This is a genomic window from Prevotella sp. lc2012 (genome assembly GCF_900107065.1).
In the GTDB taxonomy this organism is placed as follows: Bacteria; Bacteroidota; Bacteroidia; order Bacteroidales; family Bacteroidaceae; genus Prevotella.
Map to the genome: position 1 here is coordinate 461,372 of NZ_FNUF01000003.1, position 46,926 is coordinate 508,297.

The 46,926-nt window shown below is 49.1% G+C and carries 36 protein-coding genes, 1 tRNA gene and 1 rRNA gene (1 of these 38 running past the window's edge); 16 read left to right on the forward strand and 22 right to left on the reverse strand.

The window, feature by feature from the left end:
- The 6 genes from recQ to BLU99_RS08535 form a co-directional block, all read right to left on the reverse strand.
- On the reverse strand, positions 1 to 663 hold the 5' end (the start) of the coding sequence (gene recQ, locus BLU99_RS08510) for a DNA helicase RecQ (protein WP_091901035.1). Its footprint begins 1,518 nt before the window's first position; 663 of the gene's 2,181 nt are visible here — the first part of the coding sequence; it begins with the start codon at positions 661 to 663; the stop codon falls past the left edge of the window.
- A gap of 16 nt (positions 664 to 679) precedes the next feature.
- Positions 680 to 1,903, reverse strand: a complete 1,224-nt coding sequence (clpX, locus tag BLU99_RS08515) for an ATP-dependent Clp protease ATP-binding subunit ClpX (RefSeq protein ID WP_091901037.1) — start codon at positions 1,901 to 1,903, stop codon at positions 680 to 682.
- Between the two features lie 5 nt (positions 1,904 to 1,908).
- Complete coding sequence (gene clpP / locus BLU99_RS08520; protein WP_091901040.1) at positions 1,909 to 2,580, reverse strand: ATP-dependent Clp endopeptidase proteolytic subunit ClpP; 672 nt, start codon at positions 2,578 to 2,580, stop codon at positions 1,909 to 1,911.
- A gap of 131 nt (positions 2,581 to 2,711) precedes the next feature.
- The gene (gene tig, locus BLU99_RS08525) at positions 2,712 to 4,073 is read right to left on the reverse strand and encodes a trigger factor (protein WP_091901042.1); all 1,362 of its coding nucleotides are present in this window, start codon (positions 4,071 to 4,073) and stop codon (positions 2,712 to 2,714) included.
- A 96-nt stretch (positions 4,074 to 4,169) separates the two neighbouring features.
- A complete protein-coding gene (gene lptB, locus BLU99_RS08530; protein ID WP_091901044.1) occupies positions 4,170 to 4,970 on the reverse strand; it encodes an LPS export ABC transporter ATP-binding protein in 801 nt (266 codons plus the stop codon).
- A gap of 294 nt (positions 4,971 to 5,264) precedes the next feature.
- The gene (locus BLU99_RS08535) at positions 5,265 to 7,886 is read right to left on the reverse strand and encodes a hypothetical protein (protein ID WP_144006116.1); all 2,622 of its coding nucleotides are present in this window, start codon (positions 7,884 to 7,886) and stop codon (positions 5,265 to 5,267) included.
- A 1,092-nt stretch (positions 7,887 to 8,978) separates the two neighbouring features.
- Between BLU99_RS08535 and BLU99_RS08540 the strand changes: the two genes are divergently transcribed.
- A complete protein-coding gene (locus BLU99_RS08540; protein WP_091901048.1) occupies positions 8,979 to 9,725 on the forward strand; it encodes an MlaE family ABC transporter permease in 747 nt (248 codons plus the stop codon).
- The gene (locus BLU99_RS08545) at positions 9,722 to 10,495 is read left to right on the forward strand and encodes an ABC transporter ATP-binding protein (RefSeq protein WP_091901050.1); all 774 of its coding nucleotides are present in this window, start codon (positions 9,722 to 9,724) and stop codon (positions 10,493 to 10,495) included. The genes BLU99_RS08540 and BLU99_RS08545 overlap by 4 nt, the downstream gene beginning before the upstream one ends.
- Positions 10,496 to 10,607: 112 nt before the next feature.
- Here the strand turns inward: BLU99_RS08545 and BLU99_RS08550 are convergent, their stop codons facing one another.
- The 5 genes from BLU99_RS08550 to surE are packed head-to-tail and all read right to left on the reverse strand — an operon-like array spanning position 10,608 to position 15,752.
- On the reverse strand, positions 10,608 to 11,807 hold the full coding sequence (locus BLU99_RS08550) for a uracil-xanthine permease family protein (protein WP_091901052.1): 1,200 nt from the start codon (positions 11,805 to 11,807) through the stop codon (positions 10,608 to 10,610).
- Positions 11,808 to 11,833: 26 nt separating this feature from the next.
- Positions 11,834 to 12,532: a nucleoside-specific channel-forming Tsx family protein gene (locus BLU99_RS08555; RefSeq protein ID WP_091901149.1), complete on the reverse strand. Its 699-nt coding sequence runs from the start codon at positions 12,530 to 12,532 to the stop codon at positions 11,834 to 11,836.
- A 20-nt stretch (positions 12,533 to 12,552) separates the two neighbouring features.
- Positions 12,553 to 13,863, reverse strand: coding sequence for an NCS2 family permease (locus tag BLU99_RS08560; protein ID WP_091901054.1), 1,311 nt, complete (start codon positions 13,861 to 13,863; stop codon positions 12,553 to 12,555).
- A 9-nt stretch (positions 13,864 to 13,872) separates the two neighbouring features.
- Positions 13,873 to 14,988: a lipid-A-disaccharide synthase gene (gene lpxB, locus BLU99_RS08565; RefSeq protein WP_091901056.1), complete on the reverse strand. Its 1,116-nt coding sequence runs from the start codon at positions 14,986 to 14,988 to the stop codon at positions 13,873 to 13,875.
- Positions 14,985 to 15,752: a 5'/3'-nucleotidase SurE gene (gene surE, locus BLU99_RS08570; RefSeq protein WP_091901058.1), complete on the reverse strand. Its 768-nt coding sequence runs from the start codon at positions 15,750 to 15,752 to the stop codon at positions 14,985 to 14,987. Before surE ends, lpxB begins: the two co-directional genes overlap by 4 nt.
- A 121-nt stretch (positions 15,753 to 15,873) precedes the next feature.
- Here surE and BLU99_RS08575 point away from each other — a divergent pair, with 121 nt between their 5' ends.
- The 5 genes from BLU99_RS08575 to BLU99_RS08595 are packed head-to-tail and all read left to right on the forward strand — an operon-like array spanning position 15,874 to position 22,122.
- Complete coding sequence (locus BLU99_RS08575) at positions 15,874 to 16,638, forward strand: ParA family protein (protein ID WP_091901060.1); 765 nt, start codon at positions 15,874 to 15,876, stop codon at positions 16,636 to 16,638.
- 6 nt (positions 16,639 to 16,644) lie between these two features.
- Positions 16,645 to 17,574 carry a ParB/RepB/Spo0J family partition protein gene (locus BLU99_RS08580; RefSeq protein WP_091901062.1) on the forward strand — a complete coding sequence of 310 codons (930 nt, stop codon included), beginning with the start codon at positions 16,645 to 16,647 and terminating at the stop codon, positions 17,572 to 17,574.
- 17 nt (positions 17,575 to 17,591) lie between these two features.
- Complete coding sequence (locus BLU99_RS08585; RefSeq protein WP_091901065.1) at positions 17,592 to 18,350, forward strand: DUF5683 domain-containing protein; 759 nt, start codon at positions 17,592 to 17,594, stop codon at positions 18,348 to 18,350.
- A 46-nt stretch (positions 18,351 to 18,396) separates the two neighbouring features.
- Positions 18,397 to 19,827, forward strand: a complete 1,431-nt coding sequence (locus tag BLU99_RS08590; RefSeq protein WP_255397509.1) for a lytic transglycosylase domain-containing protein — start codon at positions 18,397 to 18,399, stop codon at positions 19,825 to 19,827.
- 30 nt (positions 19,828 to 19,857) lie between these two features.
- Complete coding sequence (locus tag BLU99_RS08595; RefSeq protein WP_091901067.1) at positions 19,858 to 22,122, forward strand: RelA/SpoT family protein; 2,265 nt, start codon at positions 19,858 to 19,860, stop codon at positions 22,120 to 22,122.
- 16 nt (positions 22,123 to 22,138) lie between these two features.
- On the opposite strand, the gene BLU99_RS08600 is transcribed toward BLU99_RS08595, so the two are convergent.
- The gene (locus BLU99_RS08600) at positions 22,139 to 22,489 is read right to left on the reverse strand and encodes a MerR family transcriptional regulator (protein ID WP_091901069.1); all 351 of its coding nucleotides are present in this window, start codon (positions 22,487 to 22,489) and stop codon (positions 22,139 to 22,141) included.
- Positions 22,490 to 22,769: 280 nt separating this feature from the next.
- Between BLU99_RS08600 and BLU99_RS08605 the strand changes: the two genes are divergently transcribed.
- Both BLU99_RS08605 and BLU99_RS08610 read left to right on the forward strand, forming a co-directional pair.
- Positions 22,770 to 24,629, forward strand: a complete 1,860-nt coding sequence (locus tag BLU99_RS08605) for a heavy metal translocating P-type ATPase (RefSeq protein WP_369807716.1) — start codon at positions 22,770 to 22,772, stop codon at positions 24,627 to 24,629.
- 76 nt (positions 24,630 to 24,705) lie between these two features.
- Complete coding sequence (locus BLU99_RS08610) at positions 24,706 to 27,111, forward strand: outer membrane beta-barrel protein (RefSeq protein WP_091901071.1); 2,406 nt, start codon at positions 24,706 to 24,708, stop codon at positions 27,109 to 27,111.
- A 71-nt stretch (positions 27,112 to 27,182) separates the two neighbouring features.
- Here BLU99_RS08610 and alaS read toward each other — a convergent pair whose 3' ends face one another.
- The gene (alaS, locus tag BLU99_RS08615) at positions 27,183 to 29,843 is read right to left on the reverse strand and encodes an alanine--tRNA ligase (RefSeq protein ID WP_091901074.1); all 2,661 of its coding nucleotides are present in this window, start codon (positions 29,841 to 29,843) and stop codon (positions 27,183 to 27,185) included.
- Between the two features lie 316 nt (positions 29,844 to 30,159).
- Here alaS and BLU99_RS08620 point away from each other — a divergent pair, with 316 nt between their 5' ends.
- The 7 genes from BLU99_RS08620 to BLU99_RS08650 all read left to right on the forward strand — a co-directional run bounded on the left by BLU99_RS08620 (position 30,160) and on the right by BLU99_RS08650 (position 39,358).
- Positions 30,160 to 32,925, forward strand: coding sequence for a DNA gyrase/topoisomerase IV subunit A (locus tag BLU99_RS08620; protein WP_255397510.1), 2,766 nt, complete (start codon positions 30,160 to 30,162; stop codon positions 32,923 to 32,925).
- 61 nt (positions 32,926 to 32,986) lie between these two features.
- Positions 32,987 to 33,760, forward strand: a complete 774-nt coding sequence (locus tag BLU99_RS08625; RefSeq protein WP_255397518.1) for a DUF3316 domain-containing protein — start codon at positions 32,987 to 32,989, stop codon at positions 33,758 to 33,760.
- Positions 33,761 to 33,782: 22 nt separating this feature from the next.
- Positions 33,783 to 34,826 carry a S41 family peptidase gene (locus BLU99_RS08630; protein ID WP_369807713.1) on the forward strand — a complete coding sequence of 348 codons (1,044 nt, stop codon included), beginning with the start codon at positions 33,783 to 33,785 and terminating at the stop codon, positions 34,824 to 34,826.
- Between the two features lie 55 nt (positions 34,827 to 34,881).
- Positions 34,882 to 34,963: transfer RNA gene (locus BLU99_RS08635), tRNA-Leu, on the forward strand.
- 199 nt (positions 34,964 to 35,162) lie between these two features.
- Positions 35,163 to 36,983 (forward strand): coiled-coil domain-containing protein, encoded by a 1,821-nt coding sequence (locus BLU99_RS08640; protein ID WP_091901080.1) that lies wholly within the window; start codon positions 35,163 to 35,165, stop codon positions 36,981 to 36,983.
- Positions 36,984 to 37,023: 40 nt separating this feature from the next.
- Positions 37,024 to 38,133, forward strand: a complete 1,110-nt coding sequence (locus BLU99_RS08645) for an OmpA family protein (RefSeq protein WP_369807714.1) — start codon at positions 37,024 to 37,026, stop codon at positions 38,131 to 38,133.
- 112 nt (positions 38,134 to 38,245) lie between these two features.
- Positions 38,246 to 39,358 (forward strand): hypothetical protein, encoded by a 1,113-nt coding sequence (locus BLU99_RS08650; protein WP_144006117.1) that lies wholly within the window; start codon positions 38,246 to 38,248, stop codon positions 39,356 to 39,358.
- A 58-nt stretch (positions 39,359 to 39,416) separates the two neighbouring features.
- Here the strand turns inward: BLU99_RS08650 and BLU99_RS08655 are convergent, their stop codons facing one another.
- From BLU99_RS08655 to rrf, 9 genes are all read right to left on the reverse strand, one after another.
- Complete coding sequence (locus BLU99_RS08655; protein WP_091901086.1) at positions 39,417 to 40,616, reverse strand: hypothetical protein; 1,200 nt, start codon at positions 40,614 to 40,616, stop codon at positions 39,417 to 39,419.
- Positions 40,617 to 40,682: 66 nt separating this feature from the next.
- Positions 40,683 to 41,063 carry a hypothetical protein gene (locus BLU99_RS08660; RefSeq protein WP_091901088.1) on the reverse strand — a complete coding sequence of 127 codons (381 nt, stop codon included), beginning with the start codon at positions 41,061 to 41,063 and terminating at the stop codon, positions 40,683 to 40,685.
- Positions 41,060 to 42,406 carry a ribosome biogenesis GTPase Der gene (gene der, locus BLU99_RS08665; protein WP_091901090.1) on the reverse strand — a complete coding sequence of 449 codons (1,347 nt, stop codon included), beginning with the start codon at positions 42,404 to 42,406 and terminating at the stop codon, positions 41,060 to 41,062. Before der ends, BLU99_RS08660 begins: the two co-directional genes overlap by 4 nt.
- Positions 42,407 to 42,467: 61 nt before the next feature.
- Positions 42,468 to 43,391 (reverse strand): GTPase Era, encoded by a 924-nt coding sequence (gene era, locus BLU99_RS08670; protein WP_091901092.1) that lies wholly within the window; start codon positions 43,389 to 43,391, stop codon positions 42,468 to 42,470.
- Positions 43,375 to 44,379, reverse strand: a complete 1,005-nt coding sequence (locus BLU99_RS08675; protein ID WP_091901094.1) for a beta-ketoacyl-ACP synthase III — start codon at positions 44,377 to 44,379, stop codon at positions 43,375 to 43,377. Before BLU99_RS08675 ends, era begins: the two co-directional genes overlap by 17 nt.
- A complete protein-coding gene (rpmF, locus tag BLU99_RS08680; protein ID WP_091901096.1) occupies positions 44,379 to 44,570 on the reverse strand; it encodes a 50S ribosomal protein L32 in 192 nt (63 codons plus the stop codon). The genes BLU99_RS08675 and rpmF overlap by 1 nt, the downstream gene beginning before the upstream one ends.
- Positions 44,571 to 44,593: 23 nt before the next feature.
- Positions 44,594 to 45,115: a YceD family protein gene (locus BLU99_RS08685; protein WP_091901098.1), complete on the reverse strand. Its 522-nt coding sequence runs from the start codon at positions 45,113 to 45,115 to the stop codon at positions 44,594 to 44,596.
- Positions 45,116 to 45,282: 167 nt separating this feature from the next.
- Positions 45,283 to 46,449, reverse strand: a complete 1,167-nt coding sequence (locus BLU99_RS08690; RefSeq protein ID WP_091901100.1) for a sensor histidine kinase — start codon at positions 46,447 to 46,449, stop codon at positions 45,283 to 45,285.
- 363 nt (positions 46,450 to 46,812) lie between these two features.
- Positions 46,813 to 46,925 (reverse strand): 5S ribosomal RNA (gene rrf / locus BLU99_RS08695).
- Position 46,926 lies beyond the last annotated feature (1 nt).

Consider the following 46,926-nt stretch of genomic DNA (forward strand, 5'->3'; position numbering starts at 1 on the left):
TACATCCTTTGTTTTCGGACGTACCTCATAATACAGATTCGGTCGATTGAATGAGCTTTTAAACTCAGCAGCATCGACGATGCCAAGATTTTTCTTAATATCTGTACGTACCTTATCCGTAGCAGTTGCTGTCAGCGCAATAATCGGAGCCTTTCCAATTTCATTTACAATCGGACGGATCCTCCTATATTCAGGTCTGAAGTCATGTCCCCACTCAGATATACAATGAGCCTCATCAATAGCATAGAAAGAAATCTTAACCGATTTCAGAAAATCGACATTATCTTCCTTTGTCAATGACTCTGGTGCGACGTACAGTAATTTTGTACGACCAGACAAGATATCCGCCTTCACCTGATCTATCGCGGCCTTATTCAACGACGAGTTCAGATAATGGGCTGTCCCCTCATGTTCACTCAAGTTGGAAATAACATCGACCTGATTCTTCATCAAAGCAATCAATGGCGAAATCACGATGGCCGTTCCCTCCATCAGAAGGGAGGGCAGCTGATAACAGAGAGACTTACCACCACCAGTGGGCATGAGAACAAAAGTATCATGACCATCCAACAGGTTCTGGATGATTTGCTCCTGATCGCCTTTGAATGTATCAAATCCAAAGTATTTCTTCAGAGCATCGGTAAGGTTTCTCTTCTCTGTCATATATGATTTCAGCAAATTAGGCTCCTATCTTCTGTAAACGAGACTGATCCAACTGTTTCCGCGCATAGTCGGGAGTGATCACCAGTTTCTTGACCTTCTTGGAAGGCATATCAAACATGGCATCCATCATCACGCTCTCCACGATAGACCGCAGACCACGTGCGCCCAGATTATACTCCACGGCCTTATCGACAATCACCTGCAAAGCCTCATCTTCGAATGTCAGTTCTATTCCATCCATCTCAAACAGCTTCTGGTACTGTCTCACGATGGAGTTCTTCGGTTCCACCAGGATACGCTCTAATGCCGCACGATCCAAAGGATTCAGATAGGTGAGCACTGGCAATCGGCCGATAATCTCCGGGATCAGGCCAAACGATTTCAGGTCCTGCGGCAAGACATATTTCATCAGATCCTTCTTGTCGATCTTTCTCACGTTCTGAACAGAATTGTATCCCACGACATGCGTATTCAGACGCTGGGCGATCTTACGTTCAATACCGTCAAAGGCACCGCCACAGACAAACAGGATGTTATGCGTATCGACATGAATATAGTCCTGATCCGGATGCTTGCGCCCTCCCTTTGGCGGCACATTGACGACCGTACCCTCCAGGAGCTTGAGCAGACCCTGCTGCACACCCTCGCCACTCACATCACGGGTAATAGACGGATTATCGCCCTTACGGGCTATCTTGTCGATCTCGTCGATGAAGACGATGCCCCTTTGGGCAGCCTCCACATTATAGTCGGCCACCTGCAGCAGTCGGGTCAGGATACTCTCCACATCCTCGCCCACATAGCCGGCCTCGGTGAACACCGTCGCATCAACGATGGTGAAGGGCACATCAAGCAGTTTGGCTATCGTACGGGCCAACAGCGTCTTACCTGTACCCGTGGAGCCCACCATGATGATATTGCTCTTCTCTATCTCGACACCATCCTCATCCTTCTTCTGCTGTAACCGTTTGTAGTGGTTGTATACAGCCACAGAGAGGTAGCGTTTCGCCTCGTCCTGTCCGATCACATACTGGTCCAGGTAATCCTTTATCTCCTTGGGCTTGGGAACTTTCTTCTGACGGAACTGGCCCTCGTCGGCCTGTGGCGTCTTGGAAAGATTCTCCTGCACAATACGATAGGCCTGCTCGGCACAACTCTCACAGATATAGCCATTGATACCTGTTATCAACAGCTTCACCTCATGTTCGTTTCTTCCACAGAAGCAGCACTCTTTCTTCATCCGCCCTACTTCTTCCTTATCAGAACCTCATCAATCATACCATAAGCCTTTGCCTCGTCTGCCGTCATCCAGTAGTTACGATCGGAATCGGCATACACCTTATCATAGGGCGTATGCGAGTGCTCAGAGATAATGGTATACAACTCTTTCTTGAACTTCAGGATCTCCTTCGCCTCGATCTCAATGTCAGAAGCCTGTCCTTGCACACCGCCGAGTGGCTGATGAATCATCACACGACTATGCGGCAGTGCCGAACGCTTGCCTTCCGTTCCGGCCACAAGGAGTACTGCGCCCATAGAGGCCGCCATACCCGTACATATCGTTGCCACGTCGCTGGAGATGAACTGCATGGTATCATATATACCCAGTCCGGCCGTCACACTTCCGCCAGGACTGTTGATATAAATAGAAATATCCTTACCGGCATCGACAGAATCCAGGTAAAGCAACTGCGCCTGCAACGTGTTCGCTGTATAGTCGTCTATCTGTGTACCCAGAAAGATGATACGGTCCATCATCAAACGGGAGAAGACATCCATCTGTGTCACGTTCAGCTGGCGTTCCTCCAAGATATACGGATTCAGGTACTGAGCCTGAGCGCTCATCACCTCGTCCAATGTCAGGCCATCCATCCCCAGATGCTTGGTGGCATATTTCCTAAAATCATTCTTTAACATATCTTGCTTCCTTTTGTTTTTATGCATAAAAAAAGGTTATCGACCCTTCTTTACCTTGTGATTGGGACACAAAGATAATCAAAAAAGTCGATAACCTCTCTATATAGGGGGTTATTTTTTGCTAAAATACCTTATTTTTCTTGCATCAGCTTGTTGAATTCATCCAACGAGACTTCCTTCTCATTCAGTTTCACAACCTTCTTGAGAGCCTCCGTCAGTTTCACGTCAACGGCACGATCGACGAAGTTATCAAGATTCTCGCGCTTCTTCAGCTGCTCAGCGGCATAGTTCTCGAGCACATCCTCGGGCACATTGCTCATACCATACTGAGCGAACTGCTGACGGATGGCATCCTTGGCGACAGCCTTCAGGTCCTCATCCTCAACCTTAATATTCTGAGCCGCAACGATCTGCTCCTTGATCAAGTGCCACTTCAGCTCCTTGATACTTCCCTCGAAGTTCTTCTCCACATAGTCGGCACCCTTATCCTGATTGTTCTGGATCATCACGCGCTTGAGGAGAGCCTCGGGGAACTCGAGCTTACCCACCTTCTTCTCCATGTGGGCACGCACGTCAAGCATGAACTTATAGTCGCTGTTGCTGACCAACTGAGCCTTCAGCATCTCTGCGATCTTCTCACGGAACGCCTTCTCGTCCTTGACCGTTCCTTCGCCGAACACTCTGTCGAAGAGTGCCTGGTTCACCTCTGCCGGCTGGAAGTGGCGGATCTCGGTGATCTGATAGCTGAAGTCAGCCTTCAGATCCTTCACCTGCTCCTTGTCGACCTTCAGCAGGGCAGCCACCTCGGCGTCGTTGTCGGGATAGGCCTTCTTCGGGTTGAAGGTGATGATATCACCCACCTTGGCACCCTCGAACAACTTCTTCTGGTCCTCGGCCTTGATATAGGCGGGCATCACCATACCACCCTCGGTCGTGATACCACCCTCTTTGGTGTTTCCCTTCTTGTCAAGCTCACGGAGATCACCAGTGATGGTGTCGTTGCCGCTGAAGACCTCGGCCTTCACGAACTCACCACCCTGAGATGCGTACATCTCCACCTGCTGGTCGATCAGCTTGTCATCGACCGTGATGGTGTAATAGTCCACCTTATCGCGGCCTGTCAGCTCAGCCTTGAACTCGGGAGCCACGGCGATGTCGAACACGAAGGTCAGCTCGCCATCCTTCTCGAAGTCCTGAGGCACCTGCTTCTCCTCGTTGGGAAGGGGCTCACCCAGCATCTGAATCTTATTCTCACGGATGTATTCATAAAGTTTCTCACCCATCAGCTTGTTGACCTCATCAACCTTCACGGCTGTGCCATACTGCTTTTTGATCAGTCCCATGGGAACCATGCCAGGACGGAATCCCGGAACCTGGGCTTTCTTGCGATAGCTCTTCAACGTCTTCTCTACCTGCTCCTGATAGTCTGCCGGCTCTACGGTCATTGTCAAAAGACCGTTGATCTTATCGGCGCAATCGAATGTAATTTTCATCTTCTTTATACCTTATTTAATATGTAAATCAAATTTTGAGGTGCAAAAGTACACATAATTGACGTAATACCCGAACAATTTTGTTTTTTTAACACATCAATCTTCCTCTCTTGCCTTTCGTTCCTCTTCCAGCAGCTGGAAGTCTTTCTTCCTCAAGACGAAGGAGTTCGACAAGTACTTCTCTCGCACGATCTTGTTCTCAGCCAACTCCTCCGGACTGCCCTGGAACAAGATACGACCTTCGAACAGAAGATAGGCACGGTCAGTGATCGAAAGCGTCTCCTGAACATTATGGTCCGTTATCAGGATACCGATATTACGATACTTCAGTTTCCATACGATCTGCTGGATATCCTCCACGGCGATCGGGTCGACGCCCGCAAACGGCTCATCCAGCATGATGAACTTCGGTTCGATAGCCAGGCATCGGGCGATCTCCGTTCTCCGTCGCTCACCACCCGACAGCTGGTCACCTTTGTTCTTGCGCACCTTCTGCAGACGGAACTCCTTGATCAGCTCTTCCAGCTTCTTCATCTGATAATCACGAGGCTTGCCCGTCATCTCCAATACAGAAAGAATGTTATCCTCAACACTCATCTTACGGAACACGCTCGCCTCCTGCGCCAGATAGCCGATGCCCGCACGGGCACGCTTATACACGGGGAATGTCGTCACATCCTCTTCCCCCAGGTAGATATGCCCCCCATTGGGAACGATCAGACCAGTCGTCATATAGAAAGACGTCGTCTTTCCTGCACCGTTTGGTCCAAGCAGTCCGACGATCTCACCCTGTTTCACGTCAAAGCTCACGTCATTGACCACCGTACGTTTCCCATACCGTTTGACGAGTCCTTCCGTCCGAAGCACCAAACGCTCCTTTATCTGTTTTTCTTCCATATTGATGTCTGATTTGGATGCAAAGTTACGAAAAACGAGTGAAATGTAAAAGGAAAACTCGTTTTTCTTTTTCATGTGTTTTTACGTTGACTTATAGTTTTGACAAAGTTTCCTCTGGGGAATGTCGGATTTTCCTCCGACGAAACGCCCAATTCGCTTTACTGAAGCCTTACACATTTTGTCCAATTGTCCAAACACCGCGTTAATTGTATCACCCTTCGAAACGTGCTTTTTCAAGAAAATATCTCTATTTCTTGTTCGTTCAAATAATTATACTTGTGGAATAAAGAACAGTCACTTCTTGCTTAACATAAATAAGGCTTGTAACATAACATAGCTTGGGGCAGTGTTATGTATTGTCTCCGTATAGCCCTGGGCATCAACCACAAATTTATAATTCGACAGGTTCCTCAAGATGTCAAAGCCAACAAGTTTGACATTCAGTTTATTCTTGATAACATTCTTGCTCACAGAGACATTCCAAATGAAATTATCCGTATTCATACTGGCAGATGTATACCCACGTCGGCTGAACATCTTCACGTCAGAGGACAGATCCACACCCCATTGGGGGATTGTATACGACACATTACAACCATAGTCATATTCAAATGCACTGACTCTTGAGAAATCTGTCCTTATACTCATGCTCTTACGCCACAGGAAATGAACGTTCGTCCCCAAGGTGAGTTGCTTATGACGATAGTAACTTACCATCTTCGTATCAGACAACAACGTGTTCACCTTGCTTAACTCATCGCGAGGAACATAATAAGACAGAACATAATCCACGTTTCTTAGATAGTCAAAAGATGACTTAATGTCAGTAGATATCTTCTTTTGCTTTCCCCAATCGAAGTGATAACCAAGCCCTACACTCATTCGCCAGTTTCCGTTTACATTGCCATTACCAATGGTGTAATGCCCTTTCTCCGGATTGAAAGTCAGTTTCCTTCCGAGGGCGTTTTTCCTTGCTGTAAGGGTTACACCTGCGGAGAAGGATCGTCCAGTATTGGAATTTGATTTCGCAATAAGGAAATTGAAGATATGCTCTATACTGTTCTTCAAACCAGGGTTATAGATATAAGTAGTAAGTGCTTCGAAATTATTGACGACAGGCAGGATAATCGACATTTCCGGACTCTGTACATCTACGGAATAGCTGCTTTCCATATGTAATCCATCGTTATTCAGTTCAAAGAAATACGAAGGCTTAATATGCAATTCCCTCCTCTTTGCGAGAGTATCCAGTTGGAGACTGTTGTATCTGATCCTCTCGTCAGTATATTCAAGGGGGAAATAAACGCTCATACGAATGCTTTTCTGATTATGGAAATAATCATAGGACAAATTAAGGCCTGTTGAGTAGACATTGGCAGAGTTGACGAATGAACGGGAATTGAACAGATCTGTCATCGAGTTCTCTTTGTATATATCGTCTGCATGGGTTCGCCTCTTCTCATAAGTTACTTGTCCTGACAGCAGGAGATTATTAATAAAGCGCATGACATATTGCCCGTTAAAGGAATAATTTGATTCCTGCCTTGTCTTGTTGATAGAAGAATTGCGAATTTCGGTTGAATCAAGTAGCAGATATCTCACGGCGTATTCCTCGTCATCCCTGTTCGGGCGATTACGCAGATAGTCGCCTTTAATGGAGATATTCAGATTATCACCCGTAGGCAGTTGAGTCGTATAGGTGACAGAGGCTGACGAGTTCAGACTATGTTTCTCCGCATGACCATCATAATTCTTGCTCAGGGCGTTCATCTCAAGTAAAGAATACGACACGTCCTTTACCTTTGAGTAGTCGATCTTTGCTGTCGTAAAAAGCTTGAAAGGTTTCTGGAGGATAAACCGATTGAAGAAGTCCAGGCCTGACAATCTTGAAACATCAGAATTAGCGATATTTGAGACAAGGTTTCCTAAAGAATGATACTCATACTTCGTCTGCTGGATGCTGGCATCGTTTTTCTTCCACTTGGCTGTAGCCGACATGGTTTCCTTCCATTTCCTGTCCTTCTCGTTTATGGTGAGATAGGTGCCCAACTGTCTGGTCGAGACCAATCCTTCCACGGCCCTTTCCGGATTCCAGTCACCCCCATAATTGGGCAATTGTGTTTCGTTGGTATTATTCGTGTTTCCAAAAACGCTCCAATTGCTGTGATGGGTCTTTCGCATGGCAAACAAGCGCCCTAAATATCTATGTCCAGACCCTATGCCGCCCCCCATATTGACAGTATATCCAGTCGCATACTCTTTCTTAAGCCTGACATCCATTATATAATCTTTACGTGCGGCATGAGAATCGAGGAATTGGTTCTGTTCACTGTCTTGTTCGAACACTCTTAGCTCTTTTACAATATAATAAGGAAGATTATCCAATACAATTCGATTCTTGCCCTTGAAGAAATCGTTACCATCCAACGTCAGATAATCTATTTTCCGTCCATTGACATATATGTCGCCGTTTTGCTTCAACTCTGCACCAGGCAATTGACGGATAAGTGCATCAAGCATGGATCCCGAATGGATATTAAACGCACTGGCGTTATATACAAGCGTATCATTACGATACGTAAAACGAACCTTGGTCCCTTTTACAACAACTTCCTCCAGTCCGATACTTTTATAGACATCAGAATCATTCTTCTCAAGATAAAAAGATGGCAATTCTATCTGAAATCTTCTGGCAACATGTTTGATACGATAAACAAGCGATTGACTTTTGTATCCTGATGCGGAAACCTTAAACTGATATGTGGCCTGTTCTGCTGGTACATAGATTTTGAATCTGGCATCATCGCGGGTCGCTTTTGCCTCCACGGTGTCTAATGGAATATCATGTTCGTTTAACAATACGACAGTACCCTCTACGCCCGTCCTCGTAAAAGCATCGAATATTTTGCCATTCAATTCGATGTTTCTTTTTTGAGCACTTGACGAAATGGACATCAAGAGCAATAACAATGAGCAACAATATTTCATACCTCTATAAAAGAACATGCGACACCTTCAGTTCTTAATTTCAAAGAATAATGTTTTTGTGAGTAAATTCATAAAAATGATTGATAATATAGTATAGAAATCTATCGGAGTGCTTTATACTGTGGCAATTTGATTCTTTTTTGGACGCAAATTTACGAAAAATCGAGCGCAGAACAAAGAAACTCGTTTCTTTTTTTGCCGAGACGGAGTAACTTCGCGGTCGAACGACCGCAGAGTTACGCAAAAACAAGAGAAAATATTTAATATTTTATGTGATAGTGCAAAACTGACGTATTGGACATTGGACAATTGGACAAAACAAAATTTGATTGGAATCGACGGTACTAATGACAATAATTTAATTATATTATATATTATAATATATAATATAATTAATATAATATATTAATTATTTCTTTTCTTTGTCTTGGTTTCGACAAAGAAAAAAACTTTTTGTCCAATTGTCCAATTGTCCAAAATGTCCAAGGCCTCAGCAAAGCGAATATTGATAGAATAAATTTACACAGCCAACGCATCCGAAGGTAAGACTATAGCAGGCTCCCAGCAACGTCGCCGTCTGCTCGGAGGAAAACAGGAGTTTCATCGGAGGAAAGTCGGCCTTTCCCCGGAGGAAACCCCGAGAGCGCTGAAACACCCTGAAAACGGGGCGTTCAGGGGCGGCCGAGCACCTGACAAATTTTGTTTACTCACGTTGATTACATCGAACTCCATCACGACTCGGCCAACCATGCAAGCATGATGGCTCTCGCTGCTCTTTCGTTTCGGAAAATCTCAAATAGATCTGGATTTTCACTCGACTTTTCGTCACTCTGCGGTCATTCGACCGCGAAGTTACTCCGTCTCGGCATAAAAAAGATTAAATCCATTGCTCTTTACAAGCTTTTTATGTAACTTTGCCATCAGAGATGGCGAAGTTACTCCGTCTCGGCATAAAAAAGATTAAAATCTTTTGTTCTGCTCTCGACTTTTCGTAACTTTGTCCCCAAAATTTGTTGAAAGATGCTTATACAGAAATGGCTGACCACATTCGGCCGATACTTGATGCTGATGGGACGCACGTTCTCAAGGCCTGAGCGCATGAGGATGTTCTTGAAGCAGTATGTGAAGGAGATGGCGCAACTCGGCGTCGATTCGATAGGTATTGTATTACTCATATCTTTCTTCATCGGAGCTGTGATATGTATCCAGATGAAGATCAATATTGAGAGTCCTTGGATGCCACGGTGGGTCGCAGGCTACACCACCCGCGAGATCATGCTGCTGGAGTTCTCCAGCTCGATCATGTGTCTGATCCTGGCCGGAAAGGTGGGGTCGAACATCGCCTCGGAGATTGGTACGATGCGCGTGACACAGCAGATCGATGCCCTCGACATCATGGGCGTGAACTCGGCCTGCTATCTGATCCTGCCGAAGATCGTCGGCCTGCTCACGATCATGCCGTTCCTGGTGATCTTCTCGTCGGCCATGGGTATCGTGGGGGCTTATGCCACCTCGTACATCGGGCATATCATGCCACCCGACGATCTGACGCTCGGTTTGCAGCATGCCTTTATACCTTGGTTTGTATGGATGAGTATCATCAAGAGTCTCTTCTTCGCATTTATCATCACCAGCGTACCCGCTTATTTCGGCTACACAGTGGAGGGCGGCTCTGTCAATGTCGGTAAAGCGAGTACTGACGCCGTCGTATCATCAAGTGCACTCATCCTCTGTAGCGATGTCTTTTTAACACAGCTATTATCATGATTGAAGTCAGAAATCTCTATAAGAGCTTCGACGACAAGGAGGTATTGAAGGATATCAGTACCGTCTTCGAAGACGGCAAGACCAACCTTATCATCGGACAGAGCGGATCGGGGAAGACCGTTCTGATGAAAAACCTCGTAGGACTGTTGGAGCCCACAAGCGGACAAGTGCTATACGATGGTCGTGACTTCATCAGAATGACGAAGCACGAGAAGATCATGATGCGGCGTGAGATGGGAATGATTTTCCAGAGCGCGGCGCTCTTTGACTCTCTGACCGTGCTTGAGAATGTGATGTTCCCCTTGGATATGTTCTCCAGCATGACGCTCCGCGAGCGTATCCACCGGGCACAGGAATGTCTGGATCGTGTCAATCTGAAAGGTGCCGACGACAAGTTCCCTGGGGAGATCTCTGGCGGCATGCAGAAACGTGTAGCCATCGCGCGTGCGATAGCGTTAAACCCGAAGTATCTGTTCTGTGACGAGCCTAATTCCGGTCTCGACCCCAAGACATCACTCGTGATCGACGAGCTCTTGCAGAGTATCACGCGTGAGTTTAACATGACGACCATCATCAACACCCACGACATGAACTCTGTGATGGGCATCGGCGAGAACATCATCTTCATCTACGAGGGTACAAAAGAATGGCAGGGGGTGAGCAGTCAGGTCATGGGGTCTTCCAACAAACGGCTCACGGATTTCATATTCGCCAGCGACCTGCTGAAGAACATGAGGCAGATGGTCATAGACAACGGTCTGAAACTATAGCGACTTCCAAGACCTTTCCTAAAAGCATCTCCTCGGACACCCGACAATCCGTCTGGCATCCGAGGAGATCCTCTTTATAGGCGCAAGACGCCGGCAGGCGCCTTCACTCCTTTTACGCCTCTTTCTTCATGGGGAGTAACAGATTCAGCAGGACACCGACGACGGCAGAGAGTCCGATGCCACTGATGGAGAAGGTGCCGAAGGTGAGGATGGCACCGCCGATGCCCATCGTCAGCGTGACGGAAACGATGATGATGTTGCGCGTCTGGTTCAGATCCACCTTATGCTGAATCAGGTTCTGCACACCCACAGAGGCAATCGTTCCGAAGAGCAGCAGCATGATACCGCCAAGGACGGCCGACGGGATGCTCTGCAACAGCGCCGAGAGCTTACCGATGACAGAGAACACGAGGGCTGTACCTGCGGCGATACGGATCACCTGCGGATGGGTGACACGTGTGATCTGCATAGCGCCCGTCACCTCTGAATAGGTGGTCACTGGAGGACCGCCAAAGAAGGAGGCGAACAGACAGGCAAGACCGTCGCCCAGCATGGTACGGTGCAAACCGGGCTCCTTCACAAAGTCTTTATCGGCTACAGCACTGACGACATAGACATCGCCGATGTGCTCTATCACCGGCGCGATGGCCACGGGGATCATGAAGACAAACGGCTCCCAGGCAAACTGCGGCAACTGGAAATGGGAGATGCTGCCGGGCAGGGCGAACCAGGGGGCTGCACCCACGGCCGACAGATCGACGAGTCCCATACAGAGGGCCACCACATATCCCACGATGATGCCGATCCCCACGGGCACGAGCTTCACCAGTCCCTTACCAAACACCAGCACGATGATCGCCGTGACAAGCGACACAAAGGCCAGCAGCCAGTTCTCCTTCGCCATATTCACGGCAGCGGGCGACAGCGACAGACCGATCAGGATGATGACGGGGCCGATCACGACGGGCGGGAACAGACGGTCGAGGAGCTTGCGACCCTGCCACTTGATAAGGGCCGACATGACAAAATAGACCAATGCCACGCCGGCGATGCCTGCGATCGTGCCAGGCATGCCCCACTGCTGCGAGGCGGAGATGATCGGAGCAATAAAGGCGAAGCTGCTGCCCAGGAAGATGGGCACCATGCCTTTAGTGACCAGATGGAAGATGAACGTACCTATACCGGCCGTAAACAGGGCCGTAGCCGGATCAAGCCCGACCAGCAGGGGCACCAGTACCGTGGAGCCAAAGGCCACGAACAGGAACTGTACGCCGACGATGGTCTTTCTTGTGGTTGACAATTCTGAAGCCATAGTCATTCGCTTTTCATGATTCAACTTCAGAAGTTCCACTTCATGCCAAGTGTCGGGTTCACGAAGAACGACTTGTCATTATAGGTGTTATAGATGAAATTGCTGCTGATCTCGCACTCTGTACCTATACTCAGGTGACTGTTGAGATTATACCAGAGCTGCGGCTCCGTGAGCATGACCAGCTGACCGTGACCGTCGGCCTTCTGACCGCGCCAGAAGTCAATGAAGCCGGAGAAGGTGCATTTCTTGCCGAAATTCAGACCCCAGACACCTGTCAGCTGCACACTGTTATAGGCCGAGGTATAGTCATAGCTCTTGAAGAAACGCTTATACAACAGCTGCACGGAGTAGGTCTTGGAGAAGTCGGCATTATGTCCGTTCCAGGCTCCACCGAGGAGGGCTGCCTGCTGGAAACTGCTGAAACGGTTCAGTCCGCCGTTATACTCCACATGGGCGGCGAAGCCTTTCTTGCCGAGGTTAAACTCACGGGAGATCTCCGCATATGCGCCTTCCGTAAACTTCCGGCTGAAGTCGACATCGACGAAATAGAACCACGAGCCCCACTGGTCGGCCTTGAACTGCTCAACGGTGAGGGTCACCTTCTGACGGCCAGCCTCTTCGTCTGAATAAAGGTTACGACCGAAATCATAATGTAGCTGCACGTTCTGTGCCTGGACGGTCATGGCAGCAACAGCCATTACCACGCAAAAAAGAATCTTTTTCATCATACCGTTATTTCGTTATTTTAATTAAACACATATTTCAAGATAAAGAAGGCAGCGAGGATATACATCACGATGGAGAGTTCCTTGTAATGCCCCGTACAAACCTTCACCAGCACATAGGAAAGCATACCCAGTACGATACCTTCGGAGATGCTGGCCGTGAAAGGCATGGTGAGAATGGTGATGAAGCAAGGAACGGCCTCGGTGAAATCGCTGAAGTCGATCTTCGTGATGGTCTTGGTCATCAGCACGCCGACCAGCACGAGGGCGCTCGTAGTAGCGGCGGAAGGGATGATCAGGAACAGCGGCGAGAAGAAGAGGGCCACCAGGAAGAACAGCGCCACGGTCAAGGATGTCAGACCCGTACGACCGCCGGCGGCAATACCCGTCGTACTCTCCACATAGGTCGTTACCGTAGAGGTACCACAGAGGGCACCTGCTGTCGTTCCGATGGCGTCGGCCATCAGCGCACGGTTCAGACCATGGATCTTGCCTGTTCTCGGATCAGCCATACCGGCACTGGTAGAAGCGCCGATAAGTGTTCCCAGCGTATCAAAGAGATCCATGAAAAGCAGGGTGAAGACCACCACATAATAGTTGATATCCAAAGACAGGAAACGGGAGAAATCCATATGGAACGCGATGGGCGCCATTGATTCCGGCAGACTGACCAGCGAGAAGTTCTCTGGAAGCTGTGTCACGCCGAGGGGGATACCAATAACGGTCATCACGATAATCGTATAGAACAAGGCTCCGCGTACGCCCACGGCCATCAGCACGCCGCCGAGCAGCACACCTGCGCCGGCTATCAGCGAAGACACGGTCCACGGCCCGAGGGTGGTGACGGTGGCGTCGCTGGCCACGATGATGCCGCCATTCTTCAAGCCGATATAGGCGATGAACAGGCCGATACCCACGGAAATGGAATAGCGAAGGTTCTGAGGTATTGCATTGACGATGGCTTCGCGAACCTTGAAAAAGGTCAGAAGGATAAAGACGATACCCTCAAAGAGCACGGCCGCCAATGCCTCCTGCCAGGTGTAGCCCATCGTCAGTACGAGCGTATAGGCGAAGAACGCATTCAGGCCCATACCTGAGGCAAGGGCGAACGGCATCTTGGCATAAAAAGCCATCACCAGGGTTGCAATCACCGCTGCAGCAATCGTAGCAGTGAAGAGAGCTCCTTTATCCATGCCCGTCTCTCCAAGGATCAGAGGGTTCACAGCAAGGATGTACGACATCGTGAGAAATGTGGTAAGTCCTGCCATCATTTCTACTTTCACAGAATGTTTCAGTGGGTCAAAGCCCAGCAATGCAAGGATTTTTTTCATAATGACTGATTATTGATTAGATAGTAACGTATAAATAAGTTTTGCAGTTTGCTCTGGAGCTTTCTGATGACCAAGTCGACGACTGATCTCCTCATAATCGTCTAGCATCGACTGACGGACAGGTCCGTCGAGGATCTTTTCCAGTTCCCATCGGATATTTGCCACAGAGAAGGTGTCGGCCACGAGCTCGGTCACCACCTCACGATCGGCAATCAGGTTCACCAGCGAGATGTACTTCACCCTCAGCACCTTCTTCCGCAACCAGCCGATCAGACGAGGCAGTGGTGTTTCATAGCACACCACCTGGGGTACTTTGAAGAGGCATGTCTCAAGCGTTGCCGTCCCACTAGTGACAAGAGCGGCATGAGCTTCCGCCAACAAAGGATAGGTCTGATTATAAACCACATCAATCCCTTTTCCTCGCAAGAACGTATCATAATAGTCTTTCTCTATCCCTGGAGCGCCGGCCAACACAACCTGATAATCACTCATATAGGGACTTACGGCCTCCATCATCGCCGGAAGGTTATCTTTTATCTCCTGTTTACGACTGCCGGCCAGGAGGGCGATAATCGGTCTGGTCGGCACGGCCGTCTTTTCGTATGCGGACAGGAACTCACGCACCTCGTCGGCTGTCGGGTTACCCACATAATGTATCGGATAGTGGTGCCGCTGTTCAAAAAAGGGAACCTCGAAGGGCAGGATGGAGAAAAGTTCATCCACGTCACGGCGGATATTCTTGATACGATATTCTTTCCAGGCCCAGATCTTAGGGGAGATATAATAATAGACGGGAATATTCGTCTTCGATTTTACATATTTCGCGATTGTCAGATTAAAGCCCGGATAGTCAACAAGAATCACGCAGTCGGGTTGCCAGTCCACAATATCGCGCTTACACCTCCTCATGTTAGAGAGGATCGTGGGCAGATGGAGCAGCACAGGAACAAAGCCCATATAGGCCAACTCACGATAATGGCGCACGCGGGTACCACCCACCGCCGTCATCAGGTCGCCACCCCAAAAGCGGAACTCCGCGTTGTCGTCAAATTCTTTCAACGACTTCATCAGGTGTGATGCATGCAGATCGCCAGAGGCTTCACCTGCAATCAGATAATACTTCATAAATTCCAGGATTTGATATTATCTATGGCCGTATAGGCGGTCACATCAATCTGTGTCGGTGTGATAGCGACATAGCCGTTCGCTAATGCCCAGTTGTCTGTATCCGTCGCCATCGGCTCGTCATTGGTATATTTCCCCACCATCCACCAATAATCATAGCCACGAGGATGGGCGCATTTCACCACCTCTTGTCCCCATGTTCCTTTGGCCATACGACAGACACGAACGCCCTTGTATTCCTGCACTAAAGGGAAATTCACGTTCAAGCAGACACCTAAGGGCAGGCCGTCTGCCAGCACCCTCATCGTGATGGCACGAACCAACGGGCGAAGGGGTTCGAAATCCGCCTCGTCGCGATGATCGCAGAGAGAATATGCCACAGAAGGTATGTATTTCATACAGCCCTCGAGCGTGACCCCCATCGTGCCGCTGTAATGCACATTCACAGAAGCATTATCGCCATGGTTGATACCGCCGATAACCATATCTGGAGTACGGGGGACGATCTCTGCCAAAGCCATCTTCACACAGTCGACAGGTGTACCATTACACGACCAGACCTCCACGCCCTCCCTTTTTTCCCGAAGTTGCAGTTTCAGTGGTTTCATAGCCGAAAACGCACATGAGAAACCACTACGCGCCGACTCCGGAGCGCAGACAATAATATCACCAAGATCAGACACCATTTCCACTAATTCCCGGATACCCTTTGCCTGATAGCCGTCATCATTGGAAATGAGCAACAAGGGTCGTTTAATTTCCATAAAATTTCAACGATTTGGGTACAAAAGTACAAAAAAATATGAATTGTGAATTATGAATTATGAATTATTTCGTAACTTTGTACCCAAATCTCTTATTTTTATTAAGGTATTCAGTAAAACAATGGGAAAGATTATTGCGTTAGCAAACCAAAAAGGCGGTGTGGGTAAGACCACGACAACCATCAATCTGGCAGCCTCGCTTGCCACTTTGGAGAAAACGGTGCTCGTCGTCGATGCAGACCCCCAAGCCAACGCTTCCAGCGGACTGGGAGTAGATATCACAGAAGTAGAATGCTCACTATATGAATGTATCATCAACAAAACAGATGTTCGCGACGCGGTGTACACAACAGACATTGACGGTCTGGACATCATACCAAGTCATATTGATCTGGTAGGTGCAGAGATCGAGATGCTGAACCTGGAGAACCGCGAGAAGGTGATGAGAGACCTCTTGGCGCCCATCCGCGATGAATACGACTATATCCTCATAGACTGCTCTCCCTCGCTAGGGCTGATCACGGTTAACTCGCTGACTGCGGCCGACTCCGTGATTATCCCTGTGCAATGCGAGTATTTCGCACTTGAAGGTATCAGCAAACTACTCAACACTATTAAGATCATCAAGAACAAGCTGAACCCACAGCTGGAGATCGAAGGATTCCTGCTCACGATGTATGACAGTCGTTTGCGTCTGGCCAACCAGATCTACGACGAGGTGAAGCGGCATTTCCAGGAGCTGGTATTCAAGACGGTCATCCAGCGCAACGTGAAGCTCTCAGAGAGCCCAAGCCACGGTCTGCCTGTCATCTTATACGACGCAGACTCCACAGGTAGCAAGAACCATCTGGCTTTAGCCAAGGAAATCATCTACAAAAACAAATAGACGACTATGGCTGTAAGGAAGAAATACGACAGGAATGTTCTGGGACGAGGACTGGACAACATCGGGACTGGAAAAGGTCGAGGACTGGATGCGCTGATTGACACAGGCGACATCCAAACAGAGGGAACCTCCAATCTGAGCGAGATACCCATCAAACAGATTGAGCCTAATCCCAACCAACCACGACGTGAGTTTGACGAGGCAGCCTTACAGGAGCTGGCTGCCAGCATCCAGGAGATAGGTATCATCACCCCTATCACTCTCAGGCAGACTACAAGCGGGAAATACCAGATCATTGCTGGTGAACGTCGTTGGAGAGCCTCACTCATTGCCGGTCTCACCTCTATCCCCGCCTATATCCGAACGGCAGAGGACGAGAGTGTGATGGAGATGGCCCTGGTTGAGAACATCCAGCGTGAGGACTTGAATGCCATTGAGATCGCACTGGCTTACCAGCATCTGGCAGAAGCTACGGGCATGACGCAGGAAAAGATCTCTTCCAGAGTCGGCAAGAGTCGCACATCCATCACCAACTACATGCGTCTTCTCAAACTTCCTGCACAGATACAGATGGCTCTGAAGAACAAGGAGATGGACATGGGACACGCCCGAGCCTTGCTGGCCATTGAGAGTCCTTCTGCCCAACTGAAGCTGTTCAAGGAGATACAGAAAAATGGTTACTCCGTACGTAAGGTAGAGGAAATGGTACAGATGCTGAAGAGCGGAGAGAACATCCAGAGCATCAAGAAGGCTGTTTCCCCGAATGCCCAACTGCCTTTGGAATATAGTATCCTCAGAGACCGTCTTTCGACGTTGTTCAAGGTAAAAGTACAGATGTCCTGTAATCCACAAGGCAAAGGAAAGATCAGCATCCCCTTCTCTAACGAAGAGGAGCTGGAGTTCGTCATGAACATTATCGACAAGATCAAGAACTAAGTGATAGAGCACAGACGTTGAGACAAGTTTTTTTCGCATCATTGCGCATTTCGATCATAACCGGAATCCTGCTGTTGGCAGGCATCGTTCATTCCTCCGCTCAGGGGAGCGTGGGAAGCATGGCCCCCGACAGTATGGTGGTGCTGCCGACAGACAGTATAACTCGCATCATGAGCAGTCTGGAAGACAGTCTTGACAACACCTTAACGGCACTGTCAGAGTCGACCCCTCTGATCAAGAGAAAACACCGCGACATGGCCACCTGGAAACCCGACCCGCAGAGAGCCCTGTGGTTGGCATTGGTCATCCCCGGTGGCGGACAGATCTATAACCGCAAATACTGGAAACTCCCACTTGTGTATGGTGGGTTCATGGGATGTCTATACGCTATGAACTGGAATAACACGATGTATAAAGATTATTCTCAGGCCTATATCGATCTGATGGACGGTAACCCCAGCACACAGAGCTATAACCAGTTCCTGCACCTGGGTATGCAGATAACGGAGGACAACCAGCAACTATCCAATCGCTATAAAGACATCTTCAAAAAACGTAAAGACAGATTCCGCAGATGGCGCGACATGAGCTTCTTCGTGCTAGTGGGAGTCTATGCCTTATCTGTCATCGATGCCTATGTGGACGCAGAGTTGTCTGTCTTTGACATCTCAAAGGACCTGAGCCTGAGGGTAGAGCCGACGGTCTTCGGCGACAATGCCGCCAGGAACCCTCTGAAATCATCCTCACTGGGGCTCCAGTGCAGCCTAAATTTCTGAGGAACAAGAATAACAAGAACCAAAAATCAAAACCATATTAATAAGGATGAAAAAAAGACTATTGTTGATATTCGCCGCGATGTTCTTCGCAGGAAACTGCGCCATGTATGCACAGATAGTAAACGAGGACATTGACAACGAGAATGAAGAGGAAGAAGTAGAGGAAGTGGAGGTTCCCGCGGAAGACGAGATCTCGCTCACCGACAAGGAGGGTAACGAAGAAATCATTGAATTCCCTGAGGCCATGACCTATGATCTCGATAGTCTGTTGAATCTCTATATGTCCAAAACCTATCTGGCCATACCAGGTGACTGCGAGATGAAGAACGAGAATCCGACCTTTTCGAAGGAGGTATACATCGAGCGGCTCAGTCGCATACCCTCTGTGATGGAACTGTCTTATAACGATATCGTCCAGAAGTTCATTGACAGATATAGTGGGCGCCTTCGCTATTCCGTCAGCTATATGCTTGGTGCAGCCAACTTCTACATGCCCATCTTTGAGGAGGCTCTCGAAAGTTACCAGCTGCCATTGGAACTGAAATATCTGCCCATCATCGAGTCTGCCCTGAACCCCAAGGCCGTCTCCCGTGTCGGAGCAACGGGATTATGGCAGTTTATGCTTGGTACCGGCAGGCAATATGGACTAGAGATCAACTCGCTGGTCGACGAGCGTCGTGACCCTGTCAAATCATCATATGCCGCTGCCCGTTACCTCAGGGACCTCTACCGTATCTTCGGCGATTGGAATCTGGTTATCGCTGCCTATAACTGCGGTCCGGAGAATATCAACAAAGCCATTCGCCGCTACCGAGCCGACAAGGGACGGACGGAGAATGAGACCATCACAGCTGACGATAAGGACTATTGGAAGCTCTACCCGTATCTGCCTGGCGAAACACGCGGATATGTTCCCGCATTCATTGCGGCCAACTACATCATGACGTACTACTGTGACCACAACATCTGTCCGATGACAACCAGACTGCCGTCTCAAAGCGACACCATTGTGGTAAACAAGAATGTGCATATCGAGCAGATAGCTGGGGTTATCGGAACTGATGCCGACCTGATACGCTCATTGAATCCGGCCTATCGCCGCGATATTATCCCTGGTGCCACAAAACCGTCAGCTATTCGTCTGCCGATCGCTGACGTAGGAAGGTTTATCGACAACGAGGACTCCGTCTATAATTTCAGAGCCACAGAACTGCTGACCAGACGTGCCGTTGTTGATGTTAACGATGATCTCCCAACTTTCACGAGAAGCAGCCGTAGCTCGTATAGCAGGAACGGACGCTACAGTCGTCGTAATGCCAGAAACAGAGGAAGGGGAGGCGCCTCTGTCACCGTCAGGAAAGGACAGACATTATCCGAGATTGCCAAACGCAATGGAACGACTGTGGCCAAGTTAAGAAGGCTCAACGGCATCAGGGGTAACAATATCCGAGCCGGAAAGAAGATCAGGGTGAGATAGGAACAAAAGATTGATTAGAGAGGAAAAGATATGGATGCAGATGAACAGAAATTGCAGGAAGAGGCCGACGAGAAACTGATCAACGACGCGTTTCAAAGGTTGTTGAACGACTATCTGGCATCACGCCACCGCAAGAAGGTTGACCTGATCACGAAAGCATTCAACTTCGCCCGTCAGGCGCACAAGGGAGTACGCCGACTATCGGGTGAACCATATATCATGCATCCTATCGCGGTTGCTCAGATCGCCTGTTCTGAGATCGGACTGGGATCAACCAGCATCTGCTCTGCCCTTCTCCATGATGTCGTAGAAGATACAGATTATACCATTGAAGATATCGAGAATATCTTCGGTGCGAAAATCGCGCAGATTGTCGATGGGCTGACAAAGATCAGTGGCGGCATCTTCGGTGAGCAGGCCTCAGCCCAGGCTGAGAACTTCAAGAAGCTATTGCTCACCATGAGTGATGACATCCGAGTTATCCTCATCAAGATATGTGACCGTCTGCACAACATGCGCACCTTGGAATCGCAGCCGGCTAACAAACAATACAAGATTGCTGGTGAGACACTCTATATCTACGCACCGCTAGCCAACCGACTGGGATTGAACAAGATCAAGTCAGAGTTGGAGAATCTTAGTTTTAGGTTCGAGCATCCTGACGAGTATGCAGCTATCGAGGCTAAACTTCAATCTACGAGTGCATCGCGTGACGAGTTGTTTGAACAGTTCACACTTCCCATTGAGGAATCACTCCGTCATATGGGAATCCAGTATGAAATTAAGGAACGCGTAAAAAGCCCCTACTCCATCTGGAACAAGATGCAAAACAAGCACGTTACCTTTGAGGAGATATATGACATCCTGGCCGTCAGGATTATCTTCACACCGAGAGTACGTGAGGAAGAGGTCAATGAGTGCTTCAATATCTACGTGGCAATCTCTAAGATCTACAAGTCACACCCTGATCGTCTGCGCGACTGGTTGAGTCATCCGAAAGCTAATGGTTATCAGGCGTTGCACGTAACACTGATGTCCAAACAGGGACGCTGGATTGAAGTACAGATTCGTTCCGACCGAATGGACGAGATCGCAGAACAAGGATTTGCCGCTCATTGGAAATATAAAGACGGTGTCGAGGAGGAGTATACCGAGGATGAGAACGAACTTAACGACTGGCTACATACGATCAAGGAGATCCTGGACGACCCACAGCCCGACGCTATGGATTTTCTCGACACCATCAAACTGAACCTTTTTGCCAGCGAGATTTTTGTCTTTACACCTAAAGGAGAGATCCGCACCCTACCTGCCGGATGCACGGCACTCGACTTTGCTTTCTCTATCCACACATTCTTAGGAAGCCACTGCATTGGGGCGAAGGTAAACCACAAACTTGTTCCTTTGAGTCATAAACTTCAAAGTGGCGACCAGGTAGAGATCCTGACATCGAAATCACAACATGTCAGTCCTTCCTGGATCAACTTCGTATCTACGGCCAAGGCCAAAGCGAAGATCCAGGCCATACTGCGCCGCGACAACCGTGAGACCCAACGCGAGGGAGAAGAGATCCTTCATCAATTCCTGCTCAAGCACCATAAGGAACCCAGTCTGGCTATCGCCGATCAGTTAGCAGAGTTCCACGACTACAGCCAACGGAACGACTTCTACCAAGCACTCGGTGAGAAGATTGTCTTGTTGGGTGAGAAAGACCTTGACGAACTAAACGGGAAAAACAAAGAGACTGACAACAAGGGATGGAGGAAATACGTGCCCTTTGTCGGAAAGAAGAAAAAAGAGGAGTTGCCCAAACAGGAACTGTTCATCGTTCCGGAAAAGTTCAACCGCAAGAAACCTATCTATATCTCTGAAGAGAACATCAGTCAGTACAAGTTTGTAGGCTGCTGCCATCCGATTCCCGGAGACGATGCCCTTGGCTACATCAACAACAAGAACCAGATTGAGATTCACAAGCGTGCCTGTCCTGTGGCCGCAAAGCTCAAGTCCAGTTTCGGCAACCGCATCCTTGACATCAAATGGGATATGCACAAGAAGCTGTTCTTCGATGCGACAATACATATCGGAGGTATCGATCGACTGGGCTTACTTAACGATATCACACAAGTCATCTCGTCACGGATGAACGTAAACATCCACCGACTGACCATCACAACTGAAGAGGGAATCTTTGACGGAAGTATTGACCTGCGTGTTCACGATCGAGGAGACGTCAAAGAGATCATGGATAATCTCAAAGACATACCCAACCTCAAGGAAATATCACAGATTATATAAGAGCGGATTTCTGGTCCTATTGAAGATAATCCAGCTGTTTCTTCAGCGCCTGGAGTTCCGAGCGGACTTCTATCAGCCGCTCTAGAACGTCGGCCTTTGTATCCGCGCCTTTCCTATTCTGCGTCAGAATCTTCCTGGCGGCCGAGAGCTTGAAGCCACGGACCTTCACCAGATTATGAATCAGTCGGATCTGTTCTATATCCTTCTCTTGATACTGCCGTACCTTGGCAGGCCCCGATGTCTTGGGTTTCAGGAACGGGAACTCCTGCTCCCAATACCTCAATGTACTCTCGTTGAGCTCAAACATCTCTGCCACTTCTTTGATAGAATAGTAGAGTTTCAGATTCTTATTCAGGTTTAGTGCCATATCGTGCCTTATTTGTTGCTTCGCAATTTTGTCGCAAATTTACGAAAAATCAAGAGAAATGCAAAGAAATAGAATTCTTTTTTTGCCGAGAGGGGAGCATCTTCTGGAAGAAATGCAACCAAGTTGCGAAATCTTTATCCTACCTTTGCACCCGAAAGAATAAAAAAGGAACAAAGACATGGCACATACACACCACCACGATCATCAGGCTTGCTGTTCACAAAAGCAACACGAGCACCATCATCACGAGCACCATCACGACGGCATAAGAAACCGCATCATGCTTATCGTCATCACCGCTCTTCTGCTCGTCGGCGCCATCTGGATAGAGAAGTACTGGCAGTTGCCCACCTGGCAATTGTTGCTGATCTACCTTATTCCCTATCTGCTCGTCGGACATGACACACTGAAAGAAGCGGTCGAAGGACTCATTCATGGTGAGGCTTTCAACGAGCATTTCCTCATGTCTGTTGCGACTATCGGCGCTCTGTGTATCGGTTTCCTTCCTGGAGCAGAGACAGAGTTTCCTGAGGCGGTATTCGTTATGTTGTTTTTCCAGGTCGGCGAGTTATTTGAAGAATATGCGGAAGGCAAGAGTAGGGAGAGCATCACCCATCTCATGGATATTCGTCCTGATACCGCCAGCGTTGAGAGGAACGGGATGACGATGACTATCGATCCCAATCTGGTTGCTGTTGGTGAGACCATCATCGTACGCCCTGGCGAGAAAGTGCCGCTCGACGGTGTGGTACTGGAGGGAACATCGGCTCTGAACACCGTCGCACTGACAGGCGAGAGTCTTCCTCGTGACATCACAGTCGGCGACGAGGTCATCTCTGGTTGCGTCAACCTCTCAGGTGTCATCAGGATAAAGACGACAAAGAGTTTCGGAGAAAGCACGGTAGCCAAGATTATCCAACTGGTTGAGAACGCCGGCAACAGCAAATCCAAGAGCGAGGCTTTCATCACACGCTTTGCGCGTGTGTACACTCCTGTGGTCGTCGGAGCAGCCCTTATCCTGGCTTTACTGCCGCCACTGCTCTCTGGGCATTTTGCGACCGTTTTCCCCGACTGGCTATACCGTGCCTTGCTGTTTCTGGTCGTATCCTGTCCCTGTGCCCTTGTCATCAGTGTACCACTCACGTTCTTCGGCGGCATCGGCGGTGCCTCACGCAACGGCATCTTAGTCAAAGGATCCAGCTATATGGATATCCTGGCCAAACTTGGCATCGTGGTCTTCGACAAGACTGGCACATTGACACACGGCCAGTTTGCCGTTACAGCGGTACATCCCGACACCTGCGATGAGCACCAGTTGCTTCATCTCGCCGCCCATGTTGAGCATTTCTCAACTCATCCCATCGGTGCCGCCCTGCGCGACGCCTTCCCCGATGAAGCTACTGACGGCTGCAAGGTGACAGATATCGAGGAGCTGGCAGGACAGGGCATCCGTGCCCGGGTGGCCGACCAGATTGTATGTGTGGGCAACACGAAGATGATGGATGCCGTTGGCGCAAAATGGCATGACTGTCACCATATAGGCACCATCATCCACGTAGCCATCGACAGCGTCTATGCTGGTCATATCGTCATCAACGACCAGATCAAGAACGACAGTGCCGAGGCTATCGCCTCACTGAGAGCACTCGGCGTACAGCGGATCGTGATGCTTACTGGCGACCGGCGAGAGGTGGGAGAGCATGTGGCCGCACAGCTCGCCCTGACGGAGTACCACACAGAGCTACTGCCTGCCGACAAGGTGGCACATGTAGAACAACTGCTCGACGAAAGGATCGACGGGGCGCGGCTGGCTTTCGTAGGCGACGGCATCAACGACGCCCCTGTTCTGGCTCGTGCCGACGTGGGCATCGCCATGGGAGGTCTGGGTAGCGACGCAGCCATCGAGGCGGCCGATGTGGTGATCATGGATGATCGTCCGTCGAAGATTGCCATCGCCATCCGCATCGCCCGACATACGATCACCATCGCCCGACAAAACATCTGGCTCGCCATCGGCATCAAAGTGGCCATTCTGATACTCGCCGCCTGTGGTATTGGCACGATGTGGATGGCAGTCTTTGCCGACGTAGGTGTTACCGTGATGGCTGTGCTCAACGCCATCCGTGCACTCAAGCCATAAAAATAATCCATAAGCTGAAACTTTTTCGAAGCAGATTGCGTCTAACAGACAAAATTAGAAAAAGAAACAGCTTATTATGTACAGGATTAACATTAAAAGAATCGCCATGATGGCGATGGCGGCCATGCTCACGACAGGAGTATTTGCCAAGCGCACGACACCCGATGTAGGTGGAAAGATTGTTGATGAGAAAGGGGCACCCATGCCATTTGTCAGTGTTGTATTGTTGTCAATGCCAGACTCCGCCTTTGTACAGGGGGCTGTCTCTGACGAGAATGGCAACTTCAAGATTGTGACCCCAGAGAACCAAGGTGTACTGAAGATCTCAAGTATCGGCTATCAGACCCTATTCATTCATGTGTCATCCGACGGCAGCATGGCTGGCGGTCCCGTCATCCAGATGTTGGAAGATGCGCATCTGATTAACGAGGTGGTGGTCAAGGGACAGTTGCCCAAGACGAAGCTACAGGGCTCATCGCTGGTTACTCAGATCAAAGGTTCCGTACTGGAGAAGTCGGGTTCAGTGGAGGATATGCTGTCAAAGGTGCCTGGAATCAGAAAAGGCAAGGATGGACTGGAGGTCATCGGCAAGGGTACGCCGGTTATCTATATCAACGGACGAAAGCTGCATGACACGGACGAGCTGAAGAGGCTCAACTCGCAGGAGATCCTTTCGGTAGACGTTGACATGAATCCCGGCGCCCGCTATGATGCCACAGTAGCATCGGTAGTCCGCATCCGCACCGTCAAGCAGCAAGGCGAAGGTTTCGGATTCAGTCTTTTTGCAGGAAACAACCAGCAGTTACGCTACGGGCAGAGCGACCCATACACCACCTTCAAGGCCAACTATCGCTATCGGTCGGTCGACGTGTTCGGACAGGTTGACTTCTGGGAAAGGCATAACACGGCAGTATCTACTGCCACACAGAACAGCTTCTATAAAGAAAACAATGCTCTGGTCCGACTGGAGCAGGACAACAGTTTCCGCTCTGATTGGCATGCCTATGGCCTGAACTATACCTTCGGCACCAACTGGCAGATCAGCGACAAGCATTCCGTGGGTTTCCGTCTGCAGTATAACGACAGGCTATATGACTGGAACCATGCTGATATCCAGACCGACTATTACCGCAATGGCAAGTTCGAAGACCATATCGACGGAATAGAGTCAGAGAAAACCACAATTCCATATCACTGGGAGGGAAACAGCTATTACAATGGTCAACTAGGAAAGCTGAACATCGATCTCAATGTGGATTTCTATTCGAACAAGAAACGAGCAAACGCCAAGACGGACGAGTATTACCAGATTAGTGACGCCAACCATGTCAATAGCGAAGCGAACACTGCAGACCACATGGTAGCTGAGAAGTTGGTGCTATCTTACCCCGTATGGAAAGGAAAACTGAGCATTGGCAACGAGATGACATTCGTTAATCGCAATGCCAGCTACTACATCAGTGGAACAGCCATACCTGCTACCGACTCGAAGACAAAAGAGCAGAACATCGCCTCCTTTATCGACTACGGTTTCAGTCTGGGAAAGCTCGGAGAAGGTAGCATCGGACTGCGTTTCGAGCACGTAGGCTTCGACTATCGCGACCGTCTGAACGCAGAAAACAACATGAAGCGATATACCAACGACCTGTTCCCCAGCATCTCACTGTCGCGCGCTTTTGGACAAGTACAGGCAGCCATGACCTATACTCAGAAAACTGTTCGTCCTACCTACTGGCAGTTGAACAGTGCTGTGACCTATGCCAACGCCTTTACGCTACAGAGTGGTGATCCGAAGTTGGAGAACCAGAAGAACCATGATCTAAGTCTGAACATGCGATGGAAATGGCTGACATTCGTGTCAAGCTGGCAGCGAATAGAGAAGCACATAACCCAGTGGTCGTTCCTATACAACGACGCCGGTGTGATCATGATCAAGCATGTAAACCTCGATAAGCCGCTGAACCGTTATACCGCATACCTCAACGTAGCGCCCACCATTGGTGTATGGTCGCCTAACCTGAGAACGGGTTTCCTTTCCTACGACACGGAACTTGATCTGGCTGATCCACGCGAGGCTTCTGGCAGTCGTACGGTAACGTACAAAAAACCCATGATCTTCGTACAACTCGACAACACTTTCCGTTTGAAGCACAGTTGGCAGTTTGAACTGGGATGCGACTATCAGTCGCGTGCTGACTGGGTGAGTTATCACTTAAGATACACCACATGGGACATGTCGGCCACCATCCAGAAATGCTGGCTTAAGAACGATGCCCTCTGTCTGCGCATAACCGCAAACAATATTCTACAGAGTGGTAATGAGAAAGTAGGGATAGACTGCGGATACTATTATCTGACCCAGTGGATGCGTTCAAATAACCATCGTCTGAGCATCTCTCTTCGCTATACGTTCAATGTCGCCCGTAATAAATATAAAGGTAGTGGTGCTGGACAGGAAGCTATCCAGCGTATGGGAAATTGATTATTCTCAGGATAACAGAAAAACGCTCTCCTTAATGGAGAGCGTTTTTCATCATCGTTTATGTTTACTTCTTATAACGCTGCCAATTCTAACACTTTGTCAATAGCAGCAGAAAGACCATCTGGGTTCTTGCCACCTGCAGAAGCAAAATGAGGCTGTCCGCCACCACCGCCTTGCATGAGTTTGGCGGCCTCACGTACCAGTTGTCCGGCATTCAATCCGTGGTCCTTCACGAGATCATCACTAAGCATCACGTTCAGCATTGGTTTCCCGTCAAACACAGTACCAACTACGCAGAGCAGATTCTCCGACTGCAGCTCTCGTACCTTGAAGACCAAATCCTTGGCAGCATTCGGCATCATATCATACTGACCAGTAACTACCGTCACGCCGTTCACCGTGCGCGCTTTTGATACAAGCTCCTTCGAGAGAGCCTGTACACGCTGCTGCTGGAAACTCTCAATCTCCTTTTTCATCGTGTCATGTTCCTCGATATACTTCTGAATCACACCCTGAAGATCCTTTGCATTATTGAAGAACGATTTCACCGTACGAAGCATGTCTTCTGTCTTGTAAAGCAGTTCCTCGCACTCTTTGCCCGTCTTAGCCTCAATACGACGGATACCCGCTGCAACAGAACTCTCGGCAACAATCTTAAAGAAACCTATCTTACCTGTTGCCTTGGCATGGATACCACCGCAGAACTCACACGACGGTCCAAAACGAACCACACGCACCTTATCACCATACTTCTCACCGAAGAGAGCGATGGCACCGAGTTTCTTTGCCTCTTCAAAAGGTACGTCACGATGCTCGTCAAGTTGGATATCCTGACGGATCATATCATTGACCATCCGCTCCACCTCACGGATCTGCTCATCACTAACCTTCTCAAAATGAGAAAAGTCAAAACGCAAAGTGTCGGGCGATACGAATGAACCCTTTTGCTCCACGTGGTCACCAAGTACCTGCTTCAAAGCATAGTCGAGCAGGTGGGTTGCCGTATGGTTGGCAGCAGAACTGTCGCGTTTATCAGTATCTACACAAGCCATAAACTGAGCTGTGGGATCTTTAGGCAATTGCTTAACGATGTGAACCGTCTGGTTATTCTCTCGTTTAGAGTCAATGATATCGATAGTTTCTGCTTCATTGCAGATGACACCACAATCACCGACTTGTCCACCCATCTCACCATAGAACGGTGTGTAGTCGAGTACGAGTTCATAGAATTCGTTCTTTTTCTGCGTCACTTTGCGATAACGCAGGATATGACACTCATATTCGGTATAATCGTAGCCTACAAACTGCTGTTCACCTTGGGCAAGTTCCACCCAGTCTGAGTTCTCTACAGCAGCAGCATTACGGGCACGCTCCTTCTGTTTCTGCATTTCAATATTGAACTGCTCCTCGTTGACGGAAAAGCCATTCTCACGACAAATCAGTTCTGTAAGATCAAGGGGAAAACCGTAAGTATCAAAGAGACGGAAAGCCTGCTCTCCGTCGAGTTCCGTCTTTCCTTCGACCTTGAGCTGCTCCATAGCCTTATCAAGCAGAGAGATACCCTTGTCGAGGGTACGGAGGAAGGAATCCTCTTCTTCCTTCATCACCTTGGCAATAAGTTGTTGCTGAGCCTTCAACTCAGGGAAGGCATCACCCATCTCAGCCACCAGAGTAGGCAGGAGTTTATAAAGGAAACCCTCCTTTTGGCCGAGGAATGTATAAGCGTAACGCACAGCACGACGCAGGATACGACGGATCACATAACCTGCCTTCGCATTCGAGGGCAATTGGCCATCGGCTATCGAGAACGAAACAGCACGGAGGTGATCAGCACATACTCGCATAGCCACGTTGATATCGTCCTGTTCCTTCGTGATGGGATTCAGAACCTCTTCTTCAAAGGTGGTATATTTTAGACCCGTGATCTGTTGTTCGGCCTTGATGATGGGTTGGAACACATCGGTATCGTAGTTAGAGTGCTTACCCTGCATCATGCGGACAAGGCGCTCAAAACCCATACCAGTATCGATTACATTCATACCCAACTTCTCCAATGAACCGTCAGCCTTACGATTGAATTGCATGAACACGAGGTTCCATATCTCAATCACCTGAGGATCATCCTGATTTACAAGCTCACGACCACTCTTACCAGAAGTCTTACGCTGCTCAGGCGTACGAGAATCGACATGAATCTCAGAACACGGACCACAGGGACCTGTGTCGCCCATCTCCCAGAAGTTATCATGTTTATTGCCGTTGATAATATGGTCCTCAGGCACATGCTTAGCCCAATAACGGGCAGCTTCATCATCGCGAGGAATATTCTCCTCGGGCGAGCCCTCAAATACTGTTACATAAAGGTCTTCGGGATTCAGTTTTAGAACATCCACCAGATACTCCCAAGCCATGTCGATGGCCCCCTCCTTGAAATAGTCGCCGAACGACCAGTTGCCGAGCATCTCAAACATGGTGTGATGATAGGTGTCATGCCCAACTTCCTCCAGGTCATTATGTTTTCCGCTGACACGGAGACACTTCTGTGTGTCCGCCCGTCGGCGCGGTTCCGGGTCGCGTGTACCGAGAATGATGTCTTTCCACTGGTTCATACCTGCATTCGTAAACATCAGCGTTGGGTCATCCTTGATGACCATCGGGGCTGACGGCACGATTGCATGCTGCTTCGACTCAAAAAAATTCTTATAGGAGTCGCGAATCTCGTTTGCTGTCATGTTGATATCTTATTTTTCTATGTTCCAAATAATTGCGTGCAAAATTACACATTTATTCTGAATCTACCAAAACATTAGTTTATATTTTGTGTAGCGCTCGACTTTACAGCACCTATTCGAGTAACAGCAAGCCTTAAGAACTCCTCTCCCCATTCGGAAAAGTTCAAATAAATTTGGCTTTTCAATCGATTTTTCGTAACTTTGCCGTCTAACGACAGCGAAGTTACTCTATCTCAGCAGAAAAAGAATGAATTCTTTTGTTCTGCGCTCGATTTTTCGTAACTTTGCGACAAAATAATAAAAGTCAAGTGTAGCAATGGACAACGAAACAAGAGACGACGAAATTCTTGAGACCACAGGCACTCCGGATAATGCGGAGAATCCGGAATCCCCAGCCGCCCACTCCGACTATAAACCTGTAAACCGCTTCGACGCAGCCGCAGTACACCATCTGAGTGGCATGTACCAGAACTGGTTTCTCGATTATGCCAGTTATGTAATCCTCGAGCGCGCCGTTCCCCATCTGGGTGACGGTCTGAAGCCCGTGCAGAGACGTATTCTACACTCGATGAAACGCATGGACGACGGGCGATACAACAAGGTAGCAAATATTGTGGGTCACACGATGCAGTTCCATCCCCACGGCGATGCCTCTATCGGCGATGCCCTCGTACAGATGGGACAGAAGGATCTGCTTATCGACACACAAGGTAACTGGGGAAACATTCTTACCGGTTCCAGTGCCGCTGCACCCCGATATATCGAGGCCCGCCTCTCAAAGTTCGCCCTCGACACCGTGTTCAACCCGAAGACAACGGAATGGAAGATGTCATACGACGGACGCAACAAGGAGCCCATCACGCTCCCTGTAAAATTCCCTCTTCTGTTGGCACAAGGCGCCGAAGGTATTGCTGTCGGCCTCTCATCAAAAATCCTACCACACAACTTCTGTGAGATTTGCGATGCTGCCATTAGCTACCTTCACGATCAACCCTTCCGACTCTACCCAGACTTTCCCACCAGCGGTTCCATCGACGTCAGTAAATACAATGACGGACAGCGTGGCGGTGTACTGAAAGTCCGTGCGAAAATCGAGAAAATCGATCAGAAGACACTTGTCATCCGTGAGATTCCTTTCTCGAAGAACTCCGAGACACTACAAGATTCGATTGTCAAGGCCGTAGAGAAAGGTAAGATTAAAGCCCGTAAGGTGGAGGATCTCACTGCCGCCAATGTAGAAATACAGGTACATCTCGCCCCTGGCGTATCGTCCGACAAGACCATTGACGCCCTCTATGCTTTTACCGATTGTGAGATCAATATCTCACCGAACTGCTGTGTCATCGAGGATAACAAGCCTCAGTTCCTGACAGTAAGTGATGTGCTCCGCCACAGCGTCGACCGCACCAAGGATCTCATCCGCCAGGAATTGGAGATCCGCAAAGGCGAACTATTGGAACAGTATCATTTCCAGTCGTTGGAACGTATCTTCATCGAAGAACGTATCTATAAGGATAAAAAGTTCGAACAGGCACCTACCGTCGATGCCGTCTGCGAGCATATCGACGAACGCCTCACCCCCTACTACCCCAGTCTGGTACGCGAGGTGACGAAAGACGATATTCTTAAACTTCTTGAGATCAAGATGCAGCGCATTCTGAAGTTCAATAAAGACAAGGCCGACGAGCTGATGGCGCGCATCAAGGCAGAAATCGAGGAAATTGACCGTGACCTGGCAAACCTTACCGAGGTGACAGCCAACTGGTTCCAGTTCCTTAAAGACAAATACGGCAAGGATCATCCGCGTCTCACTGAGATCCGCAACTTCGATACGATAGACTCTGCCAAAGTGGCGGAAGCCAACCAAAAGTTGTACATCAACCGACAAGACGGTTTCCTTGGCACAGGCCTCAAGAAAGACGAGTTCGTATGCAACTGTTCCGACCTCGACGATGTCATCATCTTCTATAAAGAAGGAAAGTATAAGGTGATTCGTGTGGCCGAGAAGGTCTTTGTCGGCAAGAACGTGCTATATGTGGCCGTCTTCAAAAAGAACGATTCACGCACCATATACAATACCGTATACCGCGATGGAAAGAAAGGCTATTGCTACATCAAGCGTTTCAACGTGACAAGCATGACTCGCGACAAGGAATACGACATTACCCAAGGAACGCCCGGATCAAAAGTGATGTACTTCTCTGCCAACCCCAACGGAGAAGCAGAGATTATTAAGGTGACCCTCGATCCGAACCCGCGTCTCAAGAAGATTTTCGTAGACAAGGATTTCTCGGAAGTGATGATCAAAGGACGTGCTTCAAAGGGTAATCTCCTGACAAAGTTCCCCGTACACCGCATCGGCCTGAAGAGTCACGGTCACTCCACCCTTGGTGGACGAAAGGTTTGGTACGACCCAGATGTAAATCGTCTGAACTACGACGAACATGGTCAACTCCTCGGTGAGTTCTTCGATGAAGACCAGATTCTCGTTATACTTCAGAATGGCGAGTGCTACCTCTCTAATTTCGATATTAACAATCACTACGAAGAGAACATCCTGCGTATTGAAAAATACGATCCCGATAAGGTTTGGACCGCCATCCTTTACGATGTCGACAATCAAGGATATCCATACATCAAACGGTTCTTGATGGATGCCACGAAAAAGAAGCAGAACTGGCTCAGTCCCAGTGATACCGGAAAGAATGGAGCGACCTCACAACTCATCCTTTTGACCGATACACCTTCACCACGTTTCCTCATCACCTACGGTGGTGCCGATGCATTCCGCGGCAGCGAGGAGGTTGATGCTGCACAGTTTATCATGGTGAAAGGCTACAAGGCTAAAGGTAAGCGATTGACCACCTATCAGCTCGAAAGTATCACGGAACTGAATCCACCTGAGCCAGAAGAAGATCCAGAGACAACTGAAGCCCCGGAGATTCTGGAGATTATTGACGACCCTAAGGTCGCAGAGACTCCAGAGATTTCAGAAGACTCAGACAGCCCGGAGGTCGCTGTGCCCACACCGAAGAAGCATCAACCCGAACAAGAACTGACACTGTTCGATGATGAAGTATAGCCATCCTATACATCTAAAAGAATTGTCCGTAAGGAGATTGTCATGGGCGTTTCTGCCGATGATGTGGTTCTGTCTGCCGATTGTCGCCCAAGAACAAGCCTCTTTGTCTTCTTCCCCAGATGCCATGACATCAACAAGTCTGATTGGCATCGGTACGACAAGGATTCTCGACACATACATTACTCCCGAGCAATTTTCCGGTACAGGATTCTCTTATCTGAATATACGTGAGCGGGTTAAAGACAACCGTCGATGGAATACTATTACCGAACATGAGCTCGATCTCTCATCCACAGACGATCGAAGCGGCAATATCACCATGCTTGAAGGCAGCTACAATCTCTATTGGGGATTCTATTGTAAGTGGAACCTACTGGCTGACCGTCTACACCTTCAGACTGGTGGTGTCTTGAACGCTTGTCTGGGCTTTCTTTACGACATGACGGCTTCCAACAACCCGGCGCAAGCCCGTGCTGCAGTAAACTTCATGCCGTCGGCCATCACCACCTATGACCTTACCTTATGGCAACAACGCTTCGTCATCCGATACGAACTGAACCTGCCGCTCATGGGGATGATGTTCAGTCCAAACTATGGACAGTCTTACTACGAGATTTTCTCCTTAGGAAACTACGACCATAACATCGTGCCAACAACCTGTGTCTGTGCACCGAACATACGACAGCAGATCACGCTCGACTGGCAGGCATCAAAGAGATGGACAGTACGAGTAGGTTACCTTGGCAACTACCAACAGACTGCAGTTAACAACTTAAAACAACATGTCTATACCCACCGACTACTCATCGGTGTCGTCAGGCGCCTTGTCAGATGAAAAGTATAAAGTCCGAAGAAAGATGCAGATATTACGACATAGAATCAAATGGCTGCGGATGATACCTCTATCATTCCTCATCTGTCTTTTGCCCCCGTGTATAGTCGGCTGTATCGACGACGAGCAATACCCGGACAGTCCTCAAGGTAACTTCGAGGCGCTATGGAAAATCATCGACGAGCACTACTGTTTCTTCGACTATAAGCAACATGAATACGGCCTTGATTGGCTGGAGGTATACAATAAATATAATGTACGCGCGAGAGAGGGGGTCAACAAACAACAACTTTTCGAGATTCTCACCGACATGCTCGCCGAACTCCGTGACGGTCATGTGAACCTTTACAGCGCCTTCGACAACGGGCGCTACTGGCGCTGGCACGAAGACTATCCGACAAATTTCAGCGACACTCTCCTGCGTCGTTACCTCGGTACCGACTACCGTATCGCCGGTGCGCTCCGCTACCGCATCCTCGACGACAATATCGGCTATGTCTACTATAACAGCTTCTCAAGTGGCATCGGCGAAAGTAACCTTGATGAGGTGTTTAAGTATCTCGCATTCTGCAACGGTCTGATCCTCGACATCCGAGGCAACGGCGGCGGAGCACTCACCAATGCCGAGAAACTGGCGGCCCGTTTCTGTCAGGAGAAAACGCTGATAGGCTATATCCAACACAAGACAGGCAAAAGGCACAACGAGTTCTCGCCGATGGAGCCACAGTATATAGAACCTTCCTCCAGGCTTCGGTGGCATAAGGGTGTTGCCCTGCTCACAAACCGTGAGGTTTTCAGCGCTGCCAACGATTTCGTGAAGATCATGAAATGCTTCCCCCAAGTGAAGATCGTCGGCGACCGCACCGGCGGAGGCTCTGGGCTTCCATTCACCAATACCCTTCCCAACGGATGGACGGTGCGTTTCTCCGCCTGCCCCACCTACGACCGCGACAAGCAACAGATAGAGTTCGGCATTGCGCCCGACTACGCAGTCGGACTGAGTAACGAGGATTTTATACGCGGCAAAGATTCTATCATAGAATTTGCCCGAGAACTTTTGGTAGAATGAAAAAAGTTTTGTACCTTTGCAGTCGCTATCCCGATAACCACGGGATGTCATATGTGCGCCTGTGGCGGAATTGGTAGACGCGCCAGACTTAGGATCTGGTGTCTCGCGACGTGCAGGTTCGAGTCCTGTCAGGCGCACGACGCTGATGTAAGACAATTTTCTAATTAATTATTGGCAAAAAGTAGCAAAAAAGGCAGAAAAATAGCTATTTACACAAAAAAAACTAAAAATTTCTTGCACATTTAGAAATAATTCCCTACTTTTGTCACCGGTTTATATACATTAATGCATAGATATATCATAATTTAATTGTTTAATTATAATTTTTAAGTTCAAATGAAAAAGAAAATTATTAATGGTATTTTGATGGTAGCATTACTCTTCGCTGCCACAACATCATTTGTTTCTTGTAAGGACAACGTGGACGATGAAATTGCAGCCGTTTACGCTAACCTTGCAAAACAAAAGACCACCCTTGAGGATCAGCTTAATGCTCTCCAGAATCAGCTTAATGGTCTTGGCGACAACAGCGCAGAGATTGCAAAGATCAATGGCGAGATTGCAAAGATCAACGAGCAGTTGGGTAAGATCAACGAACAGATTTCCTCTCTTTCTGGAAATGTTGACACAATCAAGAATGACCTTGCTGCACTTACCGATCGTGTTAAAGCTTTGGAGGATGCCATCAAGAATCTTGGCGGTAACGCAGACTTCGGTGTCTCTAACGCAATGGCCATCAACGATATTGTTGGTAACATGAAGCTTGGTCTTGACTTCTACTCACTGGCTGCTTTCTACGGCACCAACGATACAGGTCTGGACATCTTCCCCGTTGCAGGTAAGGCTTTCAACGTTGACACACAGGATGGTACCATGCTCGCTGCTGAAGAGCTCGAGGGTATCGAGACCATCGAACTCGATCCTGAGTTCATCACCGCTGCTAAGAACAACGCAGGTAAGCTGATTTTTGCTATCAACTCTAGCAAGGACATCAACATCAGCGACTACAACGTATACCTCGAGGATTCAAAGGGCAACAAGGCTCCTGTTGATCTCGTTGCACGTCCCTACACTGCCGAGGACGAGACTATCAGCTTCGGTTGGACAAGAGCTGACGACGCTGCCGCTGCAGGTGCTGCTAAGAACGTCTTCGTTGCTGAGGCAACCATCGACGCTGCTAACCTGAAGGCTGCTGCTTATAAGCTCCCGATCAAATTCGACGAGATTAAGGATCGTCTGAAGACTGCTAAGCAGCACGTTTCTGATGCTGATGGCACAAAGAACGAGGTTAAGCAGGGTGCAAGAGAGCTGGCACAGCTGGTTTACAACCTTTACAAGAATGCAGCATGGGATCGCCTCACCGCACAGCGTCTCGTTGTTGAGAAGGATAACGCTGGTGGCAGATCTGATTTCAACATCTTCGCAGCTTCAGTAAAGCCTCTGTCTTACAACTCATTCTGGGAGTTTGAGAAGAACGTTAGCGATCCTAGCCTGGAAGATGCAGAAGCAGCTGTTGAGAAGCTGGTTCAGATTCTGAAGAAGGAATTCCCCAGCCTTGCTAAGCTGAGCAGCATCAACATCGACGACATGAAGGCTCAGAAGGTTACCGTTGTTGTTGACGGCAAGGAGAAAGAGGTTACTATCGACAAGGCTCTCTTCAAGTCTCTGCGTAAAGCTATCGAGGCTGGTATCGACAACGAGGAGCTGACCAAGATGATCAAGAAGATTGCTGGTCTGACCGACCTCAAGAAGGTTAAGAAGGCTGCTGTTGAGCGTATCGCTGACTATCTGAACAGATTCGATAAGAAGATCATCAACCAGCTGCGTTCTCACCAGCTGACACGTGCTCTCTCTCCAATCATCCTGTTCGAGGGTGCTGAGGGTGTTGACCGTGTTGTTACTGGTCTCCAGGTTCCCGCTGGTGACATGCAGGTTTACCTGACCTCACCGACAGAGGAGGTTCTTGTTCCCGCATACGCTAAGTTCATCGCTGTTAAGAATGCTGCTACTGGCAAGCTCGAGCAGAGCGCTCTGCTGGATGGCCGTGCACTGGATTACACTCTGAACCTGACCTCAGGTCGCAAGGTGATCATCCTGAGCTGCGTTGACTACTATGGCTATGTAGTTACTAAGAGATACACTGTCGACGTGAAGTAATTAACATTGTGAATCTAAAAAGAAAGTAACAGATATGAAAATGAAGAAAGTAATATTGTCTTGCCTGATGTTGATGGGTGTTCTGTCAGCATCTGCTCAGGAGCAGAAAGGCACGACAGAATATGTCTTCGAGCCGCACTGGTACATTCAGCTCCAGGGAGGTGCCCAGTATACTACTGGCGAGGCCAAATTCGGTGATCTCATCTCACCCACTGTACAGGGAGCTATCGGTTATCAGTTCTCCAAGGCAATCGGTGCCCGTCTGGCCATCAACGCATGGCAGGGCAAAGCAGGCTACCAGAAGGTTGTTACCGACATTGTAGGCGACTGCAACTATAAGTACACCTATTTCGCACCTGCTATCGATCTGACATTCAACCTCTCGAATATCATTGCAGGATACGATCCCAACCGTGTAGTTAGCTTCGGTGCTTTCATCGGTGGTGGTCTGAACTTCCGCTCTAGCTGCGACGACGCTGCTGCTGTTAAGGCTAAGATCGATCCGTTCACAGCTCAGTACAACTGGACTCCGATGTTCGAGAACAAGGCCAACACTCTGCTCTTCGGACAGGCTGGTCTGACCATGGACGTGAAGGTAAGCGAGGCTGTTGCCATCGGTCTGGAGGCTAACGCTAACATTCTGGGCGACAAGTTCAACTTCAAGGATGCTGGTAACCCCGACTCATACTTCAACCTGCTCGCAGGCGTGAAGATCAACCTCGGCAAGACCTACTCTACCCGCTTCATCCCGGCTCCAGAGCCTGAGATTCGCTACGTAGAGAAGATCGTTGAGAAGGTGGTTGAGGTTCCTGCTCCGGCACCCGCTATTGAGCCGCTCCGTCGCGACATCTTCTTCCTCATCAACAAGACCGACATCCGTGAGTGTGAGGCTCAGAAGGTTCAGGACATCATTGACTACATGAATGCTCATCCTACAGCTAAGGTGATGATCACCGGTTACGCAGACGCTGGTACAGGTAACGACCGTATCAATGACCGTCTCGCTGCTGGACGTGCTGATGTAGTTGTGAAGGCTCTGAAGGCTAAGGGTATCGCAGAGAGCCGTATCAGCTTCGACAGCAAGGGCTCACGCGTACAGCCGTTCGCCGACAACGACAGCAACCGTGTATCTATCTGTATCGCTGAGTAAGCGCTGAAAGATAAATACAAATGACAATAAAAGCCCGGTCCCAGAATGGGGCTGGGCTTTCTTTTTGAGAAGAAAAGGTAAACACATCCTCTAAACAAACATCAGGAAACACATGAAGAGAATCTTTACTTCAATTGTATTAGCAGCATTCTGTGTGTTCAGTGCCTCTGCACAACTCGAAGACGGTTTCTACCGCGTTAAGAACAACAAGACGAAGCGGTATATCAGCATTGCAGACAATAACCCGAAACACTATACCGTCTCTCAGTCAGGAAGTACAGCCTTATTAGGCATCCGAACCCTCAAGAATTTCGACAGAGTATCCTGCAGTCCTTCGACCATCATCTACGTCAAGAACATGGATAGGAGTAAAAGCCTGTACGACCTTCAGGGTCAAGGTACCGGTATTTATGCACTCTCAGGCAACATGATTCTTGCTAAACTTGAGGGTGGCGGTACCAGCTACAAGGCATCTGGCACCTATAGCGGTGTCACCATCAGCATTGCCGACCTTGCAGACGACGGTCAGCGCGATGAAGCATGGTTGGCCAACAACAGCGAGGAGACTGCAAGATGGAACTTCATCAAGGTTGACACTGACACCAACTATATCGGCATTAAGCCCGACGTAAAGACTGATGATGGATACTACGGCACCATCTATGCTGGATTTGCATTCAAATTTGTATCCAGCGGCATGAAGGCCTACTATGTAAAGTCGGCCTCTGGTAAGAGCTTTGAGATGAAAGAGATCACAGGTACTATTCCCGCCAACATGCCTGTCATCATCAAATGCGCTTCTGACAATCCCGCTGAGAATATGATTATGCCCGTTCTTGAAGACATCGCTAAGCTTAGCGGTAACAAACTCGCTGGCGTATATTCAGCCATCAAGTATAAGAACAGTAATATGACTGCCTTTACTGCTTCCACCATGCGTGTGCTCGGCGTGAGCGATGGTAAGTTGGCATTCGTCAAGAAAGCTCCGGAGGAATACTTCTATGAAGGTAAGTATCTGCCGGCCAACAAAGCCTATCTGAAGGTTAAGAGCAGCGATGGCGATGTGATGACTATTGGCGGTAGCGGTATTGTTACTGTGACCGCTGATCCCGTAGATGCTTCAAAAGAAGGTATCTACACACTCACAGGAACCCGTTTGCCAGACAATGCCCCACTCCGTCCTGGTATCTACATCAAAGACGGTAAAAAGATTGTAATCAAGTAAACGAAGAAACAAATACAGTGAGATAAAAAAAAGAGCCCTCTGCAAGGGCTCTTTTTTATTAGAATATCCGCTTTGTCAATCGGAGACTCAAGACGGGGAACACCTTAAACGACTTGAACATATCCACATAGGTGCCCACCTGACCGGTCACATTCTCCACATCTTTTGTCAGGTTCATACCATCGTGTACATACAGATCGGGAGTACCGCCCCAGAACATAGCACCACAGTCGAATGAAACCTTCCAATCATCATTATTCTTCAGTAGACGACCGCCATAGCCGAATCCCAGATAAGGCTTCAACGCTTTCGACTTAGCCTTCACACGGACCAGTCCATCGCCATCAGGCTCCAGGATATAGGGATCGCCAGCCTTATAAAGCACATAAGTCTCTCCCTTGGCATGAATCAGATTACCATTATCATCGAAGATATCCTTCTTCGCAGTCGTATATACATCGTTCTTATATCGGCCCACAGCAAAGCCCAACCGACCGAAACCAAGAAGTTTCTCGTTGAGCTCCTCAATCTGATAGTTGCCAGCCCCCTTGATGCCCAAGGCTGTAGGGTTAATGATGGGCTCGCCATTAACCGCCTTCTCGTACATCCGGTTATAGATGCCTACTGACACCAGTGACACCATGGCCTCTGTTGAGTTGACGGCTTCTGCGAACTGTGATGGTCCCCAGTAAAGACCGGCAGTAAAATGCCAGTTCTTATTGTTCTTGAAGGGGAACACATCAACCAACAACTTGGCATTATTGATCGTTGGCTTACCTATCATCTCGATATGGTCGTCAATATCATAGCCCGTGAAATCATAGAGCATATCCTTCAGACGGTCGAAGGTGGTCTCTACACGGTTACCATTAGGGTCGTACATTCTTGCCGGCTTACCACCGATCGTCAGGTCGAAGTTCATGGATTTGTTGAAGCGCGGCATAATCTCATAACCAGCCCTCACCTGCACATACTCTCCTATCGGGGAAGCCACATCGATACCGATACCGGTCGTTCCTGCCGTCAATGAGATATCCAGATGCTGAAGGATATCATGTTCCTTCCAATATTGGAACACAGGAATATAGTCGGACTTTCCCGTTTTTACCTTCTGCTGCTCCACGGTCTTAAGCGACGCAGACGTAGAAGGAATCTGTATGGTATCTGGACCAGACACCCCTTCAGAATAGACTTGCCCGGAGGCAGAGGCACTGACACTGGCAACGGCCAGCATCATCAAGAGTTGTTTTCCTTTCATCGTTTTCAAGTATTTATAGTCATTAAAATCGTTGATACCGCTTTTCCGGACTTTCCGGGAACGGATTTAGCGCATGCGCCATTGTCCCTGATGCTCTTCCATCGGAACGACCACCTCCTCATTGGTGGAGTCACCGAAACAGAGGATGAGAAACACCTCTGTGTAGTTTGCCAGCGTATCGCGTCGAGCCGTCGCAACACGCACCTCGCGGATACCGTGGTGGAGCGTCTCCTGCTGCGCCACATACTGACGATAGCCATCGAGAAGCTGAGAGCGGTAGTTCTCTGGTAACTGTCCGGCTCCCTGCTTACCTTCCAAGAACAACTCATACTCACCCTTGATAAGATGCGTGTAGTAACCCTTGGCAGCAAGAGAGGCCTGTTCTTCGGCGGTCACGCCGCCACAGGCTACCAACAGAAACAACATGAACAGTAATGCAATCGTCATTTCTGCCGGATAAAGATGTTCACCGGTGAGCCCGTCAGGGTCCAGTTCTCCCGGATCTTATTCTCCAAGAAGCGCTTATACGGCTCCTTCACATACTGTGGCAGATTGGCATAGAAGACAAACGTAGGTATCTGCGTGTCGGGTACCTGTGCCACATATTTGATCTTGATATATTTTCCTTTCACCGAGGGAGGCGGGTAAGCCTCGATCAGCGGTAACAGCACCTCGTTGAGCTTCGACGTGCCGATCTTCGCTTTTCTATGCAGGTATACCTCCTTAGCAGTCTCCAGCACCTTGAAGATACGCTGTTTCGTGAGTGCGGAGCCGAAGATAATGGGGAAGTCGGTAAACGGTGCCATCCGCTGACGGATTGCATTCGTAAAGGTATCGATGACCACCTGAGACTTCTCTTCCACGAGATCCCATTTGTTGACAACGACCACCAACGACTTATTGTTCTTCTGTATCAACTGGAAGATGTTCATATCCTGCGCCTCGATGCCACGAGTAGCATCAATCATCAGAATACACACGTCGCTGTTCTCAATCGCACGGATAGAGCGCATCACACTATAGAACTCCAAATCCTCCGTCACCTTGTTCTTGCGACGGATACCTGCGGTATCGACAAGATAGAAGTCAAAACCGAACTTATCATAACGAGTGTAGATACTGTCACGTGTCGTTCCTGCTATCTCAGTAACGATATTCCTGTCCTCACCGATAAAGGCATTGATGATGCTCGACTTACCAGCATTCGGACGACCGACCACCGCAAAACGGGGAATGCCCTCCTCTGCCTCGTCACGCTGTTTCTCAGGCAGCATCTCCAGGATCTTATCAAGCAGATCACCGGTACCACTGCCCGTAGCAGCACTGATAGGATAAGGATCACCCAGTCCGAGCTTATAGAACTCATACTGGTCGTAGAGATCCTTTCCGTCGTCGGCTTTATTGGCCACCAGCAGCACAGGAAGCGGTTTCGTTGGAGTGCCGTCCTCTTGAGGAGCACGTGCACGGCGCAGGATCTGCGCCACATCCATGTCCCAGGCCGTCACACCATTGGTAATATCACAGAGGAAGAGCACCAGGTCGGCCTCCTCCGTGGCGATGATTACCTGCTTACGAATCTCCTCCTCGAAGATATCGTCGCTGTTCACCACCCAGCCGCCGGTATCGACGACAGAGAACTCACGCCCGTTCCACTCGCACTTGCCATACTGGCGGTCGCGTGTGGTGCCGGCCTCATTGCTGACAATCGCCTGACGTGATTTCGTCAGACGGTTGAAAAGGGTCGACTTTCCTACGTTCGGGCGGCCTACGATAGCTACTAAATTTGGCATAGTCTTTCTTATTTATATTTGGCCTGAGCCGGATTATCCAGAAGCTCCGGGATTTAGAAACTTACTCGGGATTATACCCAAAATGACTTAGTTCACGAGCGGAGCTGCGCCAGTCTTTGTCTACCTTCACGAAGATCTCCAGGAATATCGGTTTCCCGAAGAACTTCTCCAGAGACTTACGGGCCTCTGTGCTTACCTTCTTCAGCGCCACGCCCTGATGACCGATGATGATTCCTTTCTGGGAATCACGCTCCACATAGATCACCGCATTGATATGGATGTGACGATCGTCCTCCTTGAACTGCTCCACGCTGACCTCCACCGAATACGGTATCTCCTTGTCATAGAAGAGCAGGATCTTCTCACGGATAATCTCCGAGACGAAGAAACGGGCCGGCTTATCGGTAAGCTGATCCTTATCGAAATAGGCCGGACTCTCGGGCAACAGTTCCTTGATACGTTTCAGGAGCATGTCGGTGCCGAACTTATTCTTGGCAGAGATCGGCAGGATCTCAGCCTTCGGCAAGAGGGTATGCCAGCGCTCGACGATAGCGGCAAGTTGTGCCTGGGGAGCACCGGATCTGTCTGCATTCTCGGCGAGAGTATCGATCTTATTGATCAGCAGGAGAATGGGGGTATCCATCCGCTGCACTTTCTCCAGAAAGTCCATGTTCTTCTCCGGGTTCTCAACCACATCGGTCACATAGAGCAGGACGTCTGCATCCTGCAAGGCCGACTCAGAGAAGGCTAGCATCGACTCCTGAAGCTTATAGTTCGGCTTCAGAACACCCGGGGTATCGCTGAAGACGATTTGCATATCGTCAGTATTCACGATACCCATGATGCGATGTCGAGTGGTCTGTGCCTTAAACGTCGCAATTGAAATACGCTCACCAACCAGTTGGTTCATGAGCGTACTTTTACCTACATTAGGATTCCCAACGATGTTGACGAATCCTGCTTTGTGACTATTTACTACCGTCATACGCCCACTTATAGTAGGATGCTCCATGGACAAATCCAGCACCGAAGGCAGTAAAGATCATGTTATCGCCTTTCTTCAGCTTGCTCTCATTGTCCCAAAGCGCCAGCGGAATTGTCGCCGCACTCGTATTACCGTAGTGCTCGATGTTCACCATCACCTGATCCATCGGGAGCTCCAACCGCTTGGCAACAGCCTCGATGATGCGCATGTTTGCCTGATGAGGCACCACCCACTGGATATTATTCTTATCCAGTCCGTTGCGCTCAGCAATCAGCACACAGTCGTTGCTCATGTTGGTCACCGCATAACGGAACACCGTCCGTCCCTCCTGATAGAGGTAGTGCAACCGATGGTTGACGGTGAAGTGCGATGGTGGGCAGACAGAACCTCCGGCTTTCATATGCAAGAACGGAAGTCCCTTGCCATCAGTACGGAGATAGGAATCCATCACGCCGATGTTCTGTTCCTCTGTTGCCTCCAGCATGACTGCCGCAGCACCGTCACCAAAAAGCGGACAGGTCTGGCGATCCTTGTAGTCGGTCACCGACGACATCTTGTCGGCTCCGATAAGGATAATCTTCTTGAAGCGACCGCTCTGTATCATCGACGCCGCAACGTCGAGCGCATAGAGGAATCCACAGCAGGCACCCCAGAAGTCGAATGCGAACGCATTCTTCAGTCCGAGCTTACCCAGAACAATGGATGCCGTGGAGGGGAACTTATAATCCGCCGTAGAAGTGGCTACGACCACTGCGTCGATGGAATCAGGGTCAGCGCCGGTCTTCTGCAGCAACTGCTTAGCGGCCTTGCGGGCCATATAGCTGGTGCCAAGACCTTCCTCGGTGAGGATACGGCGCTCCTTGATGCCGACACGCGTCATAATCCACTCATCATTGGTGTCTACCATTCTCGACAGTTCCTCGTTGGTGAGGACATAGTCGGGTACATAGCCGCCAATGCCGGTGATTATCGCGTTAATCCTATCCATTACTCAGCGACCTCGTCTTCCTTCTTGATAGCCACCTTACCACGATAGTAGCCACATGTCGGGCATACGGTGTGATAAACATAATATGCACCGCAGTTAGGACATACTGCCAGTGTGGGAGCTACTGCCTTGTCGTGAGTACGACGCTTGGCTTGACGAGTACTTGATTGTCTTCTTTTAGGATGTGCCATAATTATCTAAATACTTTAATTTTTTAAATTTTTAAATTCTTCAGTTTATCCCATCGGGGGTCTGTCTCCTGGTTGGACTCCTCATCGCTGCTTCGGTCAGCTGACAGCTCTTCCAGAGCTTGCGTCATGGCAGGGTTGCACTTGCCAGGTGCATGCACATGCCTGATGGGTATAGCCAGTGCTACAAACTCGTAGATGATCCACGCCATGTCGAGTATTCCTTCGTCCTCGGGCACGACAATGATGTCATCCTCCTCTGAGTAGGTGCTTCCGAGCTTGACGACAAGACGATTATCGGTCTCCACCGACTGTTCCATGTCATCGAGACAACGGTCGCAGGAAATGATCACGGTGCCTGCCGTCTGGAACAGAAACTCGAAAAAGCCGGTTGCCTTGCGTATAGACACCGACACGTGCAAAGAGCCTCTTTTCACCTCGGCACTGTCCAAAGCCTCGAAGAAGCGATCATCAAGGTCGAAAGTGAGAGTAGTATTCTCCTCTTTCAATTCCTTCAAGTCTAACTTCAACGACTCCAGACTACACATCATCACATTTCATTTACATTTGGGGTGCAAAGTTACTACTTTTTTTTTATTTATGAGAGACTAATTCGTTTTTTTTATCATTTTACCGCAAAATCGCCACGTTAAAATGCTGATTATTACACACTTCTTTCACAACTGTGCAACATCTGTATGCCCTAACGAGGGTATCAGCGCCGCAGTTCCACCCTGAAGGTGGTGCCCTTGTTAACTTCAGACGACTTGACAAAAATACGACCGTGGTGGTAATCCTCCACGATACGTCGGGCCAGTGAGAGCCCCAGGCCCCAGCCACGCTGCTTCGTGGTAAATCCGGGCTTGAAAACATTCTTAAGATCTTTCTTCCGGATACCCTTGCCATTGTCGGTCACCTCGACCACCACCTTGTGGTCGTCGTCGGACAAGGAGAGCACGATCCTGCCACAGCCTTCCATGGCGTCTACAGCGTTCTTACACAGGTTCTCCACAACCCACTCGAACAGCGAGGCATTCATTCTGACCTTGACATCATGATCGGGGAAATCACGCACCATCTCCACCTTATTCGAGGTGCGACGGTCCATATAATCGATCACATGCTCCAGCACCTCGTTCATCGATCCCTCCTTCGGTTCAGGCAGGGAGCCGATCTTCGAGAAGCGCTCCGCAATCTGCTCCAGACGTTTCACATCCTTATCCATCTCAGGTATCAGTCCGTCGTCCGGATGACTCTCCTTCAATATCTCCACCCAAGCCATCAGACTCGAGATGGGGGTACCCAACTGATGGGCTGTCTCCTTCGAGAGCCCCACCCACACTTTGTTCTGTTCTGCCTTTTTCGACGAGAGAAGAGCGAAGATGGCAACAACCACAAATATCATGACAATGCCGAGCTGCCAATAGGGATATGATGATAGGCGTTTTAACAGCGTCGACTCATCGTAACACACCAACTGGTAATCGCTCGTCTTAGTTGAGTCGCCTAAGAAAATCTTAATGTATTTCCCCTCTTGCCAGAGTCGTCGTCCATAGTCGGAGAGGTAGGAATCTGAGTCCGTCTTATTCTTCCCATCGATGGAGATATTGCGATAGTCGGTCACCGTGCCCAACGAGTCCATCACAATCACAGGGATCGTGTTGTTCCCCTTCATCACACTCAGCACCAGACTGACATCTGTATTCTCGCCAGCGTTATTCAGTGCCCTCAGTGCCTGCGCCCAGACTTCCATCTTATGGCGCTCTTCGTTGGACAGATCTCTGACAAGGTAATGCGATACCAACAAGGAGACGACGGCAATCAGAATTGCCGCTATCACCAGAAGGATCTTGACTTGTCGGATTCTCTCAGTCCACTGCATACATCTATATAACGCTTAAAACACAAGATTATTGTATCACGCTTCCATGTACACATATAGAACAACAAGCTTGGAAGGTATCTTTTACACCATAAGACATATCTTCTCTTACAGTAAAACAAGTTGTTTTACCTTCATGGAAGGCATCTCCATGACTCGTAACTCCTATCTCCACGACAGTAAAACAACTTGTTTTACTTCGAGAGATGATAGGGGAACGGGGCGAGGAGATATGGTCTTTCTACGAAAGGGATGATTTGACGGCCCTTCGACAAGCTCAGGGACCGTGAGGGATGGACTCAGGGACCGTGGAAAACGAAGAAGCCCCGGAGCATTGCTGTTCCAGGGCCTCAGTTTAAGAAAAAGTGGCGGCCTCCTACTCTCCCGCATTGCATTGCAGTACCATCGGCGCAGGCGGGCTTAACTTCTCTGTTCGGAATGGGAAGAGGTGGGACCCCGCTGCAATAACCACCTGAT

What these genes read in the sequence shown, in the direction of transcription:
- clpX (WP_091901037.1), bottom strand. Translation starts at nt 1,903, where the DNA reads ATGAAGAAAGAGTGCTGCTTCTGTGGAAGAAACGAACATGAGGTGAAG.
- clpP (WP_091901040.1), bottom strand. Translation starts at nt 2,580, where the DNA reads ATGTTAAAGAATGATTTTAGGAAATATGCCACCAAGCATCTGGGGATG.
- tig (WP_091901042.1), bottom strand. Translation starts at nt 4,073, where the DNA reads ATGAAAATTACATTCGATTGCGCCGATAAGATCAACGGTCTTTTGACA.
- lptB (WP_091901044.1), bottom strand. Translation starts at nt 4,970, where the DNA reads ATGGAAGAAAAACAGATAAAGGAGCGTTTGGTGCTTCGGACGGAAGGA.
- BLU99_RS08540 (WP_091901048.1), top strand. Translation starts at nt 8,979, where the DNA reads ATGCTTATACAGAAATGGCTGACCACATTCGGCCGATACTTGATGCTG.
- BLU99_RS08545 (WP_091901050.1), top strand. Translation starts at nt 9,722, where the DNA reads ATGATTGAAGTCAGAAATCTCTATAAGAGCTTCGACGACAAGGAGGTA.
- BLU99_RS08550 (WP_091901052.1), bottom strand. Translation starts at nt 11,807, where the DNA reads ATGGCTTCAGAATTGTCAACCACAAGAAAGACCATCGTCGGCGTACAG.
- BLU99_RS08555 (WP_091901149.1), bottom strand. Translation starts at nt 12,532, where the DNA reads ATGAAAAAGATTCTTTTTTGCGTGGTAATGGCTGTTGCTGCCATGACC.
- BLU99_RS08560 (WP_091901054.1), bottom strand. Translation starts at nt 13,863, where the DNA reads ATGAAAAAAATCCTTGCATTGCTGGGCTTTGACCCACTGAAACATTCT.
- lpxB (WP_091901056.1), bottom strand. Translation starts at nt 14,988, where the DNA reads ATGAAGTATTATCTGATTGCAGGTGAAGCCTCTGGCGATCTGCATGCA.
- surE (WP_091901058.1), bottom strand. Translation starts at nt 15,752, where the DNA reads ATGGAAATTAAACGACCCTTGTTGCTCATTTCCAATGATGACGGCTAT.
- BLU99_RS08575 (WP_091901060.1), top strand. Translation starts at nt 15,874, where the DNA reads ATGGGAAAGATTATTGCGTTAGCAAACCAAAAAGGCGGTGTGGGTAAG.
- BLU99_RS08580 (WP_091901062.1), top strand. Translation starts at nt 16,645, where the DNA reads ATGGCTGTAAGGAAGAAATACGACAGGAATGTTCTGGGACGAGGACTG.
- BLU99_RS08590 (WP_255397509.1), top strand. Translation starts at nt 18,397, where the DNA reads ATGAAAAAAAGACTATTGTTGATATTCGCCGCGATGTTCTTCGCAGGA.
- BLU99_RS08595 (WP_091901067.1), top strand. Translation starts at nt 19,858, where the DNA reads ATGGATGCAGATGAACAGAAATTGCAGGAAGAGGCCGACGAGAAACTG.
- BLU99_RS08600 (WP_091901069.1), bottom strand. Translation starts at nt 22,489, where the DNA reads ATGGCACTAAACCTGAATAAGAATCTGAAACTCTACTATTCTATCAAA.
- BLU99_RS08605 (WP_369807716.1), top strand. Translation starts at nt 22,770, where the DNA reads ATGCTTATCGTCATCACCGCTCTTCTGCTCGTCGGCGCCATCTGGATA.
- BLU99_RS08610 (WP_091901071.1), top strand. Translation starts at nt 24,706, where the DNA reads ATGTACAGGATTAACATTAAAAGAATCGCCATGATGGCGATGGCGGCC.
- alaS (WP_091901074.1), bottom strand. Translation starts at nt 29,843, where the DNA reads ATGACAGCAAACGAGATTCGCGACTCCTATAAGAATTTTTTTGAGTCG.
- BLU99_RS08620 (WP_255397510.1), top strand. Translation starts at nt 30,160, where the DNA reads ATGGACAACGAAACAAGAGACGACGAAATTCTTGAGACCACAGGCACT.
- BLU99_RS08625 (WP_255397518.1), top strand. Translation starts at nt 32,987, where the DNA reads ATGTGGTTCTGTCTGCCGATTGTCGCCCAAGAACAAGCCTCTTTGTCT.
- BLU99_RS08630 (WP_369807713.1), top strand. Translation starts at nt 33,783, where the DNA reads ATGCAGATATTACGACATAGAATCAAATGGCTGCGGATGATACCTCTA.
- BLU99_RS08640 (WP_091901080.1), top strand. Translation starts at nt 35,163, where the DNA reads ATGAAAAAGAAAATTATTAATGGTATTTTGATGGTAGCATTACTCTTC.
- BLU99_RS08645 (WP_369807714.1), top strand. Translation starts at nt 37,024, where the DNA reads ATGAAGAAAGTAATATTGTCTTGCCTGATGTTGATGGGTGTTCTGTCA.
- BLU99_RS08650 (WP_144006117.1), top strand. Translation starts at nt 38,246, where the DNA reads ATGAAGAGAATCTTTACTTCAATTGTATTAGCAGCATTCTGTGTGTTC.
- BLU99_RS08655 (WP_091901086.1), bottom strand. Translation starts at nt 40,616, where the DNA reads ATGAAAGGAAAACAACTCTTGATGATGCTGGCCGTTGCCAGTGTCAGT.
- BLU99_RS08660 (WP_091901088.1), bottom strand. Translation starts at nt 41,063, where the DNA reads ATGACGATTGCATTACTGTTCATGTTGTTTCTGTTGGTAGCCTGTGGC.
- der (WP_091901090.1), bottom strand. Translation starts at nt 42,406, where the DNA reads ATGCCAAATTTAGTAGCTATCGTAGGCCGCCCGAACGTAGGAAAGTCG.
- era (WP_091901092.1), bottom strand. Translation starts at nt 43,391, where the DNA reads ATGACGGTAGTAAATAGTCACAAAGCAGGATTCGTCAACATCGTTGGG.
- BLU99_RS08675 (WP_091901094.1), bottom strand. Translation starts at nt 44,379, where the DNA reads ATGGATAGGATTAACGCGATAATCACCGGCATTGGCGGCTATGTACCC.
- rpmF (WP_091901096.1), bottom strand. Translation starts at nt 44,570, where the DNA reads ATGGCACATCCTAAAAGAAGACAATCAAGTACTCGTCAAGCCAAGCGT.
- BLU99_RS08685 (WP_091901098.1), bottom strand. Translation starts at nt 45,115, where the DNA reads ATGTGTAGTCTGGAGTCGTTGAAGTTAGACTTGAAGGAATTGAAAGAG.
- BLU99_RS08690 (WP_091901100.1), bottom strand. Translation starts at nt 46,449, where the DNA reads ATGCAGTGGACTGAGAGAATCCGACAAGTCAAGATCCTTCTGGTGATA.